The sequence below is a fragment of the Staphylococcus sp. EG-SA-14 genome, from assembly GCF_017151935.1.
Classification (GTDB): Bacteria; Bacillota; Bacilli; order Staphylococcales; family Staphylococcaceae; genus Staphylococcus; species Staphylococcus aureus.
On sequence record NZ_JACVZM010000016.1, the window covers coordinates 1 to 45,856 of the forward strand.

The following is a 45,856-nucleotide window of genomic DNA, read 5'->3' on the forward strand; positions in this document are numbered from 1 at the left end:
GCATTTTTGCTTTTTATAAATTGTCAGATTATTATGAAAACAAGGGAGTGGTAAGTATGAATCTTAACGATACGATATTTATGTTTTTGTGTACATTATTAGTTTGGTTAATGACACCAGGATTAAGTTTATTTTATGGTGGGTTAGTTCAATCTAAAAATGCGCTTAATACTGTCATGCAAAGTATGGCAGCAATTGTGCTTGTTACATTTGTATGGATAACAGTTGGTTTTACAATTAGTTTTGGAAATGGGAATTTATGGTTCGGAAATTGGGAATATACTTTTCTTAATCATGTAGGTTTTGCGACTCAAGAAGATATTAGCCCACATATTCCTTTCGCTTTGTTTATGTTATTTCAAATGATGTTTTGTACGATTGCAATTTCTATTTTATCTGGTTCAATCGCTGAGAAAATGAAGTTTATTCCTTATTTATTATTCGTAGTAATATGGACTGCTCTTGTATACAGTCCAGTAGCACATTGGGTTTGGGGCGGCGGTTGGATTAACAAACTCGGTGTATTAGATTTCGCTGGAGGTACGGTTGTTCATATTACATCAGGTGTTTCTGGTTTAGTATTAGCTATTATGATTGGAAAAGGAAACAAACATTCTGAATCAACACCACATAATCTTATCATTACGTTGATTGGCGGTATATTCGTGTGGATTGGTTGGTATGGATTTAATGTAGGTAGTGCTTTTACATTTGATAATATTGCGATGCTTGCATTTACAAATACTATCATTTCAGCCAGTGCAGGTGCTATAGGTTGGTTAATTTTAGAATATATTTTTAAAAAGACGACAAGTTTACTTGGACTTTTACTCGGTGCATTAGCTGGTTTAGTTGTCATTACTCCTGCAGCAGGATATGTAACATATCTTAGTGCAACAATAATGGCTTTAATAGGAGGTATCTGTTGTTATATTGTCATCAATTACATCAAGGTAAAATTAAAGTATCATGATGCATTAGATGCATTTGGTATCCACGGTGTTGGTGGTATTATTGGTGCTGCTTTAACAGCAGTTTTCCAAAGTAAAAAAGCAAATCCTGACATTGAAAATGGTTTTATTTATACTGGTGACATACATATTGTACTTGTACAAATATTATGTGTAACAGCAGTTGTAATTTTTAGTATCGTCATGACGTTTATTATTGCGAAAGTAATTAAATTAATTACACCATTATCTGTTACGGAACAAGAAACGAATATAGGATTAGACAAGATTGTTCACGGTGAACATGCTTACTTTGAAGGTGAGCTAAATAGATTCAATAAACATATTCGATATTAGAATATATTTACATAGAATATTCATTGTCCTAACATTTAACTAAAGGTTGATGTTGGGACATTTTGTTATACAAAAGTTTTATTTTGAAATCTTTTTATGAAAGAAGCAGAAATATTATTTAAAGCGGTTACACATATGCTAAAATAAGGCTAAGTGTCACAAATAATGATAGGTGAATAAGTATGAAAAATATATCTGATATTGCCAAATTGGCAGGCGTTTCAAAAAGTACAGTATCTAGATTTTTAAATAATGGATCTGTCAGTAAAAAAACAAGTGAAAAATTAACAAGAATTATAGCAGAACATGACTATCAACCGAATCAATTTGCTCAAAGTTTAAGAGCGAGACAAACACACCTTATTGGTGCCATTATACCTAGAATGAATTCATATGCAGTAGACGAAACAATCAAAGGATTGGCAAAACAATGCCAAAAATATGAATCACAATTAATTTTAAATTATACAGGTTTAAATATCGAAGCAGAAATACAAGCGCTTGAAACATTAGCACGCAGTAAAGTAGATGGTATTGTTTTAATGGCTACAGATATAACAGAGAGACATATTGAAGTCATTAATAAAATGAATGTACCAATCGTTATTGTTGGTCAACAACATGAACAACTTCATAGTATTGTGCATGATGATTATAAAGCAGGTCAAATTATAGGCGAATGGATTGGTCAACAGGGATATCAACAAGTTGAAGTGTTTAGCGTAAGTGAAAAAGATATTGCAGTTGGTATACATAGAAAACGTGGTTTACTTGACCAGTTAGCTAAATACCAAATTAAACCTAATATACATGAAACAAATTTTACTTATGTGGAAGCACAAAAAGATGTTGCAAATGCTTTGGAAAATGTGGAGCAAGTAGATGCGGTTGTTGGAGCAACTGATACGATTGCATTAGCTGCCTATAAATATTATTCTGATAAAAAAGATGTTATGAAACCACATCAAATATATGGTTTTGGTGGTGACCCAATGACACAATTAGTGTCTCCATCGATAAAAACAATTCATTATAATTATTTTGAAGCTGGCCAATGCGCGATGGAAGAGATACAACAGATGCTTAAAAAGCAAGATATGCCATATAGCGTCACAGTAGATGTTAATATTTAGACGCTGTATTTTTTAAAATAAATGTGGAACCGATACCATATAACTATAAATGGATAGGTTAAAAGTTAAAGAACGTAGGTAAAATTTGCTATAATAGAATATAAATTGTTAACAGCATAAATTATAAAAGGAGGACTGGGTAAATATTATGACCGAATGGACTAGAGAAGAACGTTATCAACGAATCGAGGACGTTGATACTGAGTATTTTAAAACATTAAAACAACAAGTTGATCAATCAAAATTTCGTCAACAATTTCATATACAACCAGAAACAGGCTTATTAAATGACCCCAACGGACTAATTTTTTATAAAGGGAAGTATTATGTTTCACATCAATGGTTCCCATTAGGCGCAGTACATGGCTTAAAGTATTGGTATAACTACACGAGTGATGACTTAATAAACTTTAAAGCTGAAGGGCCAATTTTAAATCCAGATACTAAATATGACAGCCATGGTGTATATAGCGGTAGCGCTTTTGAATATAACGGGCATTTATATTATATGTACACAGGAAATCATCGAGATAATCATTGGCAACGACATGCGGGTCAGATGATCGCACGATTGAAAGAAGACGGTTCAGTTGAAAAGTTTCCAAAGCCAGTAATTAGCCAACAACCAGAAGGATATACGAGTCATTTTAGAGATCCTAAAGTTTTTAAATATAGTGAGAAATATTATGCGATCATTGGCGCACAAAATAATGATCAGCAAGGTCGATTATTACTTTATAATACTGAAGATATAATTAATTGGCATTATTTAGGTGAAATAAATACAGAGTTGGATGATTTTGGATATATGTGGGAATGCCCAGATTACTTTAATGTAGATAATCAAGATGTCATACTTATTTGTCCACAAGGTATTGAACCAAAAGGCGATCAGTTCAAAAATATTTATCAAAGTGGTTATATACTTGGAAAGTTTGATATTGAAAAGTTAACATATGAACATGAAAATTTTGTCGAGCTTGATAATGGCTTTGATTTCTATGCACCTCAAACATTTTTAGATGAAAAAGGCCGACGAGTACTAATTGGATGGATGGGGTTACCGGAAATCGAATATCCTACTGATAATGAAGGATGGGCCCATTGCTTAACAATTCCTCGTGTATTAAATGTAGAAAATGGTCAACTTAAGCAACGTCCATATCCAGCGTTGGAAAAATTACGTCACAATAAAGAGACAGCATTAGGCTACGCAAATAAATTTACTCGAAAATTACATCCGTATGAAGGTAAACAGTATGAATTAATCATAGATATTTTGGATAATGATGCTACCGAAGTGTACTTTGAATTACGTACATCTAAGACTTCTTCAACATTAATCGCTTATAACAAGCGTGAAAATAAAATAACATTAGATCGCAGCGACAGTGGTTTATTGCCGGCAAATGTTGAAGGTACGACGCGTAGTACGATATTAGACACGCCATTAAAGCAATTACAAATTTTTGTTGATACATCTAGTATAGAAATTTTCTGTAATGATGGGGAACGTGTTTTGACATCTCGAATTTTCCCGACAGAAGACGCACTAGGTATTAAAACATCAACAGAATCAGGGCAAGTATATTTACAATTTACTAAATATGATTTAAAGGATGAACATAAATGAGACGTCTATTTTCAATAGGAGAAGCGTTAATTGATTTTATTCCAAACATTACAAATGCGAATTTAAAAGATGTTCAAACATTTACGAAGCAAATTGGTGGCGCGCCATGCAATGTAGCTTGTACAGTTCAAAAGTTAGGACAACAAGCGCATATGATTACACAATTAGGTAATGATGCATTTGGAGATAGCATTATTGAAACGATATCAAGTATTGGTGTAGATGTATCAAAAGTGTATCGCACGAATGAAGCCAACACTGCGTTAGCTTTTGTAAGTTTGACTGAAGCGGGCGAGCGAGATTTTTCTTTTTATCGTAAGCCCTCTGCTGATATGTTATTTGAACCAAGTTTTGTGAATGATATTGATGTGAATGAAAATGATGTGGTACATTTTTGTTCTGTTGATTTGATCGATAGTCCGATGAGAGAAGCACATTATCAATTGATTACCAAAACATTAAATTCAAATGGTACTGTCGTATTTGATCCTAATGTAAGATTGCCATTATGGGATAACGCTGAAGATTTAAGACAAACTATTCATACCTTTTTGCCATTGGCGCATATTGTAAAAGTTTCAGATGAAGAATTAGAATTTATTACAGGTATTCATGATGAAAATGAAGCCATTCAATCATTATTTACAGGTAATGTTACTGTAGTCATTTATACGAAGGGAGCAGATGGTGCTGCCGTATATTTGAAAAATGGTAATAATCATTATCATAGTGGCTATAAGGTAAAACCTGTTGATACAACTGGGGCAGGGGATGCTTTTATTGGTGCAGTTATTAGCAGGATTTTAGCAACCGATGTGTTAAATTTAACTCAGTTATTTGAAAATGAAGGTGAGGAAATTTTAGCGTTTAGCAATCGCGTTGCTGCAATAGTGACAACGAAGTATGGTGCCATTAATAGTTTGCCAACATTACAAGAGGTTGAACAAGCATTTTAAATAATTCATTTATAAAACAGTGTAGGAAACAAGTTGAATCTTGTGCTACACTGTTTTTTAAAACAAAATAAGATTCATGGGGTAGGAAATTGTAGTATTTTATTTAAGGAAACTGTCGATTTCAAATTTAGTATATTTTGTTAAAAATTGCGCCATAGGATTGTAGAGTGAAATAGAAATTGATAAATTATGTAGTAATAGGAATAGGTATACAAAGAGACGTTACATCATTTTTTAATTCACGCGTCATATTTAATTTTGTTATTAAACAATTAAAAAGCCAGCTATACAGTGCATTTGCTAGTTATCTTGTTAAAATCCAACAAGATTTACAATTGAATACGCCGTTAACTGACTTTATTATCTTATTATATTTTTTTAACGTTTCTCGCCGATGCATAGCAGTGTTCTTTATTTTTAAAATAGACAATTCGCTCTTTCGAATCTATAGATTCAATATTATGGCGATTGACGACAAAGCTATTATGACATCTAAAGAAACGATCATCTAATTGACTCAGTTCTTTTAAATTACCATAAAATTCAATTTGACGGTTATCTAAATGGGCAATGAGTCTGTGAGATTTTGTTGATGATTCAAAAAACATAATATCATCATATTGAACATACACTGAATTACTGCCACGTTTTAATTCAATCGTTTCAACGCTATTATCTCTTGATAATAATTGTAAACGTGTATGTGCAGTTTCTAAACAATCTATAATTCGAGTTCTTAATTCTGCTGGATCATCTTTAAAAATAAAATCCATCGCTGCAACTTTGTAGACAAATGTTAAATAGGTAAGTTCACTGTGACTCGTAACGAAAATAATGTTACCAACTGGGTCATGCTTACGAATTTCACTGCCTAATTTGATACCATTAATATCAGTTGAAAGTTGAATATCTAAAAAGTAACAGCCTATGTCATTCATATTTTTAGCTTGCTCAAGCACCTCATAAGGATTATCAGTTGCGAGGGCAATTTCCATAGGCTTTTCTTCTATCATTATATAATTTTTAATAATGGTAACCATGTTTTCTCTTTGTTTTGGATCGTCTTCGCAAATGAAAATTTTCATACATTCACATCCTTATGGCTAGTTGTTAATAATTTCAACTTTTTGAATAAAGAAACCATTTTCGATAATTGTATCTAATAAGACATTGTCTGCATTATCAGCAATTTCTTTTAAAGTTGATAGACCTAAACCACGACCTTCACCTTTAGTAGAAAAACTTTCTTGGAACAATTCATGAATGCGTGGTATATCATCAGCGCATTTATTCATAACAATAAACGTTACTGAATTTTCACTTTCAATAAATGCAACGCGAATGATAGGGTCATCAATTTCAGTTGATGCCTCAATTGCATTATCAAGAATAATACCAATACTGCGACTTAAATCGATCATATTCAAGTTAATGCTACTTACTTCATCGGGTATTTCGATACTAATCGGAATATTCATTTCTTGTGCACGTAAAATTTTCGCAGTAATTAAGCCTTTTATCTCACGTACTTTAAGATTCTCGATACCATTTAATTTAATAGCATTCATCTGCAAATTATCTTTCATAGGTACAATATTTTTATTGAAATAAGCGCGTAGACCAATCATGTCATCTTCGCGAATGTATTCTGAAAGTGTCGTTAAGATATTGACATAATCATGACGGAACTTGCGCATTTCGTTGTTGATAGCTTCAATCTTCAATGTATATTCATAATAGGTTTCAATTTCTTCCTGGTTTCGTTTGTATTTCATCTCTTTAAGGGTGAAAAGCGACATTATAAGTATTACAACAGAGATAAAAATTATTAATCCTATAAATACAAGTGCATATGGAATTAAGCTATCACCGTTTGAACTTGTATTTGTAGAATAAATATAAAAAAATGCAAATGTTGCAAATAATACGAATGAAATTATAATCATATAAGTTTTATTTAAAGATAAGTATGATTTTTTAAATTTCTTTAGAGATATTCTTACCAAATATGTCGCTAATAATGAAACTGATGAAAAAGAAAGTATATATAATGGTAAGAGTATTGCAGGATCAGTAGTGTATTTTCTTAAAGTTAAAAACAAACCTACTGTTGCAAAATTACTCAAATACATTATGATCATGGTCACTAAAATTGTTACTATTGCATAGTACTTTAATTTAAAGAATAAAAATATGATAGATGAAAAAGTTGGAATCAATACGGCTCTACTTCCATAGAAGTAATACAAAAACATGGTTGGAATTATAATTCCAACTATAATAAAATAATCCCTTAAATTAAATTTAACAAAGGAAATAAATTTGGCTACTGTAAAAAGTATTACTAATTGAAAAGTGGCCATAGCTAAGTTGTTTATTGTTTCCATATGCTACACACTTTCTAAAATAACTTTTACTATTTGTCGTATAAATTCGTTAATTCAGCGGGTACTTTAGGTTCATCAAATAAACTGCTGCAAGCGTTTACGCCACCGACAATTCCGATTGCTTTAGCTAATTTAATTATAAAATCAAAAAACATATTAACAAGTGTATTCATGATTAATCCTCCTTAGGGAAAAAAATAGGTAATAATGTAATAGATTCTACTAAAATTCCTAATAACATAAATTGAGCATAAAATGGATGTATTATTAAGGATAGAATCAAAACTAATAAATACATAATTATAGATAAATACTTTTTACGTTTTACTAATTTTATTGGTATAGGTTGCTTTTTCGTTGCTGCAGGTGCATAAATAACAACGGAAATCAATCCTATAATAGATAAGGCCAGTAAATAAGTAAAATTAATGTCTATATTAATTAGAAAATAAGGTACAAATACAAATGTTAAAATACTTTGTATGTAACAAAGTATCGAAGACTTTGCATGAGCACCATGTGCATTATAGCGTATTAACATATAGGATAAGTGTGTAACTAAGGTAAACAAAAATACACTTAAGAATATAGAAATACTATATGTTACAAGTATTTTAAAAAAATTACCAACTATAATTTGCATCCCTAAACGTACTTGCAAAAATTGAATATGATCTAAGTTATTTCTCTTTTGAAGATACGTGGCAAACTGGTCAATTTTGTTATCAAAATAATTCAATTTTACACCACTCTCCTCACTGTTATTATACGATTTAGTACAATCTTTTATCATTATATTGCCTAACTGTAGGAAATAAATACTTAACTGTTAAATGTAATTTGTATTTAATATTTTAACATAAAAAAATTTACAGTTAAGAATAAAAAACGACTAGTTAAGAAAAAATCGAAAATAAATGCTTTTAGCATGTTTTAATATAACTAGATTACAGAGATGTGATGGAAAATAGTTGATGAGTTGTTTAATTTTAAGAATTTTTATCTTAATTAAGGAAGGAGTGATTTCAATGGCACAAGATATCATTTCAACAATCGGTGACTTAGTAAAATGGATTATCGACACAGTGAACAAATTCACTAAAAAATAAGATGAATAATTAATTACTTTCATTGTAAATTTGTTATCTTCGTATAGTACTAAAAGTATGAGTTATTAAGCCATCCCAACTTAATAACCATGTAAAATTAGCAAGTGAGTAACATTTGCTAGTAGAGTTAGTTTCCTTGGACTCAGTGCTATGTATTTTTCTTAATTATCATTACAGATAATTATTTCTAGCATGTAAGCTATCGTAAACAACATCGATTTATCATTATTTGATAAATAAAATTTTTTTCATAATTAATAACATCCCCAAAAATAGATTGAAAAAATAACTGTAAAACATTCCCTTAATAATAAGTATGGTCGTGAGCCCCTCCCAAGCTCGCGGCCTTTTTTATTGTAATAAAGAAGGGGAGAGTTAATCCTCATTATGAGACCCACCGTTAAAATATATGAATAAGTCTAATGTTGGAAAAGGTCAAAAAATTAATCAATTTAATTAAGAAAATCATTCATTTGCAAAGGGCGAAATGGATTCTTACTGAGTTATCTATTATAAAAAAATAAACATAGACTTATGAAAAATCTCTCATAAATCTATGTTTAGTCATGACATGTGTTAAATATTATTTCGGGCGCTTCTTATTTATACAAATCTAATTTAATACTTTTAAATACAGGTATATTTTCGCGTTGCTGTTCTACTTCATTTAAGTTTAAATCTACAGTCAAAATATCTGCGGATTCATTTAATTCTCCAACTAAATCTCCATTTGGGTTTATAACTATCGAATGACCAGCATATTCTGTGTTACCATCGAATCCAGTGCTATTAGTTCCAATGACAAACATATTATTTTCAATTGCACGTGCCTTTAGTAATGAATGCCAATGGTGAAGACGTGACATAGGCCATTGCGCCACATAAAATGCAATTTTAGCACCACTACGAGCAGGATATCTTAATAATTCGGGAAAACGTAAATCATAACAGATAAGTTGGGCCACATAAGTACCGTCAGACAATTGAAAGGGTTCAGCTACGTTTTCGCCAGCAGTTAAAAATTCATGCTCTCTTAACATAGGAACTAAATGAACTTTGTCGTATTCATTAATTAGCTGGCCACTTTTATTCACACTAAAAGCTGTATTAAATATTTGATAGTTTCTAATGTTAGAAACTGACCCAGCTACGATATCGACTTTATATTTTTCAGCTAAATGTTTAATAAATGAAAAACTTTGTCCTAGATTATTATCTGCTTTTTCATTTAAATGCTCTAAATCATAGCCATTATTCCACATTTCAGGTAAAACGACTACATCTACTTCAGCATTCATATTTTTTTCGAACCATTGCGTTATTTGAGTTTCATTTTTAGAACTATCTCCAAAAATAATCGGTAATTGATAAATTTGGACTTTCATAACATCACATCCTTGATAGATCTTATATATAACTTACTAAAAGTTATGTTGAAACGCAAAAAACGAGCCCAAGACATAAAATCAAAGTCCTAGGCTCTACAATGTTATATTGACAGTAGTTGATGGGGCCCCAACATAGAGAAATTGGAACACCAATTTCTACAGACAATGCAAGTTGGGGTGGGCTCTAACATAAAGAAATACTTTTTCTTTAGAAATTAGTATTTCTTATACATGAGTTTTACTCATGTATTCCTATTCTTAAGTGCACATTAGCAGCGGCTAATGTGTAAGAACTACTACATAATGAATAACTAATGATTCTTTATCATTTCTGTCCCATTCCTAACAATATATTGATTATTTTTTTATTACGAAACGATCTTCCACTGGATTAAATGTTTTTTCGCCAGCAGCTTCACGAATATCACCAAATGGCATTTGAGCAATAAGTTTCCAACTTTTAGGAATATTAAATTCATTAGAAGTCATCTCATCAACAAGTGGATTATAGTGTTGTAATGAAGCACCTATGCCTTTAGTAGCTAATGCAGTCCAAATTGCAAATTGATGCATGGCATTTGTTTGAGTTGACCATATTGCAAAATTATCATAGTAGTTTGGCATTTGTTCTTGTAAACCACTTACAACATCTTGATCTTCATAAAACAAAATTGTGCCGTATGAATGTTTGAAGTTATCAATTTTTTGTTCAGTTGGCTCGAAATCACGATTCTCTCCCATGACTTCTTTTAAAATTGCTTTTGTGTTATCCCAAAATTTATTATTGTTGTCATTTAATAAGAGAACAATTCTAGTTGATTGAGAATTAAATGATGAAGGAACATGTTTAACTGCATGTGCAATCATTGATTCTAATTCGTCATCGCTAATTGATATCGAATCTTTCAAATTATATATTGAACGTCTTTCTTCCATTGCATTGTCAAAAGTCATTGCTTTTTTATCTTTTTTAAATAAACCCATAATTATTGCTCCTTCTTTACTAAAGAATACTTAATAGACTAAGTATAAAATTTATACTCGTACTTGTAAAGTAATATTTACGAAAATTTCAAGAATATTAATATTCATTTTCAAATTCCAAATATAAATGCATTTTCAACGCATATTTATTATACTTAGATTAATACTTACATGAAAAAGGGAGGTGTCTCGTGAAATGTCATATCATTGGTTTAAGAAAATGTTACTTTCAACAAGTATTTTAATTTTAAGTAGTAGTAGTTTAGGGCTTGCAACGCACACAGTTGAAGCAAAGGATAACTTAAATGGAGAAAAACCAACTACTAATTTGAATCATAATATAACTTCACCATCAGTAAATAGTGAAATGAATAATAATGAGACTGGGACACCTCACGAATCAAATCAAACGGGTAATGAAGGAACAGGTTCGAATAGTCGTGATGCTAATCCTGATTCGAATAATGTGAAGCCAGACTCAAACAACCAAAACCCAAGTACAGATTCAAAACCAGACCCAAATAACCCGAAACCAAAACCGGATCCAAAACCAGACCCAGATAAACCAAAGCCAAATCCGGATCCAAAACCAGATCCAGATAACCCGAAACCAAAACCAGATCCAAAACCAGACCCAGATAAACCAAAGCCAAAACCGGATCCAAAACCAGATCCAGATAAGCCAAAGCCAAATCCAGATCCAAAACCAGATCCAGATAAGCCAAATCCTAACCCGTCACCAAATCCCAATCAACCTGGGGATTCCAATCATTCTGGTGGCTCGAAAAATGGGGGAACATGGAACCCAAATGCTTCAGATGGATCTAATCAAGGTCAATGGCAACCAAATGGAAATCAAGGAAACTCACAAAATCCTACTGGTAATGATTTTGTGTCCCAACGATTTTTAGCCTTGGCGAATGGGGCTTACAAGTATAATCCGTATATTTTAAATCAAATTAATAAGTTGGGCAAAGATTATGGAGAAGTTACTGATGAAGACATTTATAATATTATTCGCAAACAAAACTTCAGCGGAAATGCTTATTTAAATGGATTACAACAACAATCGAATTACTTTAGATTCCAATATTTCAATCCATTGAAATCAGAAAGGTACTATCGTAATTTAGATGAACAAGTACTCGCATTAATTACTGGTGAAATTGGATCAATGCCAGATTTGAAAAAGCCCGAAGATAAGCCGGATTCAAAGCAACGCTCATTTGAACCGCATGAAAAAGACGATTTTACAGTAGTTAAAAAACAAGAAGATAATAAGAAAAGTGCGTCAACTGCATATAGTAAAAGTTGGCTAGCAATTGTATGTTCTATGATGGTGGTATTTTCAATCATGCTATTCTTATTTGTAAAGCGAAATAAAAAGAAAAATAAAAACGAATCACAGCGACGATAATCCGTGTGTGATTCGTTTTTTATATTATGGAATAAAAATGTGATATATAAAATTCGCTTGTTCCGTGGCTTTTTTCAAAGCCTCAGGATTAAGTAATTGGAATATAACGACAAATCCGTTTTGTAACATATGGATAATAATTGGAACAGCAAGCCGTTTTGTCCATACATATGCTAAAGAAAAAATGACACCCATACCAAAATAAACTGGAATAAATTTGAAATCATTATGTGCTAATGCAAATATTAATGAACTTACTGTTGTAGCAATAATAAATGCTACGATACGATTACCTTTAATCGCATTAAATAATTCTCCAAAGATTACTTTTCTGAATACGTATTCTTCTAATAAAGGACCGATAATAGATACAAAGAAGATAAATATAGGTATTTTTCGAGCAATAATAATTAGCTTTTCTGTATTAGGACTTACTTGTTGTCCACCATAAATTTGCGTTAATACAATGCTCACTACCATTTGATAAATCATTACCAATGCAAATCCAAGCAATGCCCATGGAATGATATATTTTTTAGGTTCTTTAACTTCTAATTCTAATTTTGTTGGATTTTTAATTTTTAAATTAATTAAAATAATCGTCGTGGCGGCGATTAAAAATAGAACAAGTTGTATGTAAATGACTGCTTTAGTCAGTTCTATGCCACTATATTGTACAAATGGTAATTTTTTTACAATGAGAAGCGGTAAAAATTGAGACAATATATAAATAATAACAGTTAGCAATGATGCCCATAGTCTTGTCATAATTTTCCTCCAAATATTTGTTTATAATTTATTTTATCGTAAATAACTTGAAGTTACAAAACTTAATTAAAAGGTTATGACTTGAAATTTTGACCAAATTTGATTATTATAAATGTATGTTAGCACTCTTTAATGTTAAGTGCTAAACTTTAGGTTTTTTTAAGGAGGAACAATCATGCTAAAACCAATTGGAAATCGTGTGATTATTGAGAAAAAAGAACAAGAACAAACAACTAAAAGTGGTATTGTTTTAACTGATAGTGCTAAAGAAAAATCAAACGAAGGCGTTATCGTTGCAGTAGGAACAGGACGCCTATTAAATGATGGTACAAGAGTGACTCCTGAAGTGAAAGAAGGGGACCGTGTCGTGTTCCAACAATATGCTGGTACAGAAGTTAAACGAGATAATGAAACATATCTAGTATTAAATGAAGAAGATATTTTAGCGGTAATTGAATAATATAAAACTAAATTCATAGATAAATTGTAAAGAACGAAAATGAAATATGACTAAACAAATGGAGGTTTATCATTTATGGTTAAACAATTGAAATTCTCTGAAGATGCACGTCAAGCAATGTTACGTGGTGTAGACCAATTAGCAAATGCAGTTAAAGTAACGATTGGTCCTAAAGGACGTAATGTTGTATTAGATAAAGAGTTTACAGCACCTTTAATTACGAACGATGGTGTAACGATTGCTAAAGAAATCGAATTAGAAGATCCATATGAAAATATGGGGGCTAAACTAGTTCAAGAAGTTGCAAATAAGACAAATGAAATTGCTGGTGACGGTACGACAACTGCAACAGTATTAGCTCAAGCAATGATTCAAGAAGGCTTGAAAAATGTTACAAGTGGTGCGAACCCAGTTGGTTTACGACAAGGTATCGACAAAGCAGTTAAAGTTGCTGTTGAAGCGTTACATGAAAATTCTCAAAAAGTTGAAAATAAAAATGAAATTGCGCAAGTAGGTGCGATTTCAGCAGCAGATGAAGAAATTGGACGCTATATTTCAGAAGCTATGGAAAAAGTAGGTAACGATGGTGTCATTACAATTGAAGAGTCAAATGGCTTGAATACAGAACTTGAAGTGGTTGAAGGTATGCAATTTGATCGTGGTTATCAATCACCGTATATGGTTACTGATTCAGATAAAATGGTTGCTGAATTAGAACGCCCATATATTTTAGTGACAGATAAGAAAATCTCATCATTCCAAGATATCTTACCTTTATTAGAACAAGTGGTTCAATCTAATCGTCCAATCTTAATTGTAGCTGATGAAGTTGAAGGAGATGCATTAACAAATATCGTGCTAAACCGTATGCGTGGCACATTTACTGCTGTTGCAGTAAAAGCACCTGGTTTTGGTGATCGTCGTAAAGCAATGTTAGAAGATTTAGCTATTTTAACTGGTGCGCAAGTGATTACTGATGATTTAGGCTTAGATTTAAAAGATGCATCAATTGATATGTTAGGTACTGCAAGTAAAGTAGAAGTAACTAAAGATAATACCACTGTTGTTGATGGTGACGGTGACGAAAACAGCATTGATGCACGTGTAAGCCAATTGAAATCTCAAATTGAAGAAACTGAATCTGACTTTGATCGTGAAAAATTACAAGAGCGCTTAGCTAAATTAGCAGGTGGTGTTGCAGTTATTAAAGTAGGTGCAGCAAGTGAAACAGAGCTTAAAGAACGTAAATTACGTATTGAAGATGCATTAAACTCTACACGTGCAGCAGTAGAAGAAGGTATTGTTGCAGGTGGTGGTACTGCATTAGTAAATGTTTACCAAAAAGTAAGTGAAATTGAAGCTGAAGGTGACATTGAAACAGGTGTAAATATTGTACTTAAAGCATTAACTGCACCAGTTCGTCAAATTGCTGAAAATGCAGGGTTAGAAGGATCTGTCATCGTTGAACGCTTGAAAAATGCAGAACCAGGTGTTGGTTTTAACGCTGCTACAAACGAGTGGGTTAATATGTTAGAAGCAGGTATCGTTGATCCAACTAAAGTAACACGCTCAGCATTACAACATGCAGCAAGTGTTGCGGCAATGTTCTTAACGACTGAAGCGGTTGTAGCATCAATTCCAGAAAAAAATAATGACCAACCTAACATGGGTGGCATGCCAGGAATGATGTAAAATGACTGTTAAACTCCGATTTTATAACGTTTTTAATATTGGGTGGTCATAATTTGGTCATAGAAATTTTAAAATAAATCTTTTGAGACGTTTTCCATGAGTTTACTAAACTTTTGGGAAGCGTCTTTTTTGTATGAGTTCGTAATCTTAGCATAGATGTTCATAGTGGTGTTTATATCTTTGTGTCGCAAGCGTTCTTGTATTTCCTTAATATGCACACCAGCCTCTATAAGTAACGCGCAATGAGTATGACGAAATGAATGAGTGCTTATTTGTTTATTAGTTATGTTAGTCTTTTTAAGTATAGCTTTTATCCATAACTGTAGTTTCTTAATTACGAGGGGATAGCCGTTAACATCAGTAAAAACGAAATTGTTATCTACATACAACTCGTTTTTCCATGTGTCCTGTACATCCACTTTATAATTTTTGAGTAATTTAATCACATGAGGATCAACTGAAATTTTTCCGATTGAGCTTTCAGTTTTTGGCGTAAGTATTTGATATTGCTTTTTATTGTTATTCGGATTGTAATAAGTCTTTGTAATATTGATTGTATTATTCTCAAAGTCTATATCAGACCATTTCAATGCCAATAATTCACCTGCACGCATGCCTGTATATGCTAATGTACAAAACACCTCAAAGCTGTTTTGGGGTGAATGGTGATTTTTAGCAACCTCCAGGAATTGAAATAATTCATCTTTTTCAAGAAACTTTTTATGTATCTCAGTATCTTCTAATTCTTCCACACTAATTTTCTTTTTAGGTCGTTTAATACCCTCGCTAGGCATTATTCTTATTAATTTCATATCGTATGCGTACTTAAATATCATATTTGTAGAGGCTATAATGCTATCAACATAATTCTTGCTATACTGTGCGCTTATATCGTTTACAAAACGTTGATATTCATGTTTATTGATAGTTTGTATTGGTTTATTGTTAAAGCGTTCTATGGCGTGGTTTATGGCTTTCTCGCGTGCTCTGACACTACTTACTTTTACTTCGTTAGCATATTGTGATATCCAATCGTCAGCAACCTGTTTAAATGTAGACGTGGACGGTGCGATATAATCGCCATTTCTTAACTGACGCTCAACCATTTCAGCGTGATGTTTAGCGTCTGATTTGCGTTTAAAACCTGAGTTTGAAATATATTTATATTTGCCCGTTTCTGCGTCTTTTCCTAGTGATATACGATAGCGCCATGTATTTCCGCGTTTTTCATAACTTGCCATTTGATCACCTCGATTAATATTCTTTAAAAATATCACTAGATAAACGGCTATCAGTTTGTAAAATTTCTTTATGTAGAGTCGTACTTTTTTCGCCTTTATTTGGAAAAAGCTCTTCAATATCGTCTATATTTTTTACTATTATTTCAGAAACATACCCACTTAACTTTTGGTTAATTTTTTTAAATAACAAGTTTTTAAGGCCTGCAGATAAACTATCAACGTATTTTTTTAATCCGATATTTTCATCTTCATTTTTAATCGTGAAAATAAATCTATGTTGTGAATTAGTTATCTTTTCAGTTTCTTTATATGAGACGTCTAAGTCAAAATTTAATTTTTGCCTATTATCTAATTCGACGTCTACTAAAATTTCAAAGTCAAAATTTTCAATCGAAAAAGCGTGAGTAATGTTTGCAGTTACTTCAAATCCCTCGAAAACATCATTAATTTTATAATTCGGTTCTTCATCAAAAGTAAAGTCAAAATTGATCGGATTATGTTCAAAAAATTCTGAAGGAGATATGTGCAGATAACTACATAATTTATCTATAGCATCATATCTTATCATTTCAGAATCATTTTGTGCCATTGAAGTAAGTGAACTTCTTGCTATTTTTACATCTTTTGCAACACGAGATATTTTTAGTCCTCTTTCTGACAGTAGTTCAGACAATCTATTTCTAATCATTACAAACCTCCTAATTATGTTAATAATAGCATTTTTTTGGACGTTTATGTACAAAAAAATAAAAAATGATTGAGAAGTCAGTCGAAAAACTATTGCAAAAGAAAAACGATTATGTATAATAAAGTTATAAATTGATTGAGAAGTCAGTCAAAAACGAAGGAGGATTTTAATTATGACTATTTTAGCGAATACTAGAAAGTTTAAAGAAGCCATGTTCTTAAAAGGCTTTAATTTATCTGATTTATCACGTGAAACAGGTGTTGGAATTTCTTATTTAAGCCAAATTATTAATGGTAAAAAGATTCCAAGCCCTAAATTAGCTAAGAAAATGGCAGAAGTTTTACAAGTTGAGGTAAATGAATTATTTGAATTTGAAGTAAAGGAGGCATAAACCAATGTTCAACATTAATATTGATGAAGATGAAGCACGTGAGTTACTTGAGCAGGCTATCAATGCACGTGTGGACGAATTAGCGAAAGAGAAATATTTTATGACTTACAAAGAGTTGTCTAACTATCTGAATTTAAGTAAGCCTACTATTGAAGAATTACTTATTAATAATGGCATGAAATATTATATGGTCGGATCTACGTACAGATTCAAAAAGTCTGATGTAGATGAATTCATGGAACAGCTTACTGCTCATATGAATATCCAGAATAACGACTTTAAACAAGTCAATATCAAAAAGTTATTGGAGGCAAGGCAATGAAAATCTACTTAACTTATATCTGCTTAGTTTCATTGTTAACAATATTATTACTAGCAATATCTAACATGTATGTTGCTTTTAGCGTTTATGCTTGGCTAATAACTTTAGGATGTAATTTAACAGGAGAGATTACAACGTGCGAAAACAAGTGATTATTACAAAAACAGTAGTTGGCTGGTACAACATTAAAGATACTCAACATAATTTAATGTTAAATATACCGCCAAAAGTATTTGAACAGTACTTTCCTGATGTTAGTAAAGATGTTCAAGTTGTGTGTTTAGAAATGGATTTATCAAAAATTACAGAAATTAAAAATAAGAAAAAAGTAGGTAGTTAAGATGGAAATCAAACAAAAATATCAATTATCAAAAGTGGTTAAAATATTAGAAGTAGTATTATACGAGGAAGATAAGTTTCAATCCGATAAGGACTATCATTATCAGGATAAAGCATTATATGAATATGCTTTAAAGTTAGTTCATAATGGATTGTTCAATATTCTTGCTGAATTAGATTTTGAAGATGAAGCATTTTTAATTCTTGATGAAGTAACAATGACGCTAAGTGATGTCATGAAAGAAACACAACATGTTTACCGTTATAGTGTCATAGATGAAAAAGGTGAACACAAACATACAACAGATCGCAAAGGACACGTGATTGGAATGTTAGAGTGGGCATTAGATTACATTGCGGGAAATATTGAAGTGGAGGAATTATAAATGAATTGGGAAATTAAAGATTTAATGTGTGATATTGAAGTGGTAAAAGAAAAAATCAATGATGTAGCTATCAAACATGCTTGGTTTGTTGAAGATAGATTTGTAAAAAATGAATTAGAAACAAAACGGGAACATATTAATTTTTCTGCTAGCTATTTAGAACATCGTATACAAAATGAACATACAGTTGAGTTATTACATGTGTACTTAAAAGAATTCGGTGAACTTATACAAAAATTTCATGAAATAGAAAAAGCATCATCTGAGAACTTTGGCGAGGTATCAGATGACGCACAAAAATTAAAAATCACAGAGTAATTTAGAAATTACACATGTTTATTATAACATTTTTTACTCTGTGAATCACTAGAGGTGCAAAAAATGAATGAAATTAAATTAGAATATGACACACATGTTTCAGTGGTACATTATGAAAGTTTAGACTCACGTTCATTTAATAGCTTTTCAAAAATTAATTGGAGTAAGTTGGTTAATAAACTGTCTGTACCTATAGAAGCAAATTATAAGTATGCACGTGGTGTTGCTGTTTACGGTGATATTAAAAACGGTGCAAATGATCAAGGTGAAATTATCAAAAAGCATCGAAACGATAAAAATGTCATATACAGAGATGTGATTGTACTTGATTATGATGAAATAAATGATTTAAAGCAATTACATGAAGCAATCAGCTCAGCTTTAAGCAATGTTGCATGGTTTTGGCACACAAGTTACTCGCACAGAACTGAACAAGCTAGAATACGCCTGTATATCCCTCTAAATGAGCGAATAAGTGCAGATGATTATCGTAAATATACAAAAGTATTAGCAAATAAAATTGGCCATAAAGTGGATGAAGGTTCATATCAGCCAAGTAGATGTTTTGCGTTACCAGTTATTCAAAAAGGACACATATTTATTAAGCGAGTGAATGACTGTCCAATTATGAATGTTGATATGCTCGAACAGTGGTCGAAGGAGTTTGAACAATCAAATGCTAGTCCTAATGTCATAGGATACACTCGACGCGATAGTGAGTACTGGCGCGAGCTATGCTTTGGAACAACCGAAGGCAATCGTAACAATGCACTAGCTAGCTTAATTGGGCATTTATTAAGATGTCACGTTAATGATTATATTGTTTATTCATTTGCTTTACTATGGGGGCAATTCGCATGTAAACCACCTATGAAAGAACAAGAAATCAACGCCACTTTTCAATCGATATTAAATAAACACTATAACAATTAGAAAGGGGCTTTGTATGGAAACAGGTAAAAGTGATGTACTTGATAAAATTGAAAAAATTAATAAAAAAGATAGTGCCTTACAAGAAATTATACCAAAAGGTTATGAAATTGAACATCATCAATGCGGTATTGCCTTAAATCAACTTATACCAAGTAAAAAAGAAGGCGAGCCAGATAAAAAGGTTTTTATCACAAGTACAATCCCTCAAATCACTGAACGCTTTGAAGATATTGAGAGTAACGAAGTCAGCTTTAATATGCTTTTCTATGACAATAAAACGCCAGTAAATATAGCTGTGAGTGCCGAAGAAATTTCAGATAGTCGTCAACTCTTGAAATTGGTTAATAAAAAGCTGGATGTAACATCGTCGACATCTACTAAACTTGTTGATTATATTAATGCATCTAAACGGTATAATCCACCATTGAATGTTAAAGTTGCAACGCGTTTGGGGCATGTGAAAGGTTATTTTATTTATCCTTATCAAGAAGTGATGAAAGACAGCAATATCAAGTTGTTTAGTAATGATAAAGGATTTCAAAAGTTAATAGACTCTTTTCAAAGCAAAGGAACATTAGAAGGTTACTCTAAAAAAGTGTTCGGTCAAATAAAAGATCTACCAATGGTAATGGTTATGTTATATGCCTCTTTAGGTTCGGTTTTATTAAGAGAATTTGGATTACAGCCCTTTATTGTAGAAATATCAGGTAGTACATCTACAGGTAAAACATTCACACTCAACTTAGTATCAAGTGTTTGGGGAACGAGCGACCTTATCACGACATGGAGTTCTACTCAAAATAGTATTGAATCGATGGCATCATTTTTGAACTCATTTCCAATGTTTAAAGATGATACACGTAATACACATCCTAAGTTTGTTACCAGTGCCACATATAACTTTTCTAGTGGTGAAAGTAAATCAAGAAGTAATATTAATTTAACACTAAACGCTAAAAAAGAATGGCGAAATATTTTAATTTCTACTGGTGAATCATCTATCGCAAATATGGCTGATGAAAAAGCGGGTGTATCAGCACGTGTAGTTACACTACAAGATCCACCATATCCAGATAATTTTGATTTTACCACATTAGACAAATCGTTTAGGGAGAACTATGGAACGTTAGGGTTGGCATTTATTAAACAATATGAGTCTAAAAAAGACGTGTATAAGAACGCTTTTGAGAGCTATCAACGGTATTTTAATCAAAAAGGTAGTAATGAAATCATGCAACGTTTAGGACGTGCCTTTGCGTTACTACAAGTTACCGGTGAGGTTTTGAATGATATTGATGGGTTTGAACATGACCATTTTAAAATTATCGAACAAGCCTATGACAGCATGGTTAAAAACAATAAGACGATTGATAAACCTAAGCAACTGTTAGAGGAACTATTACAATATTTAGATGCAAATAGAAATAATATCGCTGGTGATGGCTATAGTTCAGTCAAAAATGGTGACATCAAAGCTATATATAAACGTGATTATTTATGTATATTAGGTCAAACTGTACACGATAAATTAGGTCATGAAATGCAGACTATAACAGGTCAATGGGGCAAAAAAGGATATTTAATTAAAGGTGAAAAAGATCGCTTGCAAAAAAAGGTGAGTCACAAAAACATTAAGTATAGAGGATTTGCTATAAACAAAGAAATGCTTGAAGAATTAGGATTTGATTTCTCGAATTCTCATAATCCTTATTCAGATTATTAAATAGTTCCCAAAGTTCCCGATAAGTTCCCGCGAAAAACATACAAACGGGAACTATAAGACTACTTTAACCACAAGCAATTAAAGTTAATAGTTCCCGAAGTTCCCAATAAATAATATTATTATTTATTATTTGAAAACGAACAAATGTTGTTAGCTTTATACCATATATGATAGAAAATTTTTAACGGGTACAACGGGAACTAAGTTTATTTAAAGTTTATATATCAATGGTTTGACTAGTTCCCGATAAGTATTTTAAGTCGGGAATTCAACGGGGACTAGTTCCCATTTAAAAATATTGGAGGTAACACATGGATAAAGAGCAACTTAAAAAGTATATATACGATTATGTAAAAGAATATAAGGAGATACCGATATATCAGTTAGAAGATTTGTTTAAAGAAATGAATCACGACTATATAGGGAGAACCAGTGTCACACACGATAAGGATGAGAATATTGTGTTTTGGAGTGGATGGAACAAAATTACAATGTTTGCGCTGATTGAATTAGTTAAAAGTGAACAACTTGATTTAGTGTATAGAGGTAGTTTTGTAATGCGTTATTTGTTGGATGGTAGAGTTCCTAACTTACCATTAGCAATTTGTTATCCAGAAGATGGACAACAAACGGACGTGCCCTCATGGGTGCCTATGGTATTAAGAATAAATAAAGAGGAGAAAATCAAATGAACATAGAAACTATCGTAAACCAATTTGAAACACGAGCAGGCACGTTACTAAGGTACTACACAGGATTATTAGAACATAGTAAAGTGCAACCATGTTGCTTTAAGTTATACAATGATCCATTTGATATGGCATACGTGATGATGAATGGGAAGTTATTCGGTCATGTATATATTAAAGATTGTAAAGTAAGGCAATCGTTTGAATTAGCGTCACCTAAGCACACTGAGGGGCTTATAAGAAGCATAGAGGGGCATTATGTAGGTTATGAATTACATGATGGTAAACAGCTTTCTATTAGTGATGTGATGGCCAGTCAATTATTTGAAGATGAGTATTTTATGTATGGATTACAAACATATGCAGAATCAAATAATAGTGATGTGTTTGAGTACCTAGAAAATGGATTTGATACAGATACACTTGAGGGCATTCAGTCAAGTAATACTGATGTGATATCGAATATTGAAATGTTGTATCAGTTAGCTACGGGAATCAATGAACCAGCACCAGAGTTAGTTGAGGGGTTGAGATTAGTAACTGAGTTTGTACAAGATGAGAATGCGACACAAGAGGATTACAAGGCTTTAGAACGTAAGTTAACTGAGTTGAAGTCATCTTATTACAGTTTGAATAAGTAATTAAATATGGAGTCACACGTGGTGTGTGGCTCCTAATGTAAAAGTATAAGGTATAGAAGTTTTAAAATGTAAAGGTTGCAACAATAGTGAGTTAATAGATAGGTGTGCGAAATTAAAAAAAGTGTGAAATGTTGATATTGAGCTGTTTTATGGCTTTGAAAATAATAAGGTTATATAAAGGTGTTAGCTTTTAAAATCGGAAGGTATACAGTCTTTGAGAATTGAAAAAATGGCAAGATTTGTGCAAGGTGTGCGAACTTTGTTAACGCTAATACAAGCTAAAGTTTGTGTTTTTGGCATAGGCCTAAAAGTTAAGTTTGTTCGCTGTTTGTTCGTGTTATTTTACCGAACTTAAGTTCTATATTAGGTTAATGTGAAAAGCCTAACGTTAAGTTTATAACATGATTTTATAAGTGTTATATATGATAAGCTAAACAATTGATAAACGCGCTATAAAGCGAACGTAAGTTTGTTTTAGACCTGTAAAAATGGTATAATTTAGGTATGAAATAATTAAAAGAAAGAGGTGTAGAAATGCAAAGTATCGCAGAAAAAGAGACGTATCATTTACCCACCGAACACCTGCAAGTTTTCAATGTGATAAAAAATACGTCCAATAAGTATATTACTAAAACTAAAATCTTAAATCAATTGGGATATGAATATAATTCAAGCAATGAACGATGGTTACGAAGAGTAATCAATTCATTAGTATATGATTATGGTTATCCTATCGGATGCAGTTATAAACCTAGTGAACGTGGTTATTACATCATTACGACAGAACAAGAAAAGCAACAAGCGATGAGAAGTATTAAGAAATTAGCTGATGGCAGTATGAAACGCTATGAAGCTTTGAAACGAATTGAAGTGTAAAGGGGATAAAAATGAAAACTGAATCGTACTTTAAAGAATACAACCAATTTGTAATAGATCAACAAAAGGCTATACAAGAATTGGAACAAGAGCGTAATGCATTGGAGAGTAAAATAAAGATAGATAAGTCCACATATAAACAGTTAATCATGGATGGACAAGATGATAAAGCAGATAACCTATATCAAGCAACAGATGCTGATGAAAAGAAACTAAAAGCACTTAATAAACGCTTAGAGACAAAGAAAAGTGTGTCGAAAGAAGTTAAATATCAAAAGACAATTGAATTATTAAAACATCAAAGCGAGTTGTCATCATTATACGAATCAGAAAAGCAATCAGCTTTAGGTAAATTAAAAAAAGTAGTCGATGCATATAATGAGATCATTGATGAAATAGAAGATATTAATGATAGATATGAAGATGAGCATCAGCAATATGCGAGTATTTATAGTCAAGAACAATTATATGATGATAAAGAGGCTAGGGAAGCATTGAATGGCTACTTTAGAGAAAATATATTTACATCATATATTAATGGTAATGATTTGCCATACGAACACAATAACAAGTTGTTTTTAAAACGTTAAAAAGAAAGGGTAATTAAATGGAAACAAAATACGAGTTAAATAATACTAAAAAAGTCGCAAATGCATTTGGTTTAAATGAAGAAGATACAAATCTATTAATAAATGCAGTTGATTTGGATATTAAAAACAATATGCAGGAGATTTCAAGTGAGTTACAACAATCAGAACAGTCTAAGCAAAAGCAATATGGTACAACGCTACAAAATTTAGCTAAGCAAAACAGGATTATTAAATAGCAATGATTGCCTATCCAATTCGGGTAGGCTCTGTTTATAGGGGTGAATAAATGAAACTGCTTAAAACGAAGAATTGTTTATATTATCGTAATAGCGACAATAAATTATCTGAGTATCAACTATTAACGCAATTTAACCCAGCATTTATTAATAAAAAAATTAAATGTGTGAATTCCAAATTGAAAGTATGTATCATATGAGCGCGTCGACCACAACATGTGATGAAATAATGGGGGTCGTGTCTGTCTCATATCCGATTGAAAAATTAGTTATCAAAATTATTGAAACAAAAGCAGGGTTACAAAACTATAAAAATAGATCTATAAATAATATGGCGTTGTTGAAAAAGGTACTAAATCATTATACAGAAAAAGAGCAGAAGCAAGTTGTAAAATATATGCGTTCAAATGGACGATATAAGCCCTACAACGTCATTGAACGCTTACAAGTTGATTTGTATCAAGCAAGTATTAAACAACGTTCAGAACGTCAAAAACAAAGAAATACAGCAATTGAAAATAGCAAGATTGCACGAGTAAATGCTTATCACCAATCTTCACATGTAAAAGTGGTGTAACAATGGATAAAAAACAAATAAAAGGCATCGTGTGTGATTATCATAAGCGAACTAGAAGTGATGTATTAATAGATGATGATATAAATACTGATGAATTCTTTTCAATAGGTGATGAAAATTCTAATGAATGGATGGCAGACGATAACATTGATGATCATATTGTAAAGAATCACTTAGAAATGATTGTTGACCAAGTAGCTAATGATAAAGAGTTTTATATTTTCGATTCTTTAATACAAGGACGTAGTTTTAAAGATATTAGCAATGTCTTAGAGTGTTCAGAACAATCTGTAAGATTATGGTATGAAACCTTATTAGATAAAATTGTGGAGGTGATAGAATGAGTGAGTTAACGGCAAAACAAGCGCGTTTTGTGAATGAGTATATAAGAACACTTAATGTAACACAAAGTGCCATAAAAGCAGGCTATAGCGCAAATAGTGCACATGTGACAGGATGTAGGTTATTGAAGAAGCCACACATCAAGCAATATATACAAGAACAAAAAGATAAGGTTATAGATGAGAATGTATTAACCGCAAAAGAGTTACTACATGTGCTTACGAATGCGGCAGTCGGTGATGAAACAGAAACGAAAGAAGTTGTGGTCAAACGTGGAGAATATAAAGAGAATCCACAAAGTGGCAAAGTACAGTTAGTCTATAACGAACATGTTGAACTGGTAGAGGTACCAATTAAGCCTAGTGATCGTTTAAAAGCTCGTGATATGTTGGGTAAATACCATAAGTTATTTACAGATAAGCATGATATTAACGGGAATGTCCCTATATTCATTAACATTGGTGAATGGGATGGCGATGATGAAGAATTAGATAAAACTGTAAAAGATGTATCTAACAATAATCCTAATCATACTGTGATTGTGGATGATATTCCGTTAGAGGATTAATGTGAAACCATTACCTTCAAATAGGTGGTGGTTTATTTTATTTAAATTCTTTACGTCAAAGATTTAACTGGAGATATTCAAGAAAAGGCTAGAGAAAAACAACTATCAAATCTGAAGCAAAGTAAAATGTTTAGTTCAGCTGAACCAATACGAAAAGAGTAATTACAATATTAATAATGATAGAAAGGTAGTATTTAATAAGCATTATGTGTCAACAATTTCAGACTAACTTGACAAATTTAAATGAATTTGTAGTAAAAAGTACGAAAATGTTTTATATTATATATAAGCATTGCATATTTTTATTAATAATAATCGTTTTTAGAGGAGGGATCCAAATGGCGAATTATGCAAAAATAATGAAAAAATTTGATGATCATAAATACATTGTAAAATCATTTGATGTGGAAGATCTTTCTAAATTTGGATCTTATCCAGATAAAATGAAAAAGATATATGAACAAGGTTACTCTCAAGTAATAATCAATTCAAAAATAATGTTATCACTTCTAGAAAGAGTTATAGAGAACAAAAACTTAGAATTTATTAGTTTTGAGGTCAATGATCCTAGTTTAGATGAAGAAACTAGAACTCAAATAAATAAAATTATAGAAAACCTTAAAAGTAAAAAAATGGGCTTTTCAGCGGTGAAAGAATATCTTTTTTGGGTTTTCGATGAAGGTTCAATTTTTATAGACAAATTAATTCTATATAATTATGAAAAAAGTAGTAATATCGAAATAAATTCGAATGGACTTATATACTTCGATAATAAAGAAGAATTTGTTGATTTAGTTATTGCTAATTTGGAAAGCTATTTAAATGAATAGTAAATGGAAAAATGATTTAATTAAATCTGCTTGCACTCTTGTATTTTTGTTTTTTTCATATTACTTAGCTAGTAAAATAAATTTAATTGTTTATATTCCTATTATTAAAAATATCTTGTCAGAAAAGGTTTTATTTTCTATGGCAGTAGCGGTTTACACTGCTTTTTTCAATTTTATGATGTTTACTTATCTCTCGTATAGAACTCAAATTTCTATTAGAATTTTAGAAAAAAGAGATGAATCGGGTATAATTAAAGTTACTGATAAACCAAGAACTATAGTTGCTAAAATAGAAATTAATGATAGTTTAATTAAGAGAGGGCATATTACAATTCAATTCCCACAGTGGATAGATGTTATGAAAAGTAACGATCCATATATTAAAACGCTAACGCCCTCTAAATTTAAATACTCTTTTGAAGAGGGAACTACTAAAATATATCCAACGTTTGATATTACTTTGAGTGAAAGACACTCAGTGTCAGAAAAAGAAGGGGAAATTAGTGCTAAGTTTTATGGGAATATCGTGAAATACGAAGTGACAATTACAAATTTGAAAGTTCATAATAAATATAACTCAAAATAAAGTAGGGGATAAAGTGTTTAGTAAATATATTGATAACTCTAAAAATAAAGATGAGTCATACAAAAGTATAGATGAAATTATTGATAATATATTAAATTATGATAAATGGCTAACTCCCACTATAGATCCATATACAGGGGATCAATTAACGTATATTGTTGAAAAAGCCTTTGAAATGAATAAGGAAGTAAAAATTAAAGGGGAAACATTTACATTTAATTTACTTTCATTTAAATATGACTCTCTGATAACTGGATTTGAAAATAGCCCAATATATGAAGAAAGAGTAAAGCAAACAAATGGTTACTTTATAATTTATACTGACGGAAGTAGAACTCAATACATAATAAATAGAGGAACGGGTTCTAATGCGTTAAGTATATTAAGAAAAATCAACAATAGTGAATCTAATAAAATAATTGAGGCTAAAACATTTAGTTTTAACTCCGATTTCTTTATTTGGTTAATATCAAAGTTTAAAAATGATAATAATATAGATGAAAATGAAAATATAACCCTTGAGAGAGTGACAGGATTTAAGGGTTCTGGCAATGCTAATCAAGCTACTTTAATTGGGGCTGGTAATGATGTTATGAATTTGTTTAGTACTATGTCATTTATTATTGAAATGGATTCTCTTACTGAAATACTGGCTAAATTTAAGTACAATGAGCATACGATTGAAATTAGATTTTATGAGAGTAATTCTCAGATAGACATCAATATTGCTAAGTATACTGGAGAATATCTGAGAGAAGCAGAAAGTTTAAAGAATTCCTTAATTTTATTACATTCATTTATATTAATTATTCCAGCTGTTATTAATTCTTTTAATAACGATGAGTGGAATAAAGAAAAAGAAAAAAAATTCTCACAGGAAACTCTTGAAGCAGTTAAGATTAAAATAAAAAAAGCTGAAAAAATGATAAATGAATAAATTTATGAATTAAAATATTGAACACACTGACAAGTTAAAAAATCTTTTTAAACGTCACTTTCGAGTGGCGTTTTTATTTAAATAATTTATATGTGACATTTGGAATAAGAAATCGAATATAAATTCGATAGTTAAAATCAATAAAATGCCTATTTAATTTATAGTAATATTATGATATATGTAAGAGTGAACAGAATTTTATTACATATTAAAAAGGTGGTTATCGTGTGAGCATTAAAGAAATATGGAGATATTTAGTTAACAAGAAATGGAAAGCTGACGATGTATGTTATTTAGTATTTTACGTATTCTTAGCAAGCATATTTACAACTCCTTTATTAGGTGTTCCTATAGGCGTATTAGCCTATTTGTACTTTAATGAAGAGTTGTTTAAGTAGTAGTATTATTATACAAACAACTTATATATTAATTTCTATATCACTATAAGTGGCATTTTTTTATGCTGAGAAACGCCCTGTGTTGCAGTGAGGAATGAGTTTTAATAACTATGTATGCAAAATGTATATATTACATTGTTAAATTCGACATCATCAAAGGCTGGTCAGTCGATATTTGAAATTGGTTAAAGATTGAAACGTGTGAAAGAAAATGATTTAGCGCATGGAGATTTTAGACTGTGGCTTGAAAAAATTGGATTAAGCAAATCATCAGCTAATAGATTTATGAAAATAGCTGAAAATCCAGAATTAAATGTCCCACCGGTGGGACATATGGGCGCGAGTGTCTTATACTAATTAGCAACATTACCGCAAGAAGAGAGAGAAAAAGAGCATATCACTAAAGATGGCGAAACTAAAATTCCATACTAAATGTTTATGAATTTAACGGCAGAACTCAATTTTGAGCCTTGTAAAATTGCATATATTAGTTATATAAATGCTATTTATGGGTATTATATACATGGGAGGGGCAACGTTATTACTTGCCTATTAGAACATGGAATGGTTCTGCCCCAACTAGTCAGGTACTAGGCGACTAATGGGGAGAAATCAGTTGAAATGACATAGTCATGTCTATTTAAGCAGGTGCATTACACACCTGCTTTCTATTTACATTTAAAGATAAAATGTGCTATTATTTTACTAGAACTTTTTAACATTTCTCTCAAGATTTAAATGTAGATAACAGGCAGGTACTTCGGTACTTGCCTATTTTTATGTAAACATATTAGGTGTATGTATAAATTTAGGGTATTGATTATAGATACTTAATATATTGCGGAATGGTTGAAAAATGATAAAGTGAGGAAAAGGTACTTTGGTGTTTGACTGTCATTAGTATTAGTACTTTTAATGATTTTATTTTTAATGTGTATAGTAATTTATAAAATTGAAAGTTATCTAACAGTTAAGTAAATACTAAAACAATTACAAATAAATATTACATTGTCTTGGATTACCAAATGGTAATTGAAACCTCAGATCTTTAGTTTAAAGCTAATTTTAATAATGCAGACATTCAAGCAATTTTAAGGGTTGGTGGATAAAGAGAAAAAAATAATAGGGTATAGAATTAAGTTTTTTACCCTATACCCAGTTTTATATGAAGCAAGTAAAATCGGCAGCTGAATGGCTGGTTGATTTTGAGCAAAGATTTATTAAGATATGTCTTGTCATATTTCTCTTTATCATTTTGTCATTACTATAAGATATTTTTAAAAGTGCTACATTAGATTAAGAGTTATAGCTAGCCTTCGGGCTAGTTTTAAAAAAGAAATGAACATAGCCTAAAAAGACTCTTAATACTATTAAAGTTGCTAATGTAATTTCAAAAAATAAGAGCCATTCCCAAATTTCTGGGTACGTTAGTACAGGTAAACTATTTTTTAAGGCAGTTGCTGAAATTACTAAAGGAAAAGTGAAAGCTGAAAATACTGGTGAAAACGGCTCTTTTAGCAACTTTGGAAGTTTAAATATAATATAAAAATAAAAAAACTGAGCCAATACCAAAAGAATAATAACGATTAGATCATTTGCCTTAGGAAAAGTTATAACATATGCCGCAGCAACTAAAGAAAATGGTGCACAAATTGTGGAAGTGTTCGGTTTAATAGACGTTTGCAATGGATACGTTTTTAATCGTTTGAATACTATTGGTAAGACAATACATGTTGCTAAAAAACCATATATAACTGATAATTTTCCAATTAAATAAAATCCGCTGATTGGTGCTGTTAATCCAGCAATAGCAATACCAATATAAAGCACTGTCCATGAAGGATAAACATTCTCAAGTGAAAAATCTTTTAAATATTTAATTGAAAAAATAATCATATGTATCATAATCCCCATAAGACATAAGAGCCATAAGGGTGTTATTAAGCTAGTGATAATGGTTACATCACTAAAATACGTATTTAAATAAGTGGTTCCCAAAAATCCAGACATGAAAAATGTTGTGAACACAGATGAAACTAGAGGGGTATTCAATTGTTCTTTAACATTTTTAAAATTATTGAGAATAGTACATAAAAGGTGAACCCAAATAAAGAGGGCAAAGATACCGCAAATAGCATTTAAAACAAGTGATATGTCTTTCAAGAGATTGCCCAACCCCAACAAACCTAAGATCAATCCCGATGTTACTAAAGGTGCTTTTTGAAGTCTCATGATTTAAAACCTTCCTTTTGTGATTTTATTCACTAATTATAACATGATATCTTAGAACTATTAATAAGCAGAATGAGTTTTGTATGTTTAATGTGGATTAATATGATGTTGTTTCGGGAAATATATGTATTTATCTATTTTTGATATTTTATATTCAGTATAATACGTGATTACAACGTTGAATATAAAAAAATATGACGATGTTTATACGTATTAATATAAATATAATCACACGTTGCAGGCATCAAACGCTTATTTATTAATCAAAAATGGGTGGACAAATTTATATAGTTTTATCAATTTTAACATTTTACACTAACTTTATTAGGTGATATAAGATGCTGAGATAAGCATTATATTGCAATGAAAAAGCATTATATGGATAATCATATCTATCATTGCAAATATACTTATAGAGATTTATGTGTGCGATAATTGGTGGTCATAAATTGGTCATAATGAAATAAAAAAACTAAAAAAATTGAATGCATAAAGAATACACGATGCTGATTTAATAGGATTTTTGTATATGATTTATATCTATTTCATACTGCCCTTAATGCCAGGAATGATGTAAAACTGTTTATAGTTCTAACTAACTAGAAAATTACATTATGCACGAGTATGATTCATTCTAAGTACAAATTAGAATGCACGTAAATATATTTTAATTACGAGACGCCTTCCATTAGTTGACTAAACTTATGAGAGGTGTCTTTATTATGTGCTGATGTGTTATTGAGATTCTTAAATCATTGTGGTGCGGAAGTTATTGTATTGCCCTTAATATGAGAGTACATCAACTTCTATAAGTAATGCATATTGCGAGTGCAGGAATGAATGAGTGCTTGATTAAAATCCTTATGGGTGGTTGACATAATTAAAAGAAACCACATTTAAAATTTCTTAATCACAAGCGGTTAACTAGGTATAGTTTAGTTTTGAGTAGATCTTTTTAAAGGTGTACTTGTGCATTTTACTTAATTAAAGACATAAGACATTTAATGGGCCTAAAATAAATAAAAAACAAAAAACTACCTGTTTAGGTAGTTTTTTAAATGTAATAAATTAAAACACTAGTTCATTTCTTGTTAAAGATGGATAGTTATTTTATAGATAAATTTGTCCTTTAGTGTAGCGGTAATTTTTAGGACTTTTTGGTGGTATAAATGTTCTTAATAAAGTTAATAGTCCTACTTTACCGCAAAGCATAACGAATATAATAATTATTTTAGTAATACCATGATATTCTGTGGTAAGGTTCATACTTAACCCGACTGTTCCGAATGCAGAAACCACTTCGAATAATAACTTGATTAATGATATGTTCGGATTAATTATCGATAATATAAAAGTAATGATACTGATAAATAGAAATGAGATATTAATGGTAACAATAGATAGTTTTATATGTTTGTCAGATATTTCTTTATTGAATACTGAAACATTATTTTCTTTACGTATATAATTTAGTACAAAAATAAACGCTACTGCAAAAGTAGTTATTTTAATTCCTCCAGCTGCACTGAGAGGGGCACCACCAATAAACATAAGTAGCATTAACATTAAGGCGGTAGATTTGTTAATGCTTGCTATATCTATACTGTTAAAACCCGCTGTTCGTGTTGTTACTGATTGGAAAAAAGAATTTCCGATTTTTTCAACTAGTCCCATATGTTGCATAGTATTAAACTGTTCTAATAAAAAGAATGTAATAGCTCCTATAATTATTAGGATACTAGTTGTAGTTAAGACTAATTTAGAATGTAAAGATAATTTACTCAATTTTTTACAATTAATAAAGTCTATCACGACAAAATGTCCAATACCTCCAAATATTATGAGTATTGAGATTGTAATAATGACAATTGGATCACTAGAATAATCTATTAAGTTATTCTTAAAAAGGGCAAATCCAGCATTATTAAAAGCTGATACTGATGTGAATAAGCTTAAAAATAAACCTTTGCCTATACCAAATTTTGGTATAAAAGATAAACACAAACAAATCATACCAATTAATTCAGTGACTAAACTATAAATAGCCAAGTGTTTAATTAGTTTAATAACACCACCAGGTTCGTCAATATTCCATGTAACCATAATCAAGAATCTATTTTTCATTGATATCTTTCTATTTAAAAATACTAGTGTCAATAGGGTTACGGTCACGATACCCAGACCACCTATTTGAATTAATAATAGTATTACTATTTCACCAAGTATATTAAACTGTGATCCTATATCAACTGGGGATAGGCCAGTAACTGTAAATGCACTTGAAGCTATAAATAGGGCATCTAAAAAAGATATTGGCTTTTTACCAGTGAAAGGTAAATACAATAAAAGTGCACCTATGATAGTTGTAGAGAAGAAAAGCATTAAATAAAAATATAAAGGTTTGTGGACTTTGTTCATTTTAATTTCATACTCCTTTATATTATAAATTAATAATTAGATAATATCATAAATGAAAATAGAAATGTTACTGATGTGTATTACTAACAGGCGTTGACTAATTCTTTTAATATTTTATAATTGAAAATGAATATCAATTAAAAAACAAAAGGATGATATTATGAAAAGATTAATTGGAATTTTATTATGTAATTTATTTATTTTGACTGCGTGTTCAGCATCTGTCGATAAAACAAGTAACTCGACAAAGACTACAGACTATAAAATTGAAAATGGTGAAACACTGAAAGTACCAGAGAAACCTAAAAGAGTTGCTGTATTAACTGGATTTTATGTTGGTGATTTTATAAAGTTAGGAATCAAACCAATTGCTGTTTCAGATATAACTAAAGATTCTTCAATTTTAAAACCTTATTTAAAAGGGGTTGATTATATTGGAGAAAATGATGTTGAAAGAGTTGCTAAAGCAAAACCAGATTTAATTGTTGTAGATGCTATGGATAAAAATATAAAAAAATACCAAAAAATAGCGCCAACAATCCCATATACATACAATAAATACAATCATAAAGAAATATTAAAAGAAATAGGCAAGTTGACTAATAATGAAGATAAAGCTAAAAAATGGATTGAAGAGTGGGACGATAAAACTAGAAAAGATAAAAAAGAAATTCAAAGTAAAATTGGTCAAGCAACAGCATCTGTGTTTGAACCAGATGAAAAGCAAATATACATATATAACTCTACATGGGGTCGTGGTTTGGATATTGTTCATGATGCATTCGGTATGCCAATGACAAAGCAATATAAAGATAAATTACAAGAAGATAAAAAAGGCTATGCTTCCATTTCAAAAGAAAATATTAGTAAATATGCTGGTGATTATATATTTTTAAGTAAACCTTCGTACGGAAAATTTGATTTTGAAAAAACACATACATGGCAGAATATTGAAGCTGTAAAAAAAGGACATGTAATTTCATATAAAGCAGAAGATTATTGGTTCACAGATCCTATTACATTAGAACATTTGAGAAGTAAATTAAAAAAAGAAATTTTAAATAAAAAATAATAGAAATAAGTTGTAAAAATTTTCTTATGCATTGGTACTAATGTTTTTAAGGAGTGATTAAATGAAGCAACTGGTTGGAATTCCCGAATCAATGTTAATTCCTTTGATAGCTCGAGCAAAAGAGTACGAAAACGAAAAACCAATAATAAAAGACGCACTATCTAAAAAAATATTTGATGGTTTAGATGATATGTACAAAAATGTTACATGTGATGACATGTCTCAAATTGGAATTAGTATACGTACTGTGATAATAGATTGTGTTACTAAGAGGCTTATCAAGGATAATAAAGATTTAATCGTGGTCAATATAGGTTGTGGCTTAGATACAAGGTTTCAAAGATTTAATAAAGAAAAAATATCATGGATAGATTTAGATGTACCAGAATCAATAGAAATACGAAAAACATTTTTTAAAGAAAGTAATAGTTATAAGATGATATCTAAATCTATGCTAGATTACAGTTGGATTGATGATGTCAAAAATTATAAATTTTTTAATAGTAAGTCAGATATATTGTTTATTATTGAAGGTGTATTGATGTATTTTGATGAGAGTGTAATGACTCAATTATTGGACACTATTATCAAAAAGATGGGAGATCATAATTTGACATTTGCGATTGAATTTTGCTCAAAAACAATTGCGAATAATACAAAGAGACATCAATCGGTATCAAAGTTATCCTCACAACCTGTTTTTAAATATGGTTACAATGATTTAAAAAAATTGAATGAAATTTTACCAAATACAATAAGAGTAATACATGAATATAATTATTTTGACTATTATAAGAATCGATGGGGCTTATTTGGATATTGTAGATTTATACCTTATTTAAAAAAAAGGTTAAACAATAAAATAGTACTTATGAAATATAAAGTTCCAAAGAGACAGAGACATTAAGTTCTTAGACAATGTAAAAAAGCTGATTTCTATAAATTATTTGATAGAAATCAGCTTTTTTCAAATGTATTTGATAATTTACAGCTCGTTGAGCTGCTGTTTTCTAGGGATTTATGTCCCATTCCTTTTACGAGAAGGTTTTTACGAGTTTTATGTAACTATTAGAAGCTATCTTTTTATATGACCATTAGTCAATATATGTATGACAAATCAGCACAATAATTTCAGTTTTACATCACTTAATCAATGAAAATGTGCTTGTTGATATTTGAATATTTACATTCAAACAATATTCATCGTTATTTCTATCAACTTAAAATTCGCAATAAAAAACTGCCAGCACGCGAATAGGGCAGCTGACAGCATCGTTCTTATTTCTCTTTTAAATATTTAATGGAAGCCTCTTTAAAAATATCAATATATTTCAGATACATATCTTTTTCAATATATTCATCGATTTGATGTGCCATTAATGGATTACCTGGTCCAAAAATGGCTAAATCAACATTGTCCTTATTATCTCCTAAGAAACTAGAGGCATCTGTTGCACCTACAAGCGCCGAAACAAATATATCGTCTTTGTCTACATAACTAGAAGCTACATCTTTAATCGTAGTAATTAATTTGCTATTTTTATCGCTTGTTACAGGTCGGTGATTGCTTGGAATATCGAGTGAAAGCTTATTGCTATCCACATCATTAATGATATTTTGGAAAAACGATTCTATAAAGTCGTTATCATACTCAGGAACTGGTCTTACGTTAAATTCAAGTGAAGCTTCATCTGGTACAGAGTTAAATTGTTTGCCGCCATTTATAATCGAACATACAGCTGTAAGACCAGATGCATAATTTGCATCCTCTTCAGAAATTTCTTTTCCAATCAATGATTTGAACATAGGCGCAACATCTAATTCATGTTTAGTATCTTGTTGTTTAAGCTCTGAATATTTTTCTTTAAATAGATTATAAAATTCAAGCAGTGTATCAATTGCATTGTCACCAATAAATGGAACTGAGCTATGGACAGCTTTACCAGTTGCAGTTACTTTACATGACATAGACCCCTTATGTGCATAATAAATTCCAGATCCAGTTGGTTCAGCAATAATTAAGCCATCGACATCGTCTAAATAGCCTTTATCAGCTAATAATTTGGCACCTTCTTGTTCTTTCTCTTCGCCAGCAGTAGCTAGTAATCTTATCGTTCCTTGAGGCAATTGATTTTGTTCTTTTAATTCAATGAGTGTGATGACCAAAGCCATCAGACCGCCTTTCATATCCGTTGTGCCTCGACCGTATAATTTGCCAGCTTTTTCTGTGAGTTGAAAAGGGGGATAAGTCCAATTATCTTGATTTCCTGCATCAACAACATCCATATGACCACTCAATGCGAGTATAGGTGAGCCGTTACCGATTTCTGCAACGATATTGGCGCGGTGTTCATTAACTTTCAAAATTTCTGATTTAATATCGTACTTGTCGAATAAATCTTTTAAATAATTACAAACGTCTATTTCATTATTATTTTCAGTTTGTAGTTCAACAATATCTGCTAGTAATTGAATTTTTTCTTTTTCACTAAAAGTTGTCATTAAGCTCACACCTTTTCAAAGTAGTATATATATTTATATAAACATAATTTTTATTCTTAAACATAATTTAAAATGCAGAAAGTAGTGTGTTATTTGATTTCGTTCTATGAAATTAACTATCTAGTATCAACAATCTTATTAACACTGATATCGGATATGCTTAATTTTATAGTAAATTGTATGAGAAAGATGCAGGATATTATTTAGCTAATAATTATATATAAATTTCAAATCGATGGTTATTAACTACTAAATAAAAATATTTGCTAAATTAATGACTTTGTACACACATTATTTTTAAAGAGGATAAAGTATTTAATAATATTAACAAAATCATTTAATAAATAGTTAAATATATATTCTCTGTTTTTGTGATATTATTCACATGTCGATACATATCAACAAATATCAATCATACGAAAGAAGGTTATAACAATGAAAAATAAAAAACGTGTTTTAATAGCGTCATCATTATCATGTGCAATTTTATTGTTATCAGCAGCAACGACTCAAGCAAATTCAGCTCATAAAGACTCGCAAGATCAAAATAAGAAAGAACATGTTGATAAGTCTCAACAAAAAGACAAACGTAATGTTACTAATAAAGATAAAAATTCAACAGTACCTGATGATATTGGGAAAAACGGTAAAATCACAAAACGAACTGAAACAGTATATGATGAGAAAACAAATATACTCCAAAATTTACAATTCGACTTTATCGATGATCCAACTTATGACAAGAATGTATTACTTGTTAAAAAACAAGGCTCAATTCATTCAAATTTAAAGTTTGAATCTCATAAAGAAGAAAAAAATTCAAATTGGTTAAAGTATCCAAGTGAGTACCATGTAGATTTTCAAGTAAAAAGAAATCGTAAAACTGAAATATTAGACCAATTGCCGAAAAATAAAATTTCAACTGCGAAAGTAGACAGTACATTTTCATATAGCTCAGGTGGTAAATTCGATTCAACGAAAGGTATTGGACGAACTTCATCAAATAGCTACTCCAAAACGATTAGTTATAATCAGCAAAATTATGACACAATTGCCAGCGGTAAAAATAATAACTGGCATGTACACTGGTCAGTTATTGCGAATGACTTGAAGTATGGTGGAGAAGTGAAAAATAGAAATGATGAATTATTATTCTATAGAAATACGAGAATTGCTACTGTAGAAAACCCTGAGCTAAGCTTTGCTTCAAAATATAGATACCCAGCATTAGTAAGAAGTGGCTTTAATCCAGAATTTTTAACTTATTTATCTAATGAAAAGTCAAATGAGAAAACGCAATTTGAAGTAACATACACACGAAATCAAGATATTTTGAAAAACAGACCTGGAATACATTATGCACCTCCAATTTTAGAAAAAAATAAAGATGGTCAAAGGTTAATTGTCACTTATGAAGTTGATTGGAAAAATAAAACAGTTAAAGTCGTTGATAAATATTCTGATGACAATAAACCTTATAAAGAAGGATAATATTGAAAGGGCGGATTACTAATGATTAAACAATTATACAAAAACATCACAATTTGTAGTTTAGCAATATCTACTGCATTAACTGTATTTCCGGCAACTTCTTATGCAAAAATTAATTCTGAAATTAAAGCTGTTTCTGAGAAGAATCTTGATGGTGATACTAAAATGTATACACGTACAGCTACAACAAGTGATAGTCAAAAAAATATTACTCAAAGCTTACAATTTAATTTCTTAACTGAACCTAATTATGATAAAGAAACAGTATTTATTAAAGCAAAAGGTACAATTGGTAGTGGTTTGAGAATTTTAGACCCAAATGGTTATTGGAATAGTACATTAAGATGGCCTGGATCTTATTCAGTTTCAATTCAAAATGTTGATGACAACAACAATACAAATGTGACTGACTTTGCACCAAAAAATCAGGATGAATCAAGAGAAGTTAAATATACGTATGGTTATAAAACAGGTGGAGATTTTTCGATTAATCGTGGAGGCTTAACTGGAAATATTACAAAAGAGAGTAATTATTCAGAGACGATTAGTTATCAACAACCATCATATCGTACATTACTTGATCAATCTACGTCACATAAAGGTGTAGGTTGGAAAGTAGAAGCACATTTGATAAATAATATGGGACATGACCATACGAGACAATTAACTAATGATAGTGATAATAGAACTAAAAGTGAAATCTTTTCTTTAACACGAAATGGAAATTTATGGGCGAAAGATAATTTCACACCTAAAGACAAAATGCCTGTAACTGTGTCTGAAGGGTTTAATCCAGAATTTTTAGCTGTTATGTCACATGATAAAAAAGACAAAGGTAAATCACAATTTGTTGTTCATTATAAAAGATCAATGGATGAGTTTAAAATAGATTGGAATCGCCATGGTTTCTGGGGCTATTGGTCTGGTGAAAACCATGTAGATAAAAAAGAAGAAAAATTATCAGCATTATATGAAGTTGATTGGAAGACGCATGATGTGAAGTTTGTAAAAGTACTTAATGATAATGAAAAGAAATAAGTAATAAAAGTTGCCTGCTACATAGAATGTAGTAGGTAACTTTTATTTATATTTGAATAGATAGATTTATTATGATGTGCAGTGTATGAATCTTGTTTGAGTGTAGAGTAAAGACTTGTATTAATGAAAAATTAAAATTGTTAAGATGATTTTATTAAAATGTAAGTCAATTCAAATTTTAACAATATAACTCGCTTCGACTTTTTAGAACGAAGCGAGTTATTAGTTAGTTGAGCACTATTTACTATAGGCTTTGATTGGATAATGATCTGAAAAATCATTGTAAACGTAGTAATATGGGAACGCATATACATCCCATGGCTTAGGTTTTTCAGTCACAACTTCATTGACTAATTGTTTTGGTTGTTTATGATCTTTATCTGTAAATATATAGTCTAAATGTTCTGGTTTACCATTAGGGTAATTATATTTCGCAATTGAATTTGATTGAGGGTCCCATGTGCTATTATGACCTGCATATAGAACATCATTTACATTCAAGTTTTTAAGCATATCTTTGAACTCTGGAGTGCCTTTATTAACATTAAGGTCACCACCTATATATACCGTTTCATCTTTAGGGATATTTTTCTTTTTAACAAAGTCACTGATTTCTTTCATTTGTTCAGCTCTAATTTTTCGATCATGTCCAGCACCACAACGTGAATCTTCAGATTGTGTATGTGTACCGATAACGTGAACGTTCTTACCATTTTTCTCTATTTTTGTATAAACAAAGCCTTTGTTGCTATCATTATCGAATCCACAACCGCTTTTGAAAACATGCTGGATTTTTTCTTTAATAGGATATTTACTTACAATCGCTACGCCACCATCTTCTGCAACAGTTGATGAGTAGCTACCTTCAGTTTTGTCCCACCCTGATTGAGAACGGCCGAGTACAGGTGTTTGATAAGGATATTCTTTTTTCACATTACTTAATAATTTGTCTGATGCACCATTATCAAATGCTTCATTGAATATTACGACATCATTATTTTTAATATAAGAAGATTGTCCGATTAAATCAGCGCGTTTATATTGCCCCCAATAACGCAACGATCAAATATGACGGCGCATATTGCATTAATGGCTAAGATGGATTACTTATATTGCTAATAGTGGACAACGTCGTTATATAGCGACAGGAGAGGTAGACAAGACAGGTAATAGAATAAGCAGTTTTGGTAATTTTAGCGCAGTTTGATAATTATATATAAAGGTTTGGCAAGTTATGAAATGTCTGCCAAACCTTTATATAAAAAAGAAATAGCTACCTTTTAATTTATGTAACTACTATTAGTATGCATATTCATTAGTTTTACCAGGACCATTAATTACATAAGATGATTTAGACTCTCCTTTTTTAAAGAAGTATGTTTTATACATTTTACCTAGTAACTCAACATTTTTTCTATCTTCAGCAAGTGGTGTATTCAGATATACTGTATAGTAACCTTTATTTTCAGTTAAAATAACCATTTTTTCAAATTGAGCAGAATTTTTTGTGCCTTTCTTTAAATAATTTCTCAAACGTTCATCTAATTTTCCTAGTGTTGTAGGAAGACCACTATTTTTAAATGATTCTTTATAAGCTTTTTCTTTCTCTAACAATTTCTTATTTGATTCTATTTCTTCATTTGTAGGAAACGGTTCAAAAGTAAAAGCTTTCGCTGAATGATGGTGTGTACTGATTCCTGCCGTTAAAAAACTTAATGCTAAAACTGTTGTTGCTAATTTCTTTTTCATAATGATGTTAATTCTCCTTAAATTCTATATTTAAATTTATAGTTAGTTTTGCGAAATTCCTAAAATGAGTTTAATCTAATCGATGAAATATATTAATTAACTGGAAATTAATAAAAGATTAATTATTTTTAACTCAAAATTAAAGTTCAATTAGTGTTTTGATGAATTTGGTCTTGATAAATTGAAATGATCTAAAAAACGCTATAATTTTTCTATTAATAGTAATTAATATGTGCTATATTTATCTTAGACACAGCAATGTGTTCAAATTTTCATCTATTCATAAGCTAGCCTTCGGGCTAGTTTTTTTGTGCTATATATTTGTTTTAATTAAATAAAATTAGATAATGCAATAGTAGCCATTTTATGTTAATATTACCTTGGGCGTTTTCAAGGAGCGCCTTTCATTTTTTATGTATTGCTCCCCTTCGGGCTAGTATATTAAATTTATTTTTGCGCTTTCCAAATCAATGTATATGTGTTATATTGTTTATGGGAAGTAGGTAAGCATTTCGGTGCTTACCTTTTTTTGTTTTTCTATAAATACAATAAGGTATGTCAATTTGATAATTTATTAATTTTCATTTAATAAGAAGATCTATATAGTTAATGAATAATTAATGTACTTTTTTTTAGTTAGTCATTAAAATAAATTAGTACTAATTACTAAGGAGAATAAAAAATGAAAATTAGAAAATCTATACTTGCGGGAACTTTAGCAATCGTTTTAGCATCACCACTAGTAACTAATCTAGATAAAAATGAGGCACAAGCTAGCACAAGCTTGCCAACATCGAATGAATATCAAAACGAAAAGTTAGCTAATGAATTAAAATCGTTATTAGATGAACTAAATGTTAATGAATTAGCTACTGGAAGTTTAAACACTTATTATAAGCGAACTATAAAAATTTCAGGTCTAAAAGCAATGTATGCTCTTAAGTCAAAAGACTTTAAGAAAATGTCAGAAGCAAAATATCAACTTCAAAAGATTTATAACGAAATTGACGAAGCACTAAAAAGTAAATATTAAAAAAACCACCCTTTTACGGGTGGTTTTAATTTTCTAGATAATATAAAAGTGTTCATAAATAAAACAGTATAGGCAAACAATAAAGTATTGAAAAAAGTAAGTTTAATATGAAAATTGTTAAATGAACGACATCTTTTGTTTTTATAAATATCAAGAAAATAATCAAACTCAAAATAAATAACGTAACTGTAGTCATAGGCGTCCATACATAATCAGCATTAGTCATTAAGAATGGTGCAGCCATTATGAAAAAATTTATAATGCAGATGAAATAGACAATTAGACTATAAATTAGGTAAATAACAATACACACCCTTCATAAATAAATAATTTAAATCCTATATATTTTAACAAAAGTAAAACACAGAAGTGTAGAAAATAAAAAATATTGGTAAATAAAATCAATAAGTTTAACCAATATGTTGCTCGCTTCATACCGTATATTGCAACAAAAATTCCGATCAAGAAAAATATAGCCCCTATGATAAAACAGAAATCCGATGCTGAACTATTAAAAAATGAGGTGTTTAGAGTTAGAAAATGAGTTAATGAGTTGACTATAACTAATAAGATATTAATTATATTTGTATGGTTCTTCACATGATACCTCCAAGTAAAAAAATCTAATTAATAAAGTGAATGCTTGATGAACAAGCAGTTATTCCAAACAGAATCAATAAGAAAAGTAGAATCAACATGCTAATGCCCCATAAACAACCCTTTTCACTTTCTCTATTATTAATTTCTTGACTTCTTTTAAAGATATTATTACTTTTACATTCTTTAGTTGTTTTAAATTTCACGTTTTTATTACTTCCTTTTGTCTAAAAGTTTACAATGAATTTTTGATTATAATAATATATTCAAAATAGTACTATCTAGTTTGATATGTCAAGCAATATTATTATAAAATTGGAATTCTGAGTTGTCTACTCTAATTTATTATATTTACCTATAAAAATACACCTCAAAAAATAGATTTTTCAGTCTAGCTTTTGGGGTGTACATTCCACACAAACATGTGATTATTTTGATGTTTCTATTAAACTTGTAATTTTAAATTTAAAGTCCCTAAAAAGTCCCTAAAATTTTATTTTATATGAGGTATTATTGATAATGATAAAGTTATAAACCTTGATATTATGCTGTTTTACTTTTTGAATGATAAGTAATTTTATGTTAAAAGTCTCCAGTTTGGATACAAAACGGTCGATAACATATAAACGTTATGACTAACTAACTTCAAATCAGTATCATCTTTCTTAGATTCGGCTTTGGCACTATTGTCAGTAAGTGCACCAACTAATAATAAATTTGCTAATGCAAGTGTTGCAACTTTTTTTAGTGAATTGGATTTTGTTTTTTTCACCATCATTATCACTCCTTTTATATAGCTTACAACAAAATAGATGCAAAATTGATTAACTAAATTTAAATTAATTATTAAATCGAATTTATATTTTTAAGTAAATGTTTTTTGAGTATAAAGATGCTGTAAATATAATTGACAAATGTAATCGGAATTAAGAAATGAAGATTGTTATGACATTTAAGTTTGAAACTTGGTATAAACAAAATCAAACAACATTTTAGGTATTGTAAATTAGTTAGTTAATCAAAATTAAAAGAACTTTTAACAGTGTTAAAAAATTATTGTTAAAGATAATTTATTATTAATATTCAGTTAATTCAAAAAATAGAGAAAGTCTGGCTATAATAAAGTTGCAATCACGAATTACATAAAAAAGGAGAGATAATTTATGAAATTTAAGTCATTGATTACAACAACATTAGCATTAGGCGTTATAGCATCAACAGGAGCAAACTTTAATACTAACGAAGCATCTGCCGCAGCTAAGCCATTAGATAAATCATCAAGTACATTACACCATGGACATTCTAACATCCAGATTCCATATACAATTACTGTGAACGGCACAAGCCAAAACATTTTATCAAGCTTAACATTTAATAAGAATCAAAATATTAGTTATAAAGATATAGAGAATAAAGTTAAATCAGTTTTATACTTTAATAGAGGTATTAGTGATATCGATTTAAGACTTTCAAAGCAAGCGGAATATACGGTTCATTTTAAAAATGGAACAAAAAGAGTTATCGATTTGAAATCAGGTATCTACACAGCTGACTTAATCAATACAAGTGACATTAAAGCTATCAGTGTTAACGTAGATACTAAAAAGCAACCTAAAGATAAAGCTAAAGCAAATGTTCAAGTGCCATATACAATCACAGTGAACGGCACAAGCCAAAACATTTTATCAAACCTAACATTTAATAAGAATCAACAAATTAGTTACAAAGATTTAGAGGATAAAGTTAAATCAGTTTTAGAGTCAAATAGAGGTATTACTGATGTTGATTTGAGACTATCGAAGCAAGCGAAATATACAGTTAATTTTAAAAATGGAACGAAGAAAGTTATAGATTTGAAAGCAGGTATTTACACAGCGAATTTAATCAATTCAAGTGATATTAAAAGTATCAATATTAACGTAGATACAAAAAAACATATCGAAAATAAAGCTAAAAGAAACTATCAAGTTCCATATTCAATTAATTTAAATGGTACATCTACAAACATTTTATCGAATCTTTCATTTTCAAATAAACCTTGGACAAATTACAAAAATTTAACTAGTCAAATAAAATCAGTACTGAAGCATGATAGAGGTATTAGTGAACAAGATTTAAAATATGCTAAGAAAGCTTATTATACTGTTTATTTTAAAAATGGTGGTAAAAGAATCTTACAGTTGAATTCAAAAAATTACACAGCAAACTTAGTTCATGCGAAAGATGTTAAGAGAATTGAAATTACTGTTAAAACAGGAACTAAAGCGAAAGCGGATAGCTATGTACCATACACAATTGCAGTAAATGGCACATCAACACCAATTTTATCAAAACTAAAAATTTCGAATAAACAATTAATTAGTTACAAATATTTAAACGACAAAGTGAAATCTGTATTAAAAAGTGAAAGAGGTATCAGTGATCTTGACTTAAAATTTGCGAAACAAGCAAAATATACAGTATATTTCAAAAATGGAAAGAAACAAGTAGTGAATTTAAAATCAGACATCTTTACACCTAATTTATTTAGTGCCAAAGATATTAAAAAGATTGATATTGATGTTAAAACAGGGTCAAAAGCGAAAGCGGATAGCTATGTACCATATACAATTGCAGTAAATGGCACATCAACACCAATTTTATCAAAACTAAAAATTTCGAATAAACAATTAATTAGTTACAAATATTTAAATGACAAAGTGAAATCTGTATTAAAAAGTGAAAGAGGCATCAGTGATCTTGACTTAAAATTTGCGAAACAAGCAAAATATACAGTATATTTCAAAAATGGAAAGAAACAAGTAGTGAATTTAAAATCAGACATCTTTACACCTAATTTATTTAGTGCCAAAGATATTAAAAAGATTGATATTGATGTA

The 45,856-nt window shown here is 30.2% G+C and carries 51 protein-coding genes and 6 pseudogenes (1 of these 57 cut by a window edge); 38 read left to right on the forward strand and 19 right to left on the reverse strand.

Annotation, left to right across the window (positions count from 1 at the left end):
- Positions 1 to 56 precede the first annotated feature (56 nt).
- From IDG63_RS09770 to IDG63_RS09785, 4 genes are all read left to right on the forward strand, one after another.
- Positions 57 to 1,307 carry an ammonium transporter gene (locus tag IDG63_RS09770; RefSeq protein ID WP_001052269.1) on the forward strand — a complete coding sequence of 417 codons (1,251 nt, stop codon included), beginning with the start codon at positions 57 to 59 and terminating at the stop codon, positions 1,305 to 1,307.
- Positions 1,308 to 1,489: 182 nt separating this feature from the next.
- Positions 1,490 to 2,440 carry a LacI family DNA-binding transcriptional regulator gene (locus IDG63_RS09775; protein WP_000790329.1) on the forward strand — a complete coding sequence of 317 codons (951 nt, stop codon included), beginning with the start codon at positions 1,490 to 1,492 and terminating at the stop codon, positions 2,438 to 2,440.
- A gap of 148 nt (positions 2,441 to 2,588) precedes the next feature.
- On the forward strand, positions 2,589 to 4,073 hold the full coding sequence (locus tag IDG63_RS09780) for a sucrose-6-phosphate hydrolase (RefSeq protein WP_000141411.1): 1,485 nt from the start codon (positions 2,589 to 2,591) through the stop codon (positions 4,071 to 4,073).
- The gene (locus IDG63_RS09785) at positions 4,070 to 5,029 is read left to right on the forward strand and encodes a carbohydrate kinase family protein (RefSeq protein ID WP_001253291.1); all 960 of its coding nucleotides are present in this window, start codon (positions 4,070 to 4,072) and stop codon (positions 5,027 to 5,029) included. The genes IDG63_RS09780 and IDG63_RS09785 overlap by 4 nt, the downstream gene beginning before the upstream one ends.
- A 187-nt stretch (positions 5,030 to 5,216) precedes the next feature.
- On the opposite strand, the pseudogene IDG63_RS09790 reads toward IDG63_RS09785, so the two are convergent.
- From IDG63_RS09790 to IDG63_RS09810, 5 genes and pseudogenes are all read right to left on the reverse strand, one after another.
- A pseudogene (locus IDG63_RS09790) lies at positions 5,217 to 5,326 on the reverse strand (hypothetical protein).
- A 71-nt stretch (positions 5,327 to 5,397) separates the two neighbouring features.
- Entirely contained in the window at positions 5,398 to 6,114 is a 717-nt protein-coding gene (agrA, locus tag IDG63_RS09795) for a quorum-sensing response regulator AgrA (RefSeq protein WP_206176425.1), read from the reverse strand.
- Between the two features lie 18 nt (positions 6,115 to 6,132).
- Entirely contained in the window at positions 6,133 to 7,416 is a 1,284-nt protein-coding gene (gene agrC, locus IDG63_RS09800) for a quorum-sensing sensor histidine kinase AgrC (protein WP_000447888.1), read from the reverse strand.
- A 29-nt stretch (positions 7,417 to 7,445) separates the two neighbouring features.
- The gene (gene agrD, locus IDG63_RS09805) at positions 7,446 to 7,589 is read right to left on the reverse strand and encodes a cyclic lactone autoinducer peptide AIP-II precursor (RefSeq protein ID WP_001094921.1); all 144 of its coding nucleotides are present in this window, start codon (positions 7,587 to 7,589) and stop codon (positions 7,446 to 7,448) included.
- A 2-nt stretch (positions 7,590 to 7,591) separates the two neighbouring features.
- Complete coding sequence (locus IDG63_RS09810; protein WP_001105696.1) at positions 7,592 to 8,155, reverse strand: accessory gene regulator AgrB; 564 nt, start codon at positions 8,153 to 8,155, stop codon at positions 7,592 to 7,594.
- Positions 8,156 to 8,444: 289 nt separating this feature from the next.
- Here IDG63_RS09810 and hld point away from each other — a divergent pair, with 289 nt between their 5' ends.
- Positions 8,445 to 8,525 (forward strand): delta-hemolysin, encoded by an 81-nt coding sequence (gene hld, locus IDG63_RS15005; RefSeq protein ID WP_000046022.1) that lies wholly within the window; start codon positions 8,445 to 8,447, stop codon positions 8,523 to 8,525.
- A 599-nt stretch (positions 8,526 to 9,124) separates the two neighbouring features.
- Here the strand turns inward: hld and IDG63_RS09820 are convergent.
- Together IDG63_RS09820 and IDG63_RS09825 are read right to left on the reverse strand one after the other, a co-directional pair.
- Positions 9,125 to 9,910 (reverse strand): carbon-nitrogen family hydrolase, encoded by a 786-nt coding sequence (locus tag IDG63_RS09820; RefSeq protein ID WP_000867950.1) that lies wholly within the window; start codon positions 9,908 to 9,910, stop codon positions 9,125 to 9,127.
- Between the two features lie 360 nt (positions 9,911 to 10,270).
- Positions 10,271 to 10,897, reverse strand: a complete 627-nt coding sequence (locus tag IDG63_RS09825) for a nitroreductase family protein (RefSeq protein WP_000522384.1) — start codon at positions 10,895 to 10,897, stop codon at positions 10,271 to 10,273.
- A 196-nt stretch (positions 10,898 to 11,093) separates the two neighbouring features.
- Between IDG63_RS09825 and IDG63_RS09830 the strand changes: the two genes are divergently transcribed.
- Positions 11,094 to 12,314, forward strand: a complete 1,221-nt coding sequence (locus IDG63_RS09830; protein WP_000120294.1) for an SdrH family protein — start codon at positions 11,094 to 11,096, stop codon at positions 12,312 to 12,314.
- A 24-nt stretch (positions 12,315 to 12,338) separates the two neighbouring features.
- On the opposite strand, the gene mroQ is transcribed toward IDG63_RS09830, so the two are convergent.
- A complete protein-coding gene (gene mroQ / locus IDG63_RS09835; RefSeq protein ID WP_000197635.1) occupies positions 12,339 to 13,082 on the reverse strand; it encodes a CPBP family intramembrane glutamic endopeptidase MroQ in 744 nt (247 codons plus the stop codon).
- A 175-nt stretch (positions 13,083 to 13,257) separates the two neighbouring features.
- On the opposite strand from mroQ, the gene groES reads away from it, so the two are divergent.
- Together groES and groL are read left to right on the forward strand one after the other, a co-directional pair.
- Positions 13,258 to 13,542: a co-chaperone GroES gene (gene groES / locus IDG63_RS09840; RefSeq protein ID WP_000917289.1), complete on the forward strand. Its 285-nt coding sequence runs from the start codon at positions 13,258 to 13,260 to the stop codon at positions 13,540 to 13,542.
- A 75-nt stretch (positions 13,543 to 13,617) separates the two neighbouring features.
- Positions 13,618 to 15,234 (forward strand): chaperonin GroEL, encoded by a 1,617-nt coding sequence (gene groL / locus IDG63_RS09845; RefSeq protein ID WP_000240642.1) that lies wholly within the window; start codon positions 13,618 to 13,620, stop codon positions 15,232 to 15,234.
- Positions 15,235 to 15,302: 68 nt separating this feature from the next.
- Here groL and IDG63_RS09850 read toward each other — a convergent pair whose 3' ends face one another.
- Entirely contained in the window at positions 15,303 to 16,475 is a 1,173-nt protein-coding gene (locus tag IDG63_RS09850) for a tyrosine-type recombinase/integrase (protein ID WP_086095901.1), read from the reverse strand.
- A 13-nt stretch (positions 16,476 to 16,488) separates the two neighbouring features.
- Entirely contained in the window at positions 16,489 to 17,163 is a 675-nt protein-coding gene (locus IDG63_RS09855) for a helix-turn-helix domain-containing protein (RefSeq protein WP_000620857.1), read from the reverse strand.
- 172 nt (positions 17,164 to 17,335) lie between these two features.
- Between IDG63_RS09855 and IDG63_RS09860 the strand changes: the two genes are divergently transcribed.
- The 23 genes and pseudogenes from IDG63_RS09860 (at position 17,336) to IDG63_RS14725 (ending at position 30,036) form a co-directional block, all read left to right on the forward strand.
- Entirely contained in the window at positions 17,336 to 17,554 is a 219-nt protein-coding gene (locus IDG63_RS09860; RefSeq protein ID WP_000153640.1) for a helix-turn-helix domain-containing protein, read from the forward strand.
- Between the two features lie 4 nt (positions 17,555 to 17,558).
- Positions 17,559 to 17,876 (forward strand): helix-turn-helix domain-containing protein, encoded by a 318-nt coding sequence (locus IDG63_RS09865; RefSeq protein ID WP_000481967.1) that lies wholly within the window; start codon positions 17,559 to 17,561, stop codon positions 17,874 to 17,876.
- Positions 17,873 to 18,028 carry a hypothetical protein gene (locus IDG63_RS09870; RefSeq protein ID WP_000708433.1) on the forward strand — a complete coding sequence of 52 codons (156 nt, stop codon included), beginning with the start codon at positions 17,873 to 17,875 and terminating at the stop codon, positions 18,026 to 18,028. Before IDG63_RS09865 ends, IDG63_RS09870 begins: the two co-directional genes overlap by 4 nt.
- A complete protein-coding gene (locus IDG63_RS09875) occupies positions 18,013 to 18,216 on the forward strand; it encodes a hypothetical protein (protein ID WP_001231378.1) in 204 nt (67 codons plus the stop codon). Before IDG63_RS09870 ends, IDG63_RS09875 begins: the two co-directional genes overlap by 16 nt.
- Position 18,217: 1 nt before the next feature.
- A complete protein-coding gene (locus tag IDG63_RS09880; RefSeq protein WP_000403839.1) occupies positions 18,218 to 18,601 on the forward strand; it encodes a hypothetical protein in 384 nt (127 codons plus the stop codon).
- Positions 18,602 to 18,919 carry a type II toxin-antitoxin system toxin TscT gene (tscT, locus tag IDG63_RS09885; RefSeq protein WP_001103952.1) on the forward strand — a complete coding sequence of 106 codons (318 nt, stop codon included), beginning with the start codon at positions 18,602 to 18,604 and terminating at the stop codon, positions 18,917 to 18,919.
- Positions 18,920 to 18,982: 63 nt separating this feature from the next.
- Positions 18,983 to 19,852: a primase alpha helix C-terminal domain-containing protein gene (locus IDG63_RS09890; protein WP_001002721.1), complete on the forward strand. Its 870-nt coding sequence runs from the start codon at positions 18,983 to 18,985 to the stop codon at positions 19,850 to 19,852.
- A 13-nt stretch (positions 19,853 to 19,865) separates the two neighbouring features.
- Positions 19,866 to 21,575 (forward strand): DUF927 domain-containing protein, encoded by a 1,710-nt coding sequence (locus tag IDG63_RS09895; RefSeq protein WP_000447451.1) that lies wholly within the window; start codon positions 19,866 to 19,868, stop codon positions 21,573 to 21,575.
- A 311-nt stretch (positions 21,576 to 21,886) separates the two neighbouring features.
- On the forward strand, positions 21,887 to 22,267 hold the full coding sequence (locus IDG63_RS09900) for a hypothetical protein (RefSeq protein WP_000356937.1): 381 nt from the start codon (positions 21,887 to 21,889) through the stop codon (positions 22,265 to 22,267).
- Complete coding sequence (locus IDG63_RS09905; RefSeq protein ID WP_086095902.1) at positions 22,264 to 22,905, forward strand: pathogenicity island protein; 642 nt, start codon at positions 22,264 to 22,266, stop codon at positions 22,903 to 22,905. Before IDG63_RS09900 ends, IDG63_RS09905 begins: the two co-directional genes overlap by 4 nt.
- Positions 22,906 to 23,439: 534 nt before the next feature.
- Entirely contained in the window at positions 23,440 to 23,781 is a 342-nt protein-coding gene (locus IDG63_RS09910; protein WP_001190614.1) for a hypothetical protein, read from the forward strand.
- An 11-nt stretch (positions 23,782 to 23,792) separates the two neighbouring features.
- A complete protein-coding gene (locus IDG63_RS09915) occupies positions 23,793 to 24,371 on the forward strand; it encodes a hypothetical protein (protein WP_000846280.1) in 579 nt (192 codons plus the stop codon).
- A gap of 17 nt (positions 24,372 to 24,388) precedes the next feature.
- Entirely contained in the window at positions 24,389 to 24,607 is a 219-nt protein-coding gene (locus IDG63_RS09920) for a capsid morphogenesis B protein (RefSeq protein WP_000448775.1), read from the forward strand.
- A gap of 50 nt (positions 24,608 to 24,657) precedes the next feature.
- Positions 24,658 to 25,184, forward strand: a pseudogene (locus IDG63_RS09925) (spore coat protein).
- Positions 25,185 to 25,186: 2 nt separating this feature from the next.
- The gene (locus tag IDG63_RS09930) at positions 25,187 to 25,528 is read left to right on the forward strand and encodes a hypothetical protein (RefSeq protein ID WP_001662732.1); all 342 of its coding nucleotides are present in this window, start codon (positions 25,187 to 25,189) and stop codon (positions 25,526 to 25,528) included.
- Positions 25,525 to 26,094 (forward strand): terminase small subunit, encoded by a 570-nt coding sequence (locus tag IDG63_RS09935; RefSeq protein ID WP_086095903.1) that lies wholly within the window; start codon positions 25,525 to 25,527, stop codon positions 26,092 to 26,094. Before IDG63_RS09930 ends, IDG63_RS09935 begins: the two co-directional genes overlap by 4 nt.
- A 338-nt stretch (positions 26,095 to 26,432) precedes the next feature.
- A complete protein-coding gene (locus IDG63_RS09940) occupies positions 26,433 to 26,924 on the forward strand; it encodes a hypothetical protein (RefSeq protein ID WP_086095904.1) in 492 nt (163 codons plus the stop codon).
- A complete protein-coding gene (locus IDG63_RS09945; RefSeq protein ID WP_033842524.1) occupies positions 26,917 to 27,510 on the forward strand; it encodes a hypothetical protein in 594 nt (197 codons plus the stop codon). Before IDG63_RS09940 ends, IDG63_RS09945 begins: the two co-directional genes overlap by 8 nt.
- Before the next feature lie 13 nt (positions 27,511 to 27,523).
- Positions 27,524 to 28,447: a hypothetical protein gene (locus IDG63_RS09950; protein ID WP_033842523.1), complete on the forward strand. Its 924-nt coding sequence runs from the start codon at positions 27,524 to 27,526 to the stop codon at positions 28,445 to 28,447.
- 227 nt (positions 28,448 to 28,674) lie between these two features.
- Entirely contained in the window at positions 28,675 to 28,845 is a 171-nt protein-coding gene (locus tag IDG63_RS09955; RefSeq protein WP_000022955.1) for a VraH family peptide resistance protein, read from the forward strand.
- A gap of 192 nt (positions 28,846 to 29,037) precedes the next feature.
- Complete coding sequence (locus tag IDG63_RS09960) at positions 29,038 to 29,202, forward strand: hypothetical protein (protein WP_153153625.1); 165 nt, start codon at positions 29,038 to 29,040, stop codon at positions 29,200 to 29,202.
- Between the two features lie 146 nt (positions 29,203 to 29,348).
- A pseudogene (locus tag IDG63_RS14720) lies at positions 29,349 to 29,447 on the forward strand (hypothetical protein); the annotation flags it as partial.
- 313 nt (positions 29,448 to 29,760) lie between these two features.
- Positions 29,761 to 30,036, forward strand: a pseudogene (locus tag IDG63_RS14725) (hypothetical protein).
- 105 nt (positions 30,037 to 30,141) lie between these two features.
- On the opposite strand, the gene IDG63_RS09965 reads toward IDG63_RS14725, so the two are convergent.
- Both IDG63_RS09965 and IDG63_RS09970 read right to left on the reverse strand, forming a co-directional pair.
- The gene (locus IDG63_RS09965; RefSeq protein ID WP_001239268.1) at positions 30,142 to 31,077 is read right to left on the reverse strand and encodes a TDT family transporter; all 936 of its coding nucleotides are present in this window, start codon (positions 31,075 to 31,077) and stop codon (positions 30,142 to 30,144) included.
- 1,110 nt (positions 31,078 to 32,187) lie between these two features.
- Complete coding sequence (locus IDG63_RS09970) at positions 32,188 to 33,495, reverse strand: TrkH family potassium uptake protein (protein WP_001045079.1); 1,308 nt, start codon at positions 33,493 to 33,495, stop codon at positions 32,188 to 32,190.
- Positions 33,496 to 33,655: 160 nt separating this feature from the next.
- Between IDG63_RS09970 and IDG63_RS09975 the strand changes: the two genes are divergently transcribed.
- Both IDG63_RS09975 and IDG63_RS09980 read left to right on the forward strand, forming a co-directional pair.
- Positions 33,656 to 34,567 carry an iron-hydroxamate ABC transporter substrate-binding protein gene (locus IDG63_RS09975; protein WP_000825510.1) on the forward strand — a complete coding sequence of 304 codons (912 nt, stop codon included), beginning with the start codon at positions 33,656 to 33,658 and terminating at the stop codon, positions 34,565 to 34,567.
- 61 nt (positions 34,568 to 34,628) lie between these two features.
- Positions 34,629 to 35,474: a class I SAM-dependent methyltransferase gene (locus IDG63_RS09980; RefSeq protein WP_000812008.1), complete on the forward strand. Its 846-nt coding sequence runs from the start codon at positions 34,629 to 34,631 to the stop codon at positions 35,472 to 35,474.
- A gap of 371 nt (positions 35,475 to 35,845) precedes the next feature.
- On the opposite strand, the gene IDG63_RS09985 is transcribed toward IDG63_RS09980, so the two are convergent.
- Complete coding sequence (locus IDG63_RS09985) at positions 35,846 to 37,069, reverse strand: ArgE/DapE family deacylase (protein ID WP_000206622.1); 1,224 nt, start codon at positions 37,067 to 37,069, stop codon at positions 35,846 to 35,848.
- Between the two features lie 435 nt (positions 37,070 to 37,504).
- Here IDG63_RS09985 and lukH point away from each other — a divergent pair, with 435 nt between their 5' ends.
- Positions 37,505 to 38,560: a bi-component leukocidin LukGH subunit H gene (lukH, locus tag IDG63_RS09990; protein ID WP_000791411.1), complete on the forward strand. Its 1,056-nt coding sequence runs from the start codon at positions 37,505 to 37,507 to the stop codon at positions 38,558 to 38,560.
- Between the two features lie 21 nt (positions 38,561 to 38,581).
- Complete coding sequence (gene lukG / locus IDG63_RS09995; protein ID WP_000595392.1) at positions 38,582 to 39,598, forward strand: bi-component leukocidin LukGH subunit G; 1,017 nt, start codon at positions 38,582 to 38,584, stop codon at positions 39,596 to 39,598.
- A gap of 237 nt (positions 39,599 to 39,835) precedes the next feature.
- On the opposite strand, the pseudogene sph reads toward lukG, so the two are convergent.
- Positions 39,836 to 40,648: pseudogene (gene sph, locus IDG63_RS10000) on the reverse strand (sphingomyelin phosphodiesterase); the annotation flags it as partial.
- On the opposite strand from sph, the pseudogene IDG63_RS10005 reads away from it, so the two are divergent.
- A pseudogene (locus IDG63_RS10005) lies at positions 40,639 to 40,805 on the forward strand (SH3 domain-containing protein); the annotation flags it as partial. The pseudogenes sph and IDG63_RS10005 sit on opposite strands and share 10 nt — an antisense overlap.
- Before the next feature lie 92 nt (positions 40,806 to 40,897).
- Here IDG63_RS10005 and IDG63_RS10010 read toward each other — a convergent pair.
- A complete protein-coding gene (locus IDG63_RS10010) occupies positions 40,898 to 41,347 on the reverse strand; it encodes a chemotaxis-inhibiting protein CHIPS (protein WP_000727643.1) in 450 nt (149 codons plus the stop codon).
- Positions 41,348 to 42,029: 682 nt separating this feature from the next.
- Between IDG63_RS10010 and scn the strand changes: the two genes are divergently transcribed.
- A complete protein-coding gene (gene scn, locus IDG63_RS10015) occupies positions 42,030 to 42,380 on the forward strand; it encodes a complement inhibitor SCIN-A (RefSeq protein ID WP_000702262.1) in 351 nt (116 codons plus the stop codon).
- A gap of 52 nt (positions 42,381 to 42,432) precedes the next feature.
- On the opposite strand, the gene IDG63_RS10020 is transcribed toward scn, so the two are convergent.
- From IDG63_RS10020 to IDG63_RS10030, 4 genes are all read right to left on the reverse strand, one after another.
- The gene (locus IDG63_RS10020) at positions 42,433 to 42,693 is read right to left on the reverse strand and encodes a hypothetical protein (RefSeq protein WP_001791826.1); all 261 of its coding nucleotides are present in this window, start codon (positions 42,691 to 42,693) and stop codon (positions 42,433 to 42,435) included.
- Positions 42,672 to 42,980 carry a hypothetical protein gene (locus IDG63_RS14955; protein ID WP_001792927.1) on the reverse strand — a complete coding sequence of 103 codons (309 nt, stop codon included), beginning with the start codon at positions 42,978 to 42,980 and terminating at the stop codon, positions 42,672 to 42,674. Before IDG63_RS14955 ends, IDG63_RS10020 begins: the two co-directional genes overlap by 22 nt.
- Before the next feature lie 23 nt (positions 42,981 to 43,003).
- Positions 43,004 to 43,183: a hypothetical protein gene (locus IDG63_RS10025; RefSeq protein WP_000669789.1), complete on the reverse strand. Its 180-nt coding sequence runs from the start codon at positions 43,181 to 43,183 to the stop codon at positions 43,004 to 43,006.
- A 371-nt stretch (positions 43,184 to 43,554) separates the two neighbouring features.
- The gene (locus IDG63_RS10030) at positions 43,555 to 43,752 is read right to left on the reverse strand and encodes a phospholipase (RefSeq protein ID WP_000239610.1); all 198 of its coding nucleotides are present in this window, start codon (positions 43,750 to 43,752) and stop codon (positions 43,555 to 43,557) included.
- Positions 43,753 to 44,140: 388 nt separating this feature from the next.
- Between IDG63_RS10030 and eap the strand changes: the two genes are divergently transcribed.
- Positions 44,141 to 45,856, forward strand: partial view of an extracellular adherence protein Eap/Map gene (eap, locus tag IDG63_RS10035; protein ID WP_181936057.1) — the 5' portion only. Its footprint extends 63 nt past the window's final position; only the first 1,716 of its 1,779 coding nucleotides appear in the window; it begins with the start codon at positions 44,141 to 44,143; its stop codon lies off the right edge, out of view.

What these genes read in the sequence shown, in the direction of transcription:
- IDG63_RS09770 (WP_001052269.1), top strand. Translation starts at nt 57, where the DNA reads ATGAATCTTAACGATACGATATTTATGTTTTTGTGTACATTATTAGTT.
- IDG63_RS09775 (WP_000790329.1), top strand. Translation starts at nt 1,490, where the DNA reads ATGAAAAATATATCTGATATTGCCAAATTGGCAGGCGTTTCAAAAAGT.
- IDG63_RS09780 (WP_000141411.1), top strand. Translation starts at nt 2,589, where the DNA reads ATGACCGAATGGACTAGAGAAGAACGTTATCAACGAATCGAGGACGTT.
- IDG63_RS09785 (WP_001253291.1), top strand. Translation starts at nt 4,070, where the DNA reads ATGAGACGTCTATTTTCAATAGGAGAAGCGTTAATTGATTTTATTCCA.
- agrA (WP_206176425.1), bottom strand. Translation starts at nt 6,114, where the DNA reads ATGAAAATTTTCATTTGCGAAGACGATCCAAAACAAAGAGAAAACATG.
- agrC (WP_000447888.1), bottom strand. Translation starts at nt 7,416, where the DNA reads ATGGAAACAATAAACAACTTAGCTATGGCCACTTTTCAATTAGTAATA.
- agrD (WP_001094921.1), bottom strand. Translation starts at nt 7,589, where the DNA reads ATGAATACACTTGTTAATATGTTTTTTGATTTTATAATTAAATTAGCT.
- hld (WP_000046022.1), top strand. Translation starts at nt 8,445, where the DNA reads ATGGCACAAGATATCATTTCAACAATCGGTGACTTAGTAAAATGGATT.
- IDG63_RS09820 (WP_000867950.1), bottom strand. Translation starts at nt 9,910, where the DNA reads ATGAAAGTCCAAATTTATCAATTACCGATTATTTTTGGAGATAGTTCT.
- IDG63_RS09825 (WP_000522384.1), bottom strand. Translation starts at nt 10,897, where the DNA reads ATGGGTTTATTTAAAAAAGATAAAAAAGCAATGACTTTTGACAATGCA.
- IDG63_RS09830 (WP_000120294.1), top strand. Translation starts at nt 11,094, where the DNA reads ATGTCATATCATTGGTTTAAGAAAATGTTACTTTCAACAAGTATTTTA.
- mroQ (WP_000197635.1), bottom strand. Translation starts at nt 13,082, where the DNA reads ATGACAAGACTATGGGCATCATTGCTAACTGTTATTATTTATATATTG.
- groES (WP_000917289.1), top strand. Translation starts at nt 13,258, where the DNA reads ATGCTAAAACCAATTGGAAATCGTGTGATTATTGAGAAAAAAGAACAA.
- groL (WP_000240642.1), top strand. Translation starts at nt 13,618, where the DNA reads ATGGTTAAACAATTGAAATTCTCTGAAGATGCACGTCAAGCAATGTTA.
- IDG63_RS09850 (WP_086095901.1), bottom strand. Translation starts at nt 16,475, where the DNA reads ATGGCAAGTTATGAAAAACGCGGAAATACATGGCGCTATCGTATATCA.
- IDG63_RS09855 (WP_000620857.1), bottom strand. Translation starts at nt 17,163, where the DNA reads ATGATTAGAAATAGATTGTCTGAACTACTGTCAGAAAGAGGACTAAAA.
- IDG63_RS09860 (WP_000153640.1), top strand. Translation starts at nt 17,336, where the DNA reads ATGACTATTTTAGCGAATACTAGAAAGTTTAAAGAAGCCATGTTCTTA.
- IDG63_RS09865 (WP_000481967.1), top strand. Translation starts at nt 17,559, where the DNA reads ATGTTCAACATTAATATTGATGAAGATGAAGCACGTGAGTTACTTGAG.
- IDG63_RS09870 (WP_000708433.1), top strand. Translation starts at nt 17,873, where the DNA reads ATGAAAATCTACTTAACTTATATCTGCTTAGTTTCATTGTTAACAATA.
- IDG63_RS09880 (WP_000403839.1), top strand. Translation starts at nt 18,218, where the DNA reads ATGGAAATCAAACAAAAATATCAATTATCAAAAGTGGTTAAAATATTA.
- tscT (WP_001103952.1), top strand. Translation starts at nt 18,602, where the DNA reads ATGAATTGGGAAATTAAAGATTTAATGTGTGATATTGAAGTGGTAAAA.
- IDG63_RS09890 (WP_001002721.1), top strand. Translation starts at nt 18,983, where the DNA reads ATGAATGAAATTAAATTAGAATATGACACACATGTTTCAGTGGTACAT.
- IDG63_RS09895 (WP_000447451.1), top strand. Translation starts at nt 19,866, where the DNA reads ATGGAAACAGGTAAAAGTGATGTACTTGATAAAATTGAAAAAATTAAT.
- IDG63_RS09900 (WP_000356937.1), top strand. Translation starts at nt 21,887, where the DNA reads ATGGATAAAGAGCAACTTAAAAAGTATATATACGATTATGTAAAAGAA.
- IDG63_RS09905 (WP_086095902.1), top strand. Translation starts at nt 22,264, where the DNA reads ATGAACATAGAAACTATCGTAAACCAATTTGAAACACGAGCAGGCACG.
- IDG63_RS09910 (WP_001190614.1), top strand. Translation starts at nt 23,440, where the DNA reads ATGCAAAGTATCGCAGAAAAAGAGACGTATCATTTACCCACCGAACAC.
- IDG63_RS09915 (WP_000846280.1), top strand. Translation starts at nt 23,793, where the DNA reads ATGAAAACTGAATCGTACTTTAAAGAATACAACCAATTTGTAATAGAT.
- IDG63_RS09920 (WP_000448775.1), top strand. Translation starts at nt 24,389, where the DNA reads ATGGAAACAAAATACGAGTTAAATAATACTAAAAAAGTCGCAAATGCA.
- IDG63_RS09930 (WP_001662732.1), top strand. Translation starts at nt 25,187, where the DNA reads ATGGATAAAAAACAAATAAAAGGCATCGTGTGTGATTATCATAAGCGA.
- IDG63_RS09935 (WP_086095903.1), top strand. Translation starts at nt 25,525, where the DNA reads ATGAGTGAGTTAACGGCAAAACAAGCGCGTTTTGTGAATGAGTATATA.
- IDG63_RS09940 (WP_086095904.1), top strand. Translation starts at nt 26,433, where the DNA reads ATGGCGAATTATGCAAAAATAATGAAAAAATTTGATGATCATAAATAC.
- IDG63_RS09945 (WP_033842524.1), top strand. Translation starts at nt 26,917, where the DNA reads ATGAATAGTAAATGGAAAAATGATTTAATTAAATCTGCTTGCACTCTT.
- IDG63_RS09965 (WP_001239268.1), bottom strand. Translation starts at nt 31,077, where the DNA reads ATGAGACTTCAAAAAGCACCTTTAGTAACATCGGGATTGATCTTAGGT.
- IDG63_RS09970 (WP_001045079.1), bottom strand. Translation starts at nt 33,495, where the DNA reads ATGAACAAAGTCCACAAACCTTTATATTTTTATTTAATGCTTTTCTTC.
- IDG63_RS09975 (WP_000825510.1), top strand. Translation starts at nt 33,656, where the DNA reads ATGAAAAGATTAATTGGAATTTTATTATGTAATTTATTTATTTTGACT.
- IDG63_RS09980 (WP_000812008.1), top strand. Translation starts at nt 34,629, where the DNA reads ATGAAGCAACTGGTTGGAATTCCCGAATCAATGTTAATTCCTTTGATA.
- IDG63_RS09985 (WP_000206622.1), bottom strand. Translation starts at nt 37,069, where the DNA reads ATGACAACTTTTAGTGAAAAAGAAAAAATTCAATTACTAGCAGATATT.
- lukH (WP_000791411.1), top strand. Translation starts at nt 37,505, where the DNA reads ATGAAAAATAAAAAACGTGTTTTAATAGCGTCATCATTATCATGTGCA.
- lukG (WP_000595392.1), top strand. Translation starts at nt 38,582, where the DNA reads ATGATTAAACAATTATACAAAAACATCACAATTTGTAGTTTAGCAATA.
- IDG63_RS10010 (WP_000727643.1), bottom strand. Translation starts at nt 41,347, where the DNA reads ATGAAAAAGAAATTAGCAACAACAGTTTTAGCATTAAGTTTTTTAACG.
- scn (WP_000702262.1), top strand. Translation starts at nt 42,030, where the DNA reads ATGAAAATTAGAAAATCTATACTTGCGGGAACTTTAGCAATCGTTTTA.
- IDG63_RS10030 (WP_000239610.1), bottom strand. Translation starts at nt 43,752, where the DNA reads ATGGTGAAAAAAACAAAATCCAATTCACTAAAAAAAGTTGCAACACTT.